Source organism: Rhizobium sp. CF122 (assembly GCF_000282035.1).
Taxonomy (GTDB): Bacteria; Pseudomonadota; Alphaproteobacteria; order Rhizobiales; family Rhizobiaceae; genus Rhizobium.
The window spans coordinates 1-53,834 of record NZ_AKKA01000086.1; the positions used below are offsets into that span (position 1 = coordinate 1).

A 53,834-nucleotide genomic window follows, 5' to 3' on the forward strand; every position below is an offset into this window, starting at 1 on the left:
AATTTCGGCTCTCAGTGGCTCCCATTCGATCGTCGACAAACCAGGCATTGAAAGAGCATCGACGAGATTCCGGCGCTTGCCGGTCAAGCGCTCGAATTCGCTGTACGTCATCAACACATGGGACGGCTTCCCGCGATCTGTAATAATTACAGGTCCTTTTTTGGCAGCCTTCTTTGCCCTACTGACGTCATGGTTCAATTCCCGGCTAGACAAACTTGTGGTGCTCATAGAATGTCTCCATGTAGGAACATACCTACATATATGATGTTATTGACTGTAGAGCAATATCCAAGATAGCCGCCTTGATGCGGATCGAACCGAAGGCCGAAAAATGGCGGCCCAAGAGATTGTTTTATATAACAAACATACACCACCATACGCACGCAAAGCCGTCAAAGTATAACGTTTGAGAAAACTGCTACGCGACGCCGTACAGATCGCGGTACGCGGCATCGGCAATCCGGGCCTTAGCGCCGACCTGGGGCTTGAACGGCATTTCAGGGATGTCCAATCCGTGCTCGTCCATGCGCCGCAGGAAGATACATCTATTTCGATGCTAGGCCGGACCGCGTTCGATCGATGGAATCGGGAAGCCACCCCTTGAGCTATCCGACCGGGCTCGCCGTGGTCAAAACAGCCTAACGAAACAGGAGCCTCACCCGATTACCGCCGTAGATCTCATGCCGTTCTGATCGTTTGTGCATGAGGCATCCGCCCCTGGTCTGCAACCTGCTTTGCATGACCGAGACGAACTCGCAGAAGGAATTTAGATGAGCAATGATCTGATCGTCGGCTTCTCGGGAAATATCTCCCGCCCGTCGCGCACCAGGCGTTTCGCGGAGAGCCTAGCAGCTTCACTGGCGAAGCAGGCCGGCCTGCAGCATACCGTCTTCGACGTCGAAGACCTCGACACATCGCTGGCGGCCGCAAGGTCGGTGGCGGACCTCGATCCGGCCGCAAGAAAGGTGATCCAAACAATCGTCGAGGCCGAAGCGCTCGTCATCGGTTCTCCAACCTACAAAGGGAGTTACACGGGCCTGTTCAAGCATGACTTCGATCTCCTGGATCCAGCAGACTTGCGCGGTAAAACCCGTCATCCTGACGGCAACCGGCAGGGGCGATCGACACTGCTCGTTGTCGAGCATCAACATCGCCCCCAATTCGCTTTCTTTGAGGCTTGTTCTGCCAACGGCAATCTACGCCTCGAGCCGCGATTTCACCGATGGCAAACCGTCAACGGCTATACTCGGTCGCGTAAACCAGGCGCTGGCGGAGGCCTCCATCCTCGTGCAGGCGCGCTCCGCAGCAGACGCAATTGCAGCGGAATAAGTACTCGGCCGGCAAGGGCCTGATCGCCACCGGCTTCGTGGGGAAATTGGAATGACCTCTCTGGTGCAAAGTCAAAACGTCACTTTGCGCTGTGATCTGACCGGCTGGTCCGGGTTGCAAGGGACGGATCGTGGCGGGTGGATCGCTCGCCCAATGGCGTTGCCAGTCAGGATACCGCATCACTCTGCGGCATTGAGGCGATATTCCCGGCGTCGAACTCCGGCTCTCCCCGGAATGCGTTACGGAGAAGACGTTGCCACGCGATTTGGAGAGGGAAATCCGCATCAACAGCCTGGCATTCGAGCGAGGACGCGAACCCCCGCTGTTCATCACAGCTCGTCAAAAGGACCAAATCGCGCTTTGGACGTCGCCGCTGCTTCTCAATCTGGACGGAGTGCCTACATTGCTGCCTGCGCACGCATAGCCTCCATTGGCGAGAAAGTGATGGAAGAATAAATTGCAATATATACAATATGATAGTTAGCTTTCCGATAGTTAGAATTTAAATCCCGACAACACACGACATCAAAAAAATCCGCTGATTCAACATTAGAAACGTGCGACTCTGCACCGAGCTTGAAGATGAGGTGCAGTCCTATTTTGAGGCTTCCGGCCCTCGAGCTGCCGTGACGAGTTCTCTACCCATGCAGCAATGTAAAGGGGCTACGACGTTCGTGCGAACAGCCAGGTTTGCGTGGAACAAACGCGGTGCCTACGTCCGACCTGGACATCAGCGGCCTGCCGGAAAAATACCATAGCGCAGCCTTCTCCGGCGCTTGACCTCGCCCATCAAAGGTTGCACCCTCCGATCTTTAAACCTTTCGGAGAATCAATGGCCGCGCGAATTTTCTACGTCCTGGCTGTTCTGACTGCAGCAGGTGCGCTTCTCTGGTGGGCGTTGAACTGGTGATACACCCGAGGAACGCGAGCGAATCCGGATAGGTTTCGACAGAATCCGTGGGGGTATCCATACGCAACCCGTCGACGACTGGCCCCGCCAGCATCGCGAGGCTTTCTTCGGTCTGAGCGTTGACCTTAAACAGCAGCGATTGAATATTCGTCCCGGAGCTTCATGCCGGCTGGTCGCAGATTTTCTGGCGACCGCTCAAAAACACATTCTCGTCGCCGGATCGTTGCACACTTGCTGCTTCTTCCTTTCATTGAGGGTCAGAAGTGACGAGGGCCTTGCCTTCCGACTTAAAGGCTTTCTCGCGCGATTGTCGGTTGCTAAGCTCAAGTGTTTTGACGCCCAGGAGTTGCAGAGTATAAAGCTTCGAAGACACTACGCAGTGTCTCGCCTGATTCCCTAGGACGGAAGGCCGTATAGCGGCCGCGACGAAAGTCGCAAAACTTGCTGGACCTTCCGCCGTTCCCATTGGACCGGCTTCTGGCGATCCTTTCTCCACGGCAAGATCGCGGATGCCGACCCATTTCCCAGCTAGGATCGCCAGTCCCGACGGCGGACTGCTCGATAGATCATTTTTGCGCATACCGTGGCGCCGCCTTCGTCGGCGCCAGCCGCTGCCTGGTTCCTTAAATCGGAGCCGATTTAAGGACGAAAACCAGGCAGTGGTTCAAACTGTTGCAGCGACGCTTGCGCGGCTGAAAAGACGTACGGCGCCGCAATGGCAGCTTCAGGCAAATCAGGCCGGACGTTGGTCTGGAAAGAACCAGCCCGGCCACGGCAGCCACCGCAAAGGGGGTGTGATGCGTGTGACCTGTTATCGAATGAACAGGGGCGAAATTCCCTTAGGACGATTTGGGCAAGCTGCCGCGGCGATCATGGTTAGCACGGGAACGCCCACGCTGGCCGAGGCTCATGTCAAATGGTTTGCGCCGTTTGACATAGCATCAGCCTCACGACCATTTGCGGAAACCTTGACGAGCATCTGGTTCTGGCTTGCCGTCGCGATCGCGATCCCGCTCTTCGCTATCACCGTCGCCGTCGAGCGCACAGTCGTCGGCGATAGGATACTTATGGCCATGGACCGTCTGGCAGCACCATTGTGGAACCGGGCTGACGACTTCGTCCGCGCCGCGACGGCAGCCTTCTTCATCGCAATCTTCGTTGTTGGCGGTGTCTATCTTACGCCGGATCTAAGAACGCGCTCGGAATGGGTCTCGTGGGCACAGTTGCTTATCGCAGCCGGCCTCTTCTCGCGCCGAACGATGTGGCTTTCCGCCATTGGGATACTCGCGCTCTGGGGTACGGCGCTTTATGAGTATCAGCTCTTTCATCTACTCGACTATCTTGTGCTTGCCCTTGGCGTTGCCGGCTATCTCGTGTCGTTCTCGCTTGAGGGGTCTTCGTGGCAAGAACAGCGTTTCACCATTCTGCGCTTTGCGATCGCCATTACACTGATGCGCTCCAGCCTTGAAAAGTTCGCCTATCCGGACTGGTTCTATCCGCTGGCGCAGGAGAAACCGTTCCTGACCTTCGGGATGCCGACGGATGTATTTCTGCCGATGGCAGGTGTCGTCGAGTTTGTCCTCGGCCTCGGATTGATCTGGACACCTATCGTGCGGCGGTTTTCTGCCATAACACTCCTGATCATCTTCAATGCGGCCGTCATACCATTTGGACGACTGGACTTCGTTGGCCACGGTCTGATCACAATGATGCTGGTGGTTGCGGCGATCGACCCGTCTCGCGAGATCCAAATTGCTCCGGGTTTCCGACGAGCGATCGTCGGTGCACCCATCGGGTTCATTGCTGCCTTGGCGATCCTGGCGCCAACCTACTGGAATTTACATGCGGTTCTTTATGGTCGCGACACGCCGACGCAAATATCAGCGCACGCTGGACACCACCTGGCGATGACAAAGTGACGGCCTTTGAACACACATGGACGGGGGTCTTTCTTCTGTTCGCGACCTTGTCCGTGATTGCGGTCCTGACCGTGGCGTGGCGAGGAATCCGATCCACACCTCATTGGCGTCGATGGCTTTTTTCCTACAGATCTCAGCAATCTTCATCTTGCTCGAAGCGAGCCAAGCCATGATTGCGCAGCAAATACGACGACGTTCCAATTCCCGATGTCGGACTTTGGTCTCGCCCGATGGCGGCCTATGTCGCACACTTCGTTCAACCTAGGTCTATGTCTGTGAGACCGTAACATCCCTACGATACAGGAGGGTCGAAGTGCGAATGCCGGCAACCTCGCGCGTCGAGGAGAGGAGCCGACCGAGGAGGGGCAATGGACTACAGCGCGTTCTTCAGCAACGCCCTGGATGGGCTCCGTCAGGAAGGGCGCTATCGCGTCTTCGCGGACATAGAAAGAGTGGCGGGCGCCTTTCCGCGTGCCCGCTATCACGACGGCGAGCGCGTGCGCGACGTCATCGTCTGGTGTTCCAACGACTATCTCGGCATGGGACAGAACGACAAGGTCCGGCAAGCCATGCATCGTTCGATCGATCTGTCAGGCACAGGCGCCGGCGGCACGCGCAACATCGCCGGCACCAATCATAGTCACGTCTTGCTGGAGCGCGAATTGGCCGACCTTCACGACAAGGAGGCCGCCCTGCTGTTCACGTCGGGCTATGTCTCCAACTGGGCGGCTCTGTCGACGCTGGCCGCGAAGCTGCCGAACTGCGTCGTATTGTCCGATGCCGGCAATCATGCCTCGATGATTGAGGGCATTCGCCATTCCCGCGCCGAGTACCGGATTTTCAAGCATAACTGCCCGGACGACCTGGCGCGCTGTCTGCGCGAGGTCGAACCCGACCGCGCAAAGCTCGTCGCCTTCGAGTCGGTCTATTCGATGGACGGAGACATCGCGCCGATTGCCGAACTGTGCGACGTTGCCGAGCAATATGACGCCATGACCTATCTGGATGAAGTCCACGCCGTCGGTCTCTACGGTCGGCGTGGCGCAGGGATCGCGGAACGCGACGGGGTCATGAATCGTCTGACAATCATCCAGGGCACGCTCGGCAAGGCATTTGGGGTCATTGGCGGATACATCGCCTCAAGCGCGCCCGTCATCGACTTCGTGCGCTCTTTCGCGTCCGGCTTCATCTTTACGACGGCGCTTCCGCCGATGCTGGCGGCCGGTGCGCTCGCCTCGGTGCGGCACCTGAAGGAAAGCCAATGGGAAAGAAAAGCGCAGCAGGATCGCGTTCGGTTGCTGCGCGAGCGTCTCGACGACCGGGGCATTCCCCACCGCGCCAATCCCAGCCACATCGTGCCGGTAATGGTTGGCGACCCCGTGAAATGCCGGACCGTCGCCAATCGGTTACTCGACGATTTCGACATCTATATCCAGCCAATCAACTATCCCACGGTTCCGCGCGGTACGGAAAGACTGCGCATCACCCCCTCCCCTCTTCATAGCCGTGGTGACATCGAACAACTCGTCGAGGCACTGGATGAGGTGTGGGAGCAGACCGGCCTTGTCCGGGCCCCAAGGACTCGCGTGAAAATGCCTCAGGCAGCGCCGGCACATGCTTGGCGCCCTAAGGAGCCGGCTATGTGCACGGCCTGCCGCCAGCTCCTGGCGATGAGCAGCGACCGCGCCATGCTGGAGGCTCACCCCCGGGCGTAGAGAGGTGTCGTCATGAACATCAGACGGCCATGGACGAACACATCGGCCCCGCCCGACAGTAGAGTACTTCGCCGCGCAACCTTGCTGCGAAAAGCTGCAACCGCGACCGCACTTGCGACAATTGTCGTGGCTATCCTCGTCAGCCCTCTTCTTGTCGGCAAGGGGGCGGGCTCACCCCCGCGTGCAGTGCCGGGTGCTGGCGGCGCACCGACCGTCACCGTCACCACGGTCGCCGCCGAACGCCGTCGTCTTGAAACGCGCGCATTCGTCTCGGGGTCGCTCGTTGCGCGCGAGGAAGTGTCCGTCGGCACCGAAAGCCAACATGCCAAAATTGAAGCCGTCCTCGTGGACGAAGGCGACAAGGTGCGGGAAGGACAAGTGCTCGCCATCCTGTCGTCGGACCTCGACGAAATCGCTGTCTCGATGAACGACGTTGAGATCGAACGGGCGAATGCGCTTCTACTGCAGAGCGAAAGCGCGATCGCTCTCGAAGAAGCCAATCTAGACCTGGCGCAGAAGGCGCTCGAAAGGACCCAGCCTCTGTCTCGTAGCGGCGTGACGTCGCTCGATGTCCTCGAGCAGCGTGAGGCCGACGTGAAAGTGGCCAACGCCAAGCTGCGAACGGCGCACCAAACGAAACGCGTTGCCGTTGCCGAACGCGCGATCGCCTATGTCAAACGCCGAGAACTAATGGCCCAACTCGAACGGACCCGCGTCAGGGCACCGGCCGCCGGCATCGTGACCGAGCGGATCGCAAGGCTCGGCGATATCGCCTCCAGTGACGCGCCGCTTTTCCGGCTTGTCAAGGAGGGCGTGATCGAGTTCGAGGCATTGGTGCCAATGCGTATCGTCGGGCGAATTCAGCCCCATTCGCCCGCCGTCGTCACCATCCAGGGGATGGGCACAACCGTCTCCGGCACGCTGCGACATGTCTCGCCGAGCGTCGATCCGTCCACCAGGATGGCGCGCCTTCGTCTTGCCCTTCCCCAATCCGAGGCCTTGAAAATCGGAGCGTTCGCCCGCGCCGAGCTTCCCTATATCGAAGGCACGTCGGTGGTCTTGCCGCTCACCGCAATCCACCAGGCGCCGGAGGGAGCACACGTGGATGTCGTGATTTCGGGCATCGTGGAGAGACGAAGCGTGGTGACAGGGGAGCGCACAGCAGAGCAGATCCAGGTTCTGTCAGGTCTGACTGAAGGGGAGCAGGTCGTGCTGCGCGCTGGCGGAATCGTCCAGGTAGGTACGCACGTGAGACCAGTGCCCGCCGCCGCCGTTCTTGCCTCGAACAGGTGAGGTCGCGCATGTCGTTCAACCTTTCCCGCTGGTCGATCGAACGCCCCGCCTATAGTATTGCGATCTTCGTTCTTCTGGTGGTGATGGGCCTTCTGTCGCTGCGCGCGTTGCCGATCAGCCGTTTCCCCGAAATGGAATCGCCTATCGTCAAGGTTGTGCTTCGGCAGCAGGCAGCATCCGCCAGCGATCTCGAATACGATGTTGCCCAGAAATGCGAAGATGTCTTGTTGAGACTAGACGGCATTCGCCGACTGGATACAGCCATCGAGGATGGCGCGGTCACGTTCAATTTAGAGTTCGACGCCGCCATTGATCCTCAGGTGGCGCTTGAACGGACCGATCGTGCAATGCTTTCGATGCGTGGCGACCTTCCCGCGGCGATCGAGGAACCGGCAATTGCGCTATCGAACCTGCGCGAGATCGCCGTTGCGACCTTCGCCGTGCGGTCGAACGCAATGTCTTTCCAAGCGCTCGACCGCGTTCTTGACGACGATGTGCTACGTCGATTCGAGCGAATTCGCGGCGTCGGCAAGGTCGTGCTGCGAGGCGGCGACGCCCGCGAGGTTCGGGTTTGGCTCGACCCTGACGAGATGCTCGCTCGTGGGCTATCCGCCGACGCTGTCGGCGCTACACTTCGCACCGCCATTACCAACGCCTCGGCCGGCATTGTATCGGCCAACGAATTCGATCGACCAATAAGGACCGTATCGGCACTGACGGGCATTGCCGCGCTGGCCAGCGTCGCACTGCCGGATACCAACGGTGCCGGCTTGAGGCTTTCGGATGTTGCGCGCGTTGAGGATGGCTGGGTCGACGCCGGAGGCTTCGCCCAACTGGACGGCGAACCGATCCTGGCCCTGTCCTTCTTCACGGAGAAAGGCGCAAACGAGGTCGAAACATTCAACCGCATACGCACAGCGGTCGATGACTTGGCCAGCAAGGACACGCGTTTGCAGTTCACGCTGCTGGACGAGAACGCCAGCTACACGCGCAACAATGCCGCAAGCACGATGCATGCCATGCTCGAAGGCGCCATCTGCACGATTGCGGTGCTGTTTTTCTTCTTGAAGGACTGGCGTTCCGTCATGATCGCCGCAATCAGCCTGCCACTCGCAGTGATCCCGACCTTCTTCATCATGGACGCACTCGGTTTCTCGCTGAACCTCGTCTCGCTGCTCGGACTGACGTTGGCGATCGGCCTCCTTGTCGATGACACCATCGTCGAGATCGAGAATACGGCGCGGCACCTTGAAATGGGAAAGGCGCCGCATCAGGCGGTCATCGACGCGACGGAAGAGATCGGCAGCTCGGTTATCGCAATCTCATTGACGATCGTTGCCGTCTTCGCGCCGCTCGCCATGATCGGGGGCACGCCCGGTCAATATTTTCGCGAGTTCGGCTTGACAGTGGCAGCGGCAACACTGGCATCTCTGCTGGTGGCCCGTCTTATAACGCCGCTGCTCGCCTCGAGATTGCTCCGGCCGAGTACGCCTGATCCAAGTACCCCTGCCTTGCCCACTGAAGGCCGCTATTCCAGGCTCCTCAGGTTCGCGACCGGCCGTCATCGGATTGCGCTTGGACGATCCCACGCGGACCTACCTCCCCGATACGCCATAGCCATCGACATGTCCTTTGTCACGATCGGCCTGGGGATCGCATCGCTTGCATGGGCCGCCCTCTTCGTCCTTCCGGGCTTGGCACGTGGCTTCATTCCGGAAGAGGATGGAACGCGGCTCAAATTTGCAATCGAGATGGCAGGCGGCACGAGCAATGCCGCAATGCGTGAGAAATCCAGCGAAATCGCCAGATTGCTCGCCTCTGACAGCGAGGTCGTACATGTCTACGCCTATAGGGCTTCCGCCGCCCGACTGGCGAACCTGCAGTCGATCGCCGTCCAGCTCGCGCTGACAGACCCGGCCCACCGAGCGCGAACGCGCCAAGCCATCGCTTCTGACATCACCCGAAAATTGAGGTCCATCGCCGACATTCGCATCAGCCAGGTTAGCCTGACGGGGGGGCGACAGTTCACTGTCTCGTTGCTGTCACAGGATGCGGTGGCGTTGGAGCGCGCGGGAGAGTGGCTCGCGTCCTCCATGGCGTCCATGCCTTCAATCCGTGACGCGACATCATCCGGCACTACGCACAGGGCAGAGCTTCAGGTCATTCCGGACCTCGACCTTACCGCCGCTATGGGACTTAAGCTCGACTCGCTATCGAACGCATTGCGTGTCGCAACGATGGGCGACAGGGATCGGGCGCTCGGTTCCATCCAGATCGACGGCCGGAACGTTCCTGTTCGTGTTGAGGTCCGCAGATCAGGCGCAGACTCATCCCTCATTGAGCTCATGCCATTGCGCACCGCAGATGGAAAGGTGGTTCCGCTGGGGGCGGTTGCCCGCATCGTGGAAGGGTACGGGCCGGCGCTGATCCTGCGCCAGGACGGGCTGCGCCGCATCGAACTTAACGCCGATTTGGCCGAGACCGCCTCGCCCGGAACGGCACTTGCGCAACTGCAATCATGGATCGAGCGACATCCGCTGCCGGCCGGTATACGCCTGCAAACAGCCGGGGAAACACGCTCGATGGAAGACTTCTTCGCAAGCTTCGTTGAAGCGACTATTCTCGGATCGACCTTTGTTTTCGTCATTCTCTTCGTGCTTTTCGGCAGCCCGTTCCAGCCACTGACCATCCTCCTGTCCCTGCCGCTATCACTGTCTGGAGGGCTCGTCGCGCTGGCCGCAACCGGCCATGGCGTGACAATGCCGGTCTTGATCGGAGCCCTGATGCTCATGGGAATCGTTGCCAAGAACGCTATTTTGATCGTGGACCTGGCCAGTCGGATGATTGACGCGGGCGCGCCGCCGCGCGATGCCGTCGTCCTGGCCGCCGAGCAGCGCCTTCGCCCGATTGTCATGACCACGGCTGCCATGGCCGCCGGCATGGTGCCTGTCGCCCTCGGGGTTGGCGATGGTGGTGCATTCCGTGCGCCCATGGCGATCTTCGTCATCGGCGGCCTTGTCGCCTCGACGCTCTTGTCGCTGGTGTTCGTGCCCGCACTCTTCCTACAGGTCCACAGGGTTGGCGCCCTGATCACCGGCCATTGCTTAGGCCAGCACCCACGGCGGCTGCGGCTTGACCAGCCGAACAACGATAAGCCGTAAGAAGGGTGACGTCAGGTCAGCTTGGCCAAGGAGGCTTTTGGCAGTTGCTTGGCTCAGGTCGTCCCGGTGACGGCCTTCCAATGTGCGATCGCTCTGAGGCGATGCAAATGGACGGCGGTGGCTGAGTGTTTTGAGCGTGGCGGCCCAAAGAGATTTGGTACCACCCTTGTTCTTTATTCAAATCATCAAATCGCCAAGGTCGCATCAGCAGTTCATTAGGCATTTTGCATCATCATGATGATCTTATTGGAGAAACTTCATGATGCGCACTTCAGTCATAGCCGTTGTCGCACTGCTGACCGCCATGTCGGCGGCCAACGCGGCCGAGCGGCTCCGGATTGCCACCGAGGGCGCGTATCCGCCCTTCAATCTCATCGACCAGAACGGAACGCTTAAAGGGTTCGACGTGGATATTGCTAAAGCGCTCTGCGAACAGCTCAAGAGCGAATGCACGTTCCAGACCGTCGAGTGGCCAAAGATCATCGACGGGCTTGAGGCAGACAAGTACGATTTGATCGTTGCCAGCATGGCCTACACAAAGGAACGCGCCGCACGCGTCGAATTTTCAGCCCCGTACTATCGATCCCACTCTGTGCTCGTTGGTGACGCCGACAAGTTCACAGATAGCTCGCCGACCGCGCTCACCGGTGTCCGTATCGCCGCCGCCGAGGGAACAATTCAGGCTGACTACGTGAAGCAGGCATACACACAAAGCGTTCTCGTCTTGGCCAAGGATCAACCGTCGGCACAGCAGCTGCTTGAAGAGAACAAGGCTGATCTTTTGATTGGCGACGCCATCGAACTTCTGAGTTTCATGGAGACGGGGAAGGGTTCTGCATACGGATACGTCGGCGATCCGATTTCGAGCGAATTTCTACAAAGTTCGGCTCATATTGCTGCGCAAAAAGGCAACGTGGAACTGATCGCTCGAGTGAACGACGCCTTGAAGCAGATCAAGCTCAACGGGGTCTACGATAGAATCAACGACCAGTACTTCCCCTTCAGCATTTACTAGGGACGTAGACTTGAAGGAACCTAAGGCTGCTTCATCGTGGAACATCTCGCTTCAGTCTGCTGGAAGGATCTTGCTCGCAGTCGTCGTCGCCTATTGCACGGTGGCCGCGATAGGCGCAGCTCTTTTGCTAACGCGAATTGAACATGAAGCGATCGAAACCCGAGAGAAGCAGATTCCTCTCATCCTCTCCCAGACACGCAACGCAGTTAAGATCGAAAGAATGTCTTCCCTCGTAAGGGCGGTCTTTCTCACCAACGATCGGCGTCTCGAGCGGCAACTTCAGCTTCAGATACAGGCCCTAGCTCAAGGTTTTGGTTTCGACGGCTCGCCAATCCTGATCGACGGTTCAAAGAAAGTTGCCGGTCTTGCCAAGTCGATCGTCTCCGCTCATCAGCAGCGTCGCGATCAAGCGGCGCAACGGGCCGGCGGTCAGCTGGAATCCAGCCAATCGCTCGCCGACCTCTCGGCCTACGAGGAGGCCATGCGGATCATCGAGAAGATGGCAAAGGAGACAAGTGACAACTCCGCTTTCGTCGCCGACGACATCGCGGCGGGAATACAAGAACGCGCAGTAGAAGTCCGTTACCTGGTAATCGTTTTCCTCACTATCCCGGCAATCCTTGTGGCGATGCTGCTCGCTCTTGCCCGCAGGCATTTGACCGCCCCGATTGTCGCGGCCATCGTGAATCTCGATCGGATCGAGAAGGACCAAGTCTTAAAGGCCACAACGGACCGGCCAAAACTCAAGGAGCTCGCGCTCATTGGCGATGCAGTCATTTCTTATGGAAGCACCGCGTCTGAACTGCGGCGAACGAACCTGGTGTTGCAAGTGCTGGCTGAAAAGGATCCGCTAACAGGCCTGGCGAACCGACGGATGTTCGAGAAATTTCTAGCGGCGTCGATCCTCAGGTCAACGTCGGAGACAGGAACCGCGATCTTGCTCATCGACATTGATCACTTCAAGGCCATCAACGATCGATTCGGGCATCCGACCGGAGACCGTTGTCTCAAATCGCTGTCAGACCTACTGGCCAACATTCCGGATCTATCTAACCCGCTCGCGGCAAGGTTTGGTGGCGAAGAATTCGTGGTTGTCTACGATGCTCCCTGCGCCGATCATGCGGCAGAATACGCCCGCTTCCTCTGCAAGAAAATCGCGCAACTTGAAACAACGGGCGTTGACGGAAACACAATTCGTTTCACAGGCAGCGTGGGTGTCTCATTCACAACCTCCAGTGCGGACGATCCTTCGGACCTTATGGAGAAAGCGGACCGCGCGCTCTATGCGGCAAAAAGGTCCGGACGAGATTGCGCTGTTGCTTATAGCGAGCTGTCAAATGACGCGACCGCGCGCCAATCGCATCTGAGGTCATAGAACAATCGCCTTTGCCGCGCCGGCGAAAGCGTCCGGCGGCAATATCCTCCAAACATCGATGGGATAATGTCTCTTTCACTACACATTTCGTTGCAGAAGCAAAAATGAGCTACTCCTCTCTGAACGCCCACGATCCGCGTGTCTTCGCGGTGATCGCGCTGCTCACCGATGCCTCGAGCAAAAGAGATGTAGCCGTCGCGTGATTTTACATTTCTGTCAGCCGGTTTTGCAGTGGCGCTTACTCGGACTTAAGTCCCACTAGCAACTCAACTTCAATCCTGTACTCTGCAGCCGTCCTGCCCCAAGGGGCGGGATAGGGGGGAGCCTTCGCCCCATAGGAACAGGTGCAAACCGTCCCCCAACGAAGGTTCTCCTCTCAGTATCCCACCCTTGGGGAAAGGAATGCTGGTTGTGGATCGTTCAGATACTCCTGCTAACAAAGCCCCGTCACACTACATTTCCCCTATTAAGCCCGACACGCCGCCCCTTCGTTATCAGGTAGGTAGGAGCGCGAAGGTCGCAGCAAGGTGGGCTGTCGTTGACACCTTCACGGGATGGCCCGTTTACGCCCGAGGTATTCCTCTCGACGGCCTGCCAGCACACGAAGTTGACGATCTGGTTCATGAACTGAACGAACGGGACTTGAAAGCTCGAGAGCGCCTCAATGTAGCCCGCCGCGAATTTTCGGAATTTTGACACGGACTTCACGGAATTGTCGAATTCGGCTAAAGGGCGGTTCAAAGCCCTTTTAAGGCGCGTTCTCCTAGATCTCATACACGGCTGCATTATCCTGCACTTCGGTATCTTGCTCAGTGCATCATCGCCAACGCCGCCGTGAAGAAATCCTCGCCTCCGAAGTTTCCCGATTTCAGCGCCAGCAGCATATCGCCCTGCGCATTGCCGATCGTGCGCAAGACCGGCACGCCAGGCGCGATCTCCGGGCCGATCAGAAATGCCGGAATGGCGAGCCTGTCGACGGCGGCACCCGAGGTTTCGCCGCCGGCAACGACCAGGCGCCGCACGCCTCTTGCCACCAGTTCGGCGGTGATGATCGAGGTTGCGGTTTCGATCGCATGGCCGGAGGCGTCGCGTCCGTATTGCGCTTGCAGCCGGGAAACGGTTTCCGGCGCAGCACTCGCGGCGACGACAACCGGACCGGTCGAGATGCGGTCTCCAGCCCACGAAATCGCCGCGGCAATCTCATCTGGACCGGCAAGCAGCCGCTCCGGGTCGAGCCGCAGAACCGGCATCGATCGTTCGGCGACCTCAAGCTGCCGGAGCGTCGCTCTGGAGCAACTGCCGGCGACGATCGCCGAAAGCCCGCCGACGGGGCGAATGGCGTCCGCCGTTATAGTGCCGCCGGCAGAGGCTCGACCTGAGCGGACAAGTGCGCGGGCAAGGCCAAGCCCGAGGCCCGACGCGCCGGTGGACACCGGCGTTTCCAGCGCGATCTCGCCGAGCGTCTCGAGATCGCGTTCGAAGACCGCATCGGCTATCGCCGACCTGACACCTGCCTCGCGCAGGACCTCGAGCCGGGCTCTGAGCGTATCCGGTCCCGCCGCAATTGACGGCAGGTCGATCAGCCCGATTGATCCACGCGATTGCCTGGCCATCACGCGCACGAGATTGGCGTCGTGCATCGGATTGAGGGGGTGGTCCTTGAGCGGGCTTTCGTTCAGTGGCTGTCCGCCGACGAAGAGATGGCCGAGATAGACGGTGCGGCCCGTTTCCGGAAAGGCGGGCGTCACCAGCACCACGCCACCGCCCGCGGCATCGCTTAGCGCCTCGGTGACCGGACCGATATTGCCGGCATCGGTGGAATCGAAAGTCGAGCAGATCTTGTAGAGTACATGGGCCGAGCCGCGCCCGCGCAGCCATCGTTCCGCCTTACTCGCGGCCGCTACCGCGTCCGAGGCAGGCACCGAGCGGATCTTCAGGGAAACAACGACCGCGTCGACGTCCGGCAGCGCCAGCGACGGATCGGGGATGCCGACCGTCTGCACCGTGCGCAGGCCGTTTTTCGTCAGCGTGTTGGCAAGGTCGGACGCGCCTGTATAGTCGTCCGCGATCGATCCGAGCAATATAGTCATTGTCTAGCTCCGTGCAAAAGGTCTGAACCAGCCAAGACCGTCCAGTGTGTGGCCGCGCGGGATGTACTCGCAGCCAATGAAACCGTCATAGCCAAGGCGGTCGATTTCGCCGAACAGATAGGGATAGTTGAGCTCCTCCCCGTCCGGCTCGTTGCGTGACGGCACGCTGGCAATCTGGATATGGCCGGTGATCGGCATGAGGCGGCGCAAGGCCATGACCACGTCACCATGGATGATCTGGCGGTGATAGATGTCAAACTGGAGCTTCAGGTTCGGCAGGCCGAGGTCCGCGATCAGCCGCTCGGCGGCGCCGAAGTCATTGAGGAAATATCCCGGCATGTTTCGCCCATTGATCGGTTCAAGCAGGAGGTCGATGCCCTCCTCCGCAAGCCGCCCGGCAGCGTAGGCGACCGAGCGCCGGTAAGACGAGGCGGCGTCCTCGTCATGGGGATCGGCAAGACCGGCCATCAGATGCAACCGCTTCACGCCCGTCGCTGCCGCATAGTCGAGCGCCCGCTCCACATCCGACTTCAATGCTTCGAAGCGTCCTGGAAGCGCCGCGATACCCCGCTCGCCGGCGGCCCAGTCGCCCGGCGGCAGATTGAACAAGGCCTGCTGCAAATTGTTGCGGGCAAGCCGTTCGGCGATCGCCTCCGGCGGGGCTTCATAGGGAAAGAGATATTCGACGGCGCAAAAGCCGGCATCGGCCGCGGCGTCGAAGCGGTCGAGGAAGGGCCATTCGTTGAACATCATCGTCAGGTTGGCGGCGAAAACCGGCATGGTGAAGTTCCCTTTACAGGCTCTGCGGCTCTTTGGCCGCACCGGGCAATTGAGCGCCCGAAAGCTGGGCGTAGAGGCGCGCGAGCGAGGAATCGTCGTCACGCCCCATGCCGGCACCCGCAGCGGCCAGATACATCTGCAGGGCCGCGGCCGCCAGCGGCACCGGATAACGCTCGGAGCGGGCCATGTCCTGGACGATGCCGAGGTCCTTGACGAAAATCTCGATGCTGCTTAGCGGCGTATAGTCTCCCGCCAGCACATGCGGCACGCGGTTTTCGAACATCCAGGAATTGCCGGCCGAAGCCGTGATCACCTCGTAGACCTTGTTAAGATCGAGACCCTGCCTGGCGGCGAAGGTTATCGCTTCGCAGGCGGCCGCGATATGCACGCCGGCGAGAAGCTGGTTGATCATCTTGAAGGCAGCACCCGTTCCGGCCGCGTCGCCGAGTTCGTAGACCTTGCCGGCCATGGCGTCGAGACCGGGGCGGGCTGCTTCGAACGCCTGCATGGAGCCGGATGCCATGATCGTCAGGGCGCCGCTGGCCGCCTTGGCGGCACCACCCGAAATCGGCGCATCGAGATAATTGTGCCCAAGCGCCTCCGTCCGTTGCGACAGGTCGCGTGCGACGGCCGGATCCATGGTCGCCGAGGAGACGAAGACGGCACCGGGCTTCATCGTCTTCGCGACGCCTTCGGGGCCGAACAGGACGGCCTCGGTCTGCGCGCCGTTGACGACGACTGAAACAACGATATCGGCACCTTCTGCCGCGCCGGCGGGCGTGGCCGCGCCGCGGCCACCCTCGGCGACGAAGCGATCCACCGCCGCAGGCGTGATGTCGTAGCCGACGACGTCGAGACCTGCGCGTTTCATCGATCGGGCCATTCCAAGCCCCATGGAACCCAGACCTATGACGGCCGCGACAACGGCGGGGCCTGGGTTTTCAGCAAGCGGTGACATGACGATGTTCTCCAGTCTTGTAAGGGAAAAGCTGCCCCTCCGGATGCGGCCACCCGGAGGGGTCGATATCTAGCGATTGACGGTTTGCGCAGGCACCGTCAGCACGGCCAGCGAACCGATGATCAGCGCTGCTGCCAGTAAATACATGCCAGCGCTGTTGGTGCCGGTGAGGTCCTTCAGATAGCCAACCAGAAACGGCCCGAGGAACCCGGCGAGATTGCCGACCGAGTTGATCCAGGCAATACCGGCCGCAGCCCCCGTTCCAGCAAGAAAGGCGGTCGGAAGCGACCAGAAGAGTGGCGCGCAGCTGATGGCGCCTGCAGCGGCCAGCGAGAGGCAGACGATTGCGACCGTCGTGCTTGTCGCCGAAGTCGCCGCGACAAAGCCGCCAGCGGCGATGAGCGCGGGAATGACGAGGTGCCACCGGCGTTCGCGCAGCCGGTCGGCGGAGCGACCGAGCGCCAGCATGGCGACGAAGGTGCAGATATAGGGGATCGCAGAGATCAGTCCGATGTTCAGGTTTCCGGTGACGCCCGAGGCCTTGACGATGGTCGGCATCCAGAAATTCAGGCCGTATTGCCCGAGCACGAAGCAGAAATAGATCAGGCACATCAGCCAGACGCGGCGGTCCGTCAGGGTTCCGGCAATGCTGTGCGGGCTTGCGACCTTGGCCTTGTTCTCCGCCTCGATATTCGTCGTCAGCACCTGCTTTTCCTCATCGCTCAGCCATCTCGCGTCACCGATCTTATCATCAAGGTAGAAGAACGTGGCGACGCCGAAAAGGAGGGCTGGAATGGCCTCGATGAGGAACATCCACTGCCAGCCGGAAAGGCCGTGCGTACCGTGGAAACTGTCCATCAAGAGGCCCGAAAGCGGATTGCCGAAAATGGCGGATATCGGGATCGCTGACATGAACGTCGTGATGATCCTGGCGCGGCGATGGGCCGGATACCAGGCGGTCAGATAGAGAATGATACCAGGGAAAAATCCGGCTTCCGCAACGCCCAGCAGGAAACGCAGGACATAGAAGACGGTTTCCGACGAGGTGAACATGAAGGCGGCGGAAATGATGCCCCAGGTCACCATGATGCGGGCGATCCACACCCGCGCGCCGACCTTGTTCATGATGATGTTGCTCGGCACTTCGAACAGAAAATAGCCGATGAAGAAAATGCCTGCGCCGACGCCGTATGCGGCTTCCGACAGGCCGAGCTCGCTCGACATCTGCAGCTTGGCGAAACCGACATTGACGCGGTCGAGATAAGCGACCACGTAGCACAGCATCAAAAAGGGCACGATGCGCCAGAATACCTTGCCATAGGCACGGTCTTCCACCGCCTGTGCGGCGTACACGCCATCGACTGGCGCCTGCGTCTGCAGCGTCATGATTTTCTCCTCCAATTGTTGCCGCGGTCTCAGTCGGTCCTCCCGCGGCACGCCAAGCCACTTTTGGCAGCGCTGCCATTTTCATTAATCCATTTTGGCAGCGCTGCCAATACAAAATTGGTAGCGCTGCCAAAAAAATCTTGCTTCTTGGCGGCAGCGGTGAAAAATGGGTGCCGATGGATCATCGCGCGGGCATGCCCGCTGACGAGGAAGTCGTCGCAGAGCTGGGTTCAAAAGTGACCATGGAATTCAAACATCAGGCGACGGTGACGCTGGCCGAGGTCGCCGAAGCAGCCGGTGTCGGCGAGAGCACGGTGTCGCGCGTACTGCGCAACCACGGCTCGTTTTCCGGCAAGACGCGGGACCGGGTGATGGCTGCGGTCGAGCGGCTCGGCTATGTGCCGAACCGGATTGCGGGAACGCTGGCTTCGACCGGTTCGCGTCTTGTCGCCTTCGTCATTCCCTCATTGTCCAACATCGTCTTTCCCGATGTGCTGCGAGGCGCCAGCGCCGTCCTGGAGGAAAACCGGTATCAGGCAGTTTTCTCCGTCACTGATTATGATCCCGAGAAGGAAGAAGCGCTCGCCGCCGCGATGCTCGCCTGGCGGCCGGCTGCGGTCATGCTGGCAGGATACGAGCACACCGAGGGCACGGTAAAGATGCTGCGCGCGAGCGGTTGCCGGATCGTGGAACTGCTCGATGTGGACGGCGATGCTCTCGACATTTCGGTCGGTTTCTCGAACCGCGCGGCCGGACGCGACAGTGCCGCCTTCCTGCTCAAGCGGGGCTATCGCCGGATCGGCTATGTCGGTCACGACCTGAACCGCGATACCCGCGCCGGCAAGCGGTTTTCCGGCTTTTGCGAAACGCTCGGCGCGCATGACGCGCCGCTCGCCGACCACGAAATTCTGGCTGGAGCATCATCGGTGGAGAACGGCAGGCTGGGGCTGGAGCAGTTGCTCGCCCGCACGCCCGGTCTCGAAGCAGTCTATTTCTCGAATGATGACATGGCGCTCGGCGGTTATTTTCACTGTCTGGCGCGGGGGATTTCGATCCCCTCGCAGCTTGCCATTTTCGGCTACAACGGCCTCGATATCGGCCGGGCGACGCCGCAGCCGCTGTCGACCATCCGCACGCCGCGCGTGGCGACGGGACAGATGGCAGCGCAGCTCGTCGTCGCCAACGCGCCACCCCAGGTCGTCGATCTCGGTTTCGAGCTGATCGAAGGGGCAACCGCCTGATTGAGGAGGAACTGTCATGTCCGACACGCGCCTGCGTGAGGAAATCTGCCGCTACGGCCGCTCGCTGTTCGAGCGCGGGCTGACGCCCGGTTCGTCCGGCAATATTTCGTTGCGGCTGGAGGATGGCGGCTGGCTCGTCACGCCGACAAACGCCTCGCTCGGCTTCCTCGATCCGGCCCGCATCTCAAGGCTGGATGCCGAAGGCCGGCATCTTGCCGGCGACAAGCCGACCAAGGAAATCCCGCTTCACACGGCACTTTACGCTACGCGCGGCAGCGCCCGCGCCATCGTCCATCTTCACTCCACCCACGCGGTGGCGCTGACCATGCTGCCGGAGATCGATCCGCGCGCCGCCCTGCCGCCGATGACCCCCTACTATCTCATGCGCGCTGGCGAGACGGCGCTCGTTCCCTACTATCGTCCCGGCGATCCGGCGGTGGCCGACGCAATCCGCGGGCTGGCGGGCAAATATTCGTCAGTGCTTCTGGCCAATCACGGACCGGTCGTCGCCGGCGACAGCCTGGAGGCGGCGGTATTCGCTACCGAGGAGCTGGAGGAGACGGCGAAGCTCTATCTGTTGCTGCGCAATCTCAACCCCCGCTACCTCAGCCCGGCGCAAGTGGCCGATCTTACCAAGACCTTCGGCCTCGACCTGCCGTCGCATCACGACCACGACCACGATTGAATACGTGATCGGACTTCAAGGTGTTCATTCCTTCACCGCCCCGGTCATGGACGAGACGTAATAGTCGACGAAGAAGGAATAGAGGATCACCACCGGCAGCGAGCCGAACAGCGCACCCGCCATCAACGCTCCCCACTCGAACACGTCGCCGCGGACAAGTTCCGTCAGCACACCGACGGGCACGGTCTTGTTTTCCGAAGACTGGATGAAAGTCAGCGCATAGATGAACTCGTTCCAGGACAGCGTGAACGCAAAGATACCCGCCGATATCAGTCCGGGGACGGCAAGCGGCAGGATGATCTTGATCAGAATCTGCCAGCGTGTCGCGCCATCCACCAGCGCGCTCTCCTCGAGCTCGAACGGGATCGACCTGAAATAGCCCATCAGCAGCCACGTGCAGAAGGGAATGAGGAAGGTCGGATAGGTAAAGATCAGCGCCAACTTGGTGTCGTAGATGCCGAACTTGAAGACGATGAAGGCGAGCGGAATGAAAAGGATCGAGGGCGGCACGAGGTAGGCGAGAAAGATCATCAGCCCCACCGGCCGCGAGCCCGAATACCGCACCCGCTCGATCGCGTAGGCCGCAAAGACCGAAGCTGCGAGCGACAGAAACGTCGCGCAGGTCGCAACCAGCATCGTGTTCCACAGCCAGCCCGGATAGGAGGTCTCAAACAGCAGGTACTTGATATGATCGAGCGTCGGGCCAACCACCCAGAAGGGGCTGTAGTTCGTATAGTCGGTCAGCTGCGAATTTGGCTTTATCGCCGTGATCGCCATCCAGTAGAACGGAAAGAGCAGCACGAAGACGAATACCGCCATCGGCAGATAAACCATCACGATCCGGCGCGGCAGGCGATTGAGATAGCTCATTCCTTGTACGTCATCGGTCAAAACGGCGTCTTCGGATTTAACGGTCGTGGCCATTGTCATTCTCCCCCAATCAATCCTGGCCGCCCTGCTGCCATTTGCGGCGTTGCAGGCCGAAGAAGCTGAACATGATAGCGGCAAGCAGGAAGGGGATCATCGCCACGGCGATCGCCGCCCCCTCGCCCAACTGTCCGCCGGGAATGCCGCGCTGGAAGGACAGCGTCGCCATCAGATGCGTCGCATTCACCGGCCCACCCTTGGTGAGAACGTAGATGAGCTGGAAATCGGTAAAGGTGAACAGCACCGAGAAGGTCATGACGACGGCAATGATCGGCGTCAGCATCGGCAGCGTGACGTAGCGGAAGCGCTGCCAGCTTGTCGCGCCGTCCAGCGATGCCGCCTCCTGCAGTGAAGCGGGAATGGTCTGCAAGCCGGCGAGCAGCGAAATGGCGACGAAGGGAATGCCGCGCCAGACATTGGCTGCGATCACCGAGGCCCGGGCATTCGTCGGATCGCCGAGGAAGTTGATCGGGCTGTCGATCACGCCGAGCTGCATCAGCGACCAGGAGATGATCGAGAATTGCGCATCGTAGATCCACCAGAAGGCCAGCGCCGAAAGCACCGTCGGAACGACCCAGGGCAAGAGCACGATCGCCCGGAAGAAGGATTTGAACGGCAGGTTCTCGTTCAACAGCAGCGCCAGCCAGAGCCCGAAGACGAATTTCAGGATCGACGCGACGATCGTGTAGAGAAGCGTGTTGAAGACCGCGAGCCAGAAGACCGAGTCCTCGGCAAGGAAGATGTAATTTTCCAGCCCGATGAACACTCCGTCACGGCCGATGCGCGTATCGGTGAAGCCGAGCCAGACGCCCAGACCAAGCGGATAGGTCAGGAAGCAGACAAGGAAGACGGCGGCCGGCAGCATGAAGAGGAAGCCGATCATATTCCTGTTCTGCATGAGCGAAGCCATCGCCGATGGCGGCTTCCTGGACGATACTTTGGGCATCGGACATCTCCCGTATGACGAATTTGGGAATGGGGACCGGCGGCAGCATTTCCGCCGATACCCTATCTTCGCGGCCTTGCGGGCCGCCGCCGGCTCAGACCCGGTAGTAGCGGTTTGCTCGGCGCTCAGCCTCGACAATCGCCTCTTCCGGTGTCTTCTGCCCCGTGACGGCGGTCGCGAACATGTCGACCAGCACATAGTCGGCCATCACACCGGCGGACGCATAGCCGAGCGGCCCGGCATAGCCGTTGGGACGCAGCGTTTCGGAAGCGCGCGCATAGGGCGCGTGGATCGGGTCGGACGTCCAGACAGGATTGCTGGCGAAGGCCTTGAGCGGCTGGCAGCAATAGGCGCTGGAGCCCGTGATCCAGGCATTCATCTGGTCGGCCTCCATCATGAACTTGATGTAAGCCTTGGCCGCTTCCGGATATTTCGTGTGGTTGAACAAAAGCAGCGAACTCGTCTGATGCAGTTCGACGCTCTGGCCGACCGGGCCGACCGGGAAGTTGGTGGTGCGGATATCGGCCGCAAGTTCCGCCGTCGCCGGGTCCTTCTTCGCCGCATAATAGAGCGAGACGCCGTTGGCCGTCAGCGACACCTGGCCGGCGAGGAAGGCGCGGTTGTTGTTGATGTCGAGCCAGCTCTCGGTGCCCGGAATGAAGGTCTCGTACAGCGCCTTGGCATAGTTGATCGCCTTCAGCGTCTCGGGGCTGTTGATGACAACCTTGCCGCTTTCATCGACCATCTTGCCGCCATGGCTCCAGAGCAGCCAATGGGCATAGTTGTTGCCGTCGCCGACGGCTTTGCCGTGCGGGAACCCGGCGGGCGTTCCCTTGGCCTTCATGGCCTTGCAGAGTTCGAGGAAACCATCAGTATCCTTCGGGAATTCGCTGAAGCCGGCCGCCTTCATGTGGCTGTCACGGTAGCAGACGGCGTTGCCGATGGCCGTCAGCGGCATGGCGATGAACTTGTCGTCGCGCGTCGCATAGCCTTTCACGCCATCGTACCATCCACCATATTTGCCGCCGAGATAGTTGGCGAGCTCGGTCAGATCGACAAGTTTGTCCGGGTATTGGTGGGCGTCGTCAAACCAGCACATCACCAGATCCGGCCCGGACCCGACATTCGCAGCGACCGCAGCCTTCGGGCGAATGTCCTCCCAGCTTTCCTTGTCGATGCGGACCGCAACCCCGGTCGCTTCCGTGAATTTTGCGGTATTGGCAAGCCATGCATCCTCATCGCCCTTGACGAAGGGTGTCCAGCGCAGCAGCCTGAGGCTTGCACCTTCCTCCGGCTTGTAGGCCGGTTCCGCCGCTTGAGCGAAAGACGGACGGATGCCGAAAGGCGAAAGACCGGCCATGCCCGCGATCGCGGCAGATGCGGTAAGAAAATCACGTCTCTTGAAAGTCATCATGCTCCTCCTTCGTGGCACGGGACATATCCGTACCGGCACCCGCCGTCCCGTTTGGCGAATGCGGCGGCAATGGCTTCCGGCACGGCCGGAAAAGCCGGCCCCGAAACCGGATGCGCCAGGGCTCCTCTTCCCTCGCGCAGCCGCAAACGGGGCGGTATCAGTCGGTCAGCCGCGCTCCGGTTTCGGCATCAAACAGGTGAACGTGATTGGCATCGATCGACAAGTGGATTGCCTCTCCCGGCCGCACGTTCACGCGTTCGCGGAAAATGCAGGTGACGTCCGTTCCGCCGAAGCGCACGATCATCTGCGTTTCGTAGCCGGTGGGCTCGATAACCGCGACACTGGCGGCAAACCCGTTCGGGTCGAGCGACATATATTCCGGCCGCAGGCCGTAAATGAGATCGCGCCCTCTTCCCGCTAACGGCGGCCGCGCGACGGGCAGCGCCATCCCATCGGTTGCGATAAAGCTGTTCGGATTTTGTGGATCGAGCCTGCCCTTGATCATGTTCATCGCCGGCGAGCCGATAAAACCGGCGACGAAAAGATTGGCGGGGCTGTCATAAAGCTCAAGCGGGGAACCGATCTGCTCGACAATGCCGTCATGCATGACGACGATCTTGTCGGCCATCGTCATCGCCTCGATCTGGTCATGCGTGACGTAGACGGTCGTCGTCTTCAGCCGCTGGTGCAGTTCCTTGATCTCGGCGCGCATGGCTACGCGCAGTTTCGCATCGAGGTTCGACAGCGGTTCGTCGAAGAGAAACACCTGCGGATCGCGCACGATCGCCCTGCCCATGGCCACGCGCTGGCGCTGGCCGCCGGAGAGCTGGCGCGGATAGCGGTCAAGCAGCTTTGAAAGCCCCAAAATTCCCGCCGCGGTGCCAACACGCTTGTCGATCTCGGATTTCGGCGAGCCGTTCAGCATCAGCGAGAAGGCCATATTGTCGGCGACCGTCATATGCGGGTAAAGCGCATAGTTCTGGAACACCATGGCGATATCCCGATCCTTGGGCGGCAGGGTGTTGACGACCTTGTCGCCAATGCGGATTTCGCCCGCCGAAATGTTTTCAAGCCCGGCCAGCATTCGCAGAAGCGTCGATTTCCCGCAGCCCGAGGGGCCGACAAGGATGACGAATTCGCCATCCTCGATTTCGATGTTCACGCCCTTGATGACGGGAAAGGCTCCGAATGATTTTCTGACATCGACGAAGTCAACGCCTGCCATATGCTTTCCTCCCTGTGAGTTTCAACTGAAATCGGCGGATTGTCCGGCGGCCTCCTCATGCCGTTCTTGGACCCCGTCCGGTTCCCTTTCGACTGCCCTTACCCTCGCCCCACCAGCGGCATCTTCGTCGCCATGACCGTCATCGTCAGCACATTCGCCTCCAGCGGCAGGCTTGCCATGTAGACAACGGCCTCCGCGATATGCGCGACCGGGATCGTCGGCTCACTGGCGGTCTCGCCATTCGCCTGCAACACCCCGGAATTCATCTTCGACGTCATGTCGGTCGCGGCATTGCCGATATCGATCTGGCCGCAGGCGATGTCATATCTGCGCCCGTCGAGCGCGGTCGACTTGGTCAACCCCGTGATCGCATGCTTGGTTGCCGTGTAAGGCGCTGAATTCGGCCGCGGCGTCTGGGCCGAAATCGAGCCGTTGTTGATGATCCGCCCGCCGCGCGGCGCCTGCGCCTTCATCAGCCGGAATGCCTGCTGTGTGCAGAGAAAGGCACCCGTGAGGTTTACGGCGACAATACCGCTCCATTGCTCGAAGGTCACATCCTCCAGCGACACTGGCGGCACGGTGGAACCGGCATTGTTGACCAAGAGGTCGAGCCGGCCGAACTCCGTGCGGATCGCTTCGAAAAGACGAGCGACCGCAGCCGGGTCGCCGATATCTGCAACGACCGCCCGCACGATGCCTCCCGTTTGCGCCGCTATGGTGCCAGCGGCTTTGTCGAGCACGTCGGCGCGCCGGCCGGTGATGACCACGGTATAACCCTCCGTGCTCAAGGCCTCGGCGACGCCGCGTCCGACGCCCGTGCCACCGCCCGTCACCAATGCGATCTTGCCTTCGCCGGATTTCAAAGCGCGAACCATCTCAAATATGTCCTGCGAGTTCGTCTTCGATATGGATCCTGATGATCTCGTCGAAGTTGGTTTCGGCTCTGAAGCCCAGTTCGCAAGCACGCCGTGCGTCGAAATCGGTCGCCCAGCCTGAAACAATCGAGCCGATAACCGGGTCGGGCTCACGGCGGATGAGCTTGACGGCCTTCTCACCAGCCACACGCCGAAGCGCCTCGATCTCTTCACCAACGAGGGCGGAAAGGCCAGGCATGGTCAGATTGCGTCTCGGGCCGATTGCGGACGTATCCATCCGCGCGGCATGAATGAAGAAGCCGACCGCCGAACGCGGGCTTGCAAACCAGTGGCGCACGTTCTCGTCCACCGGCAACACCGCCTCCTGACCTGCCAGCGGCTCGCGGAGAATATTGGAAAAGAAGCCGGATGCCGCTTTGTTGGGTTTGCCGGGGCGGATGCAGATCGTCGGCAGGCGGATGCCGACACCATCGAAAATGCCGCGCCTCGAATAGTCGGCGAGAAGCAGTTCGCAGATCGCCTTTTGCGTGCCGTAGCTCGTCAGTGGCGTGGTGAAGAACTCATCGCCGATCTTTTCCGGAAAAGGCTTTCCAAAAACGGCGATCGACGAGGCAAAGATGACGTGCGGGACATAGGGCTCCCGCAAACCCTCATGGCGGATCGCCTCGAACAGAGCCCGCGTTCCGTCAAGATTGACCTTGTAGCCCTTGTCGAAATCAGCCTCGGCCTCACCGGAAACGATCGCCGCGAGGTGGAAGATCACGCCGGGCCGCAAAGCGACGAGTTTCTCAGCCGCACCGTCTTTTGAAAGATCAAGCGCAAGTGTCGTTGCAGCGGCCGACAGCGCCTGCGGCACCGGCGGTTCGATGACATCAACCAGCGTCAGCTTGGAAATATCGTAGCCAAGCACGCCTGCCTTTGCGGCGAACTTTTCCACCAACTTTCGGCCAACCATCCCGGCCGCTCCAATCACCATGACATGCATACTCGGTGAACCTTTCTACCTGCTGCCGGCCAAGCCGGATCACGTTTTCGTCCTGCTCTTGCTCTTTTCCCGCTTCGGCTGCCCAGTTACGCCAAGCAGTTCCTTCGTCGTGTCGTAGATCCGGGTGAGATGCTGTCGAAAGGCGCCAACCACCGCGTCCCGGTCGCGCCGCTCCAGTGCCTCCACGATCTCGGTGTGGTCGTCGTAGCTCGCATCTATGGCGCCCGGCCGTGACATCGCGCTGCGCCGGTGGTCCATCATGTAGGTGTAAAGATCGGTGACGAAATCGCAAAGCAGCGGGTTTCCGCAAGCCCGATAGATTCCGATATGGAATTCGCGGTCGCAGATCAGGAAGCGCATGGCGTCATCGCCACACAACTTCTGCGCTTCGAGCAGGCTTTTGAGCTTGCCCAGCGTCTCTTCATCAATCCGATCGGCAGCATCGCCGACGACCTTCAGCTCGATATGCAACCGGGCCGCATGAACATCGTCGAGATCGTAGCTGTCGATGGCGTTGGGCGATGCGATGGTAACGGTGAGATGACTGAGGTCGACATTGCAGACCCGCGTGCGGCTGCCCTGAGACACCTCGACGATGCCGCGCGCGGAAAGCGTCTGGATGGCACCGCGCACGGTCTCGCGGCTGACATGAAGCACATTGGCGAGTTCCCGTTCACCCGGCAAGACGTCGCCGGGACGCAGCATGTTGGTGGCGATTAGCACCATCAGCTTGTCGGCGATAAGGTCACGAGCCGTGCGCCGGTCGAGACTTTGTCCGACCTTCGGCATCTGCGTGAGTATCGGGCTGCCATACATCGCCGTCATCACCTCTAACTGACCCACTGGTTGGTCCAGCAGATCAGTTGCCATGGAGCCGCGAAAATCATGTCCAGTCAATAGAGGTTCGTCGCTGCACTGCATCAAAAATCGGCTGTGCAACGGCGCCGTTGCTCACCTTGCGCTTCGGCATGTGGTCGACGAAGTCACGCTCAACGATCTGAGAGCGGCGCGAATGTTCTGCGACGCATTTTTGCAGTACCTGATTTCACCTCCGCAAGAACCTCACAATAGGCGCGCGCAGCCAACTGTTTCGCGGCCGGAACCTTCTTCGCGACGCCAGTTAATCCCCTGCAGCGCATCCAGGTCCGCATCAGGCCCGGCGGCGGCGGCGGGGAGCCGGCGCCGGGCTTTTGCTTGTCTCGTCGTGGTAAAAAGAAAACCCGCCGGCCTTCGCGCCGACGGCGCATGCTGCACTCCTTAAACGCGGCCAACCCATTCGGGCTATTGATCCCCACGAGATGGAACCCCATCTGCGGTTCGCACCGATATCAACCCTCGTGATCGCAAATGCCTATCTTTGAAGATACTGCACGAATAAACTGTGCAGACGCTTCTGGACGCCGCCTCGTTATTGTCGAACAACGAAAATTTCCGTCATCCCCGCCAGACGGGAGGCCCCGGGCACCTGTCGTCGATTAGTTATGACCGAAGACGGCCAAGTTGCGAATAAGATCGACGACGAGAACTTTCTCCTGCTCCTGACCGACGAAGTCTTCCATCGAACGTGAAGGTGCCGCAAGCGCTTCGCAAGGTGCGGTCAGCCGATAGGTTGTTGTCGCCTCATTCCCCTCCCATGAGGCGAGCAGCAGCGCCCGGTGTTCCTCCCCTTCACCGGGTCAGCGGACATCGAATCCGCGCTGACCGCCCCGGCTAAACCCCAGGCGGTCTTTTTTGATTCCGATGTCTGCGGTTGACAACGCAAGAAAAAGCCGCCGCCCGAACGAGAGCAACGGCCGCATTGAGGGGTGAACCGTTTTGGATCGTCGCTGGAGTCGCAATCGTTGCGACCCTTCTCCTAACCTGCGAGCGCTACCGGCTAGAAGTCAAAATACAGGGTCACTCCCGACCGCCGCTGATAGCCGTAATAGTCAGGATAGCCGCCGTAGTACCGAGGATAGCCATAGTACCTCGGATAATCGCGGTACCCGTAGTGGCGAGGGTAGCAGTTGCCGTAGTAACGGCAGGAGCGGTAGGCGTACCGCCGGTTCCAATAGCGATCCGAACCCCAATGACCATGGTGCCGGTTTTTGATCTGCACGACATCGCCGGTTTGCGCTTGCTCGGATATCGACACGAACATCGGCGCGGCGTTTAGCGGTAGGGCGAAAAATGCAGCTAGGCTCATTGCTGTGAGGGCGGATAAGAGCTTCTTCATCATGAACTCCTCCTCGCTAACTACATAGAGCCATCAAGCCTGAACCGCCGATGAACGTTGCGTGTGCCGAGACTTGCGCTTTTCGCGGATGGGTTGCGGCGTGGCGATCGGCCGCGTAGCAGAGTCAACCGGCCGGCGCGCTGCTTGTGTTGGCGCAGCTGGTGACCGCGCCGGCCATTGGTGACCTTGAAGAGAAAGACCGCATTTTCGGCGGGCAAGCGCGCATTTCGCGCCCTAAAAGTTTCCTGCGATCAAGTCGAATAGTTCGTCGCGCTTGATGGTCGTAAAGCGCAGCCAGTCCATCGAGCCGCGTCCCGAGTTGCAGGAGCCCAAGTGAGACCGAGTCGCAACCGGGTCAGTAGCTGCACGACCGCTCGTTGCTCGGTCTGAACCCACCCGCACAGGCCGGATTCACGGAAGTCCTCGGTTGGTATTGGTAATCAGGCGGGTTCGGATTTCGTGGTGTCGTCGTACAAGCTGAAATGATCGCGGTCAGACAAACGATCATTCCAGCTGCAGCAAATGCGTGAAATCTGCTCATATGGAATCTCCCCGCCGCGATGATTTGCGTCCTTGACGCGAAAATGCCGCACCATCAAGCAGATGCGAGGGCTATCACGAACACTTGACCGCCGCCCTCGCCCGCCTCACGTAGCCTTTCTGTCGCGGCCCACCAATCCGCATGCGTTCCGACACCACCGGACAGTTACAGCTCTCGGCGCTCCCCGCCGGCGGCATTGTTTTCAGCAGGAAGGGCGGCACGCGCAAATCGACGGCGGACCTCTCGATCGAACGAGCGCTGGCTGACGGCGGACGCTTCATGGCTCGCTATGACGAGCGACGCGCGGCGGCAAAGGCGAAGAAGAAGTGACCTCGTTCGACCGCCTCCCACTCTTCGCCACCGACAAGGACCTCGCCATCGTGGGCAAGGAGCGTACCGCCAAGTGGATCAGGGCCGATGGGATCGGTTGCCGGAAACTACGATTGGCCGGCTCCCGGTGTTCTGATCACTTCGCGCCGACCGCGCTTCCTCGGCCGAGATCGATGTGCACTACACTCAAAAACATGCCTCGGAGGAAATGACCCGGCGCTGCCGGCATCGAAGGGATCCTTCCCGCTCAACCGAAGGCCGCAGGGTTGAGACTTCGGAACGCGGGGGTAAGTTCTCCCACTCAGTTTGATTAACAAGCTCTTACCAATCAATGAACGCCCAAGAACTGCTTCAGCTCCGGCGTCTTCGGATCGGCAAACAACTCTTCCGGTGGACCGATCTCATGGACCTTGCCCTCATGCATGAAAAGGACGCGCGAGCAGACATCACGCGCGAATTTCATTTCATGCGTCACCATAAGCAGGGTCATGCCCTCGGCGGCAAGTTCGCGCACGACAGCCAGCACTTCGGCAACGAGTTCCGGGTCGAGCGCCGAGGTGATCTCGTCGCAAAGCAGTGCGATCGGCTGCATGGCAAGCGCCCGAGCGATGGCGACGCGCTGCTGCTGGCCGCCTGAAAGCTGGTCGGGATAGGCATCGAACTTATGGCCAAGGCCGACGCGGTCCAACATCTTGCGGGCGACCGCTTCGGCATCCGCCTTCGCCTTTTTCTTGACGACGGTTTGCGACAGCATGACGTTGCCGCCGGCTGAAAGGTGCGGGAAGAGATTGAACTGCTGGAAGATCATGCCGACCTTCAGGCGCAACGCCTTCAAGTGCACCTCGTCGTCCAGAAGCTGGGCGCCAGCCACCGAGATCGAGCCTTGAGTGATGGTCTCAAGGCCGTTGATGCAGCGAAGCAGGGTCGATTTTCCCGAACCGCTCTTGCCGATGATGGCGATGACTTCGCCGGGCTCCACGTCCAGGTTGATGCCCTTCAACACCTCGTTCGTGCCGTAGCTCTTGCGGACTTCAGTGATTTCGATGAGCGACATTGAGCTTCCTTTCGAGGATCTGGCTGCTCTTCGACAGAGGCCAGCAAAGCGCGAAATAGATGAGGGCGACGAACCCGTAGACGGTGAAGGGCTGGAAGGTGGCGTTGGTGACGACGGTGCCTGCCTTGGACAATTCGACGAAGCCGATGATCGAGGTCAGCGCCGTTCCTTTGACGACCTGGACGGAGAAGCCGACCGTCGGCGGCACGGCGACCTTCAAGGCCTGTGGCAGGATGACGTAACGCATCTGCTGGAGCCAGCCCATGCCGAGGCTGGCGGAGGCTTCCCATTGGCCTTTCGCGACGGATTCGACGCAGCCGCGCCAGATTTCGGCGAGGAAGGCGGCAGTCCAGAAGATCAGAGCCAGACCGGCGGCAAGCCATGCCGGCACGTCGATGCCGAAAAGGCCAAGCCCAAAGAAGGCGATGAAGAGCTGCATCAGGAGCGGCGTGCCCTGGAAAAGCTCGATGTAGTATTTCGCAAAGGCCCTGAGTGATTTCCGCTTGCTGATGCGCAGGAAGAGCAGCATCAGCCCGACCGCGCCGCCGCCGATAAAGGAGACCAGCGAGAGGAGAATGGTCCACCGCGTGGCAAGCAGCAGGTTGCGCAGGATGTCCCAGACGGTGAACTCGATCATCGCGTAAGTCTCCTCGGGAAGATGAACCCGCCAACTGCCGAAAGCACCTGCCTAAGCAGGATCGCCAGCGCCAGATAGATGGCGGTCGAGACGATATAGGCCTCGAAGGCGCGGAAGGTGCGCGACTGGATGAAGTTGGCGGCGAAGGTCAGGTCTTCGGCGGCGATCTGCGAGACGACCGAGGAACCGAGCATGACGATCACCACCTGCGAGGAGAGTGCCGGCCAGATACGCTGGAGCGAGGGCACGAGAACGACGTGGCGGAAGGTTTCGAACGGCGTCATGGCAAGGCTCGCGCCCGCCTCGAACTGTCCCTTCGGCGTCGCCTGGATGCCGGCGCGGATGATCTCGCAGCTATAGGCGCCGAGATTGACGATCATGGCGAGATTGGCAGCCGTCAGTTCGTTAAGCTGCAGGCCGAGCGACGGCAGGCCGAAGAAGATGAAGAAAAGCTGGATCAGGAACGGCGTATTGCGGATCAGCTCGACGTAGGCGGCGATCACGGGTTTCAGCCAGGCAGGTCCAAGCGCGCGCACCCAGGCGCAGAAGGTGCCAAGCGAAATGCCGAGCACACCGCCGATCGCGATAAGCTCGATGGTGATCAGTATGCCCTTGACGATCTGCGGGTAATACTGAAGCAGCCATCCGAATTCGAAATGGTAGCTCACGAAATTCTCCCTCTCTTCGATACCGGCGGTGACCTGGGTCATCCCGCGTCTGGCGCGGGATGACCCTGAAAGCGCGGTTTCCTTAGAGGTCCTTCGGGAGGTCGGTACCGAGCCACTTCTGGGCGATGGCGTTCAGCGTGCCATCGGCCTTGGCGGTGGCGATGATGCCGTTCACCTTTTCCAGAAGCGCCGGCTGCTCCTTGCTGAGGCCGATGTAGCAGGGGGAGTTCTTGATGAGGAACTTCAGTTCCGGGCGCTTCGGCGGGTTCTTGGCAAGGATGGCGGCGGCAACGACGTTGCCGGTCGCAACGGTCTCGACCTGACCGGAGAGGAAGGCGGAGATCGTGCCGTTGTTGTCCTCGTAGCGCTTGATCGTGGTATCGGCCGGCGCGATCTTCGTCAGCTCGAGGTCTTCGACTGCGCCGCGGGTGACACCGACGGTCTTGCCGGAAAGGTCTTCCACCTTGGCGACGGAAAGTTCGCCGGGCGCGAACACGCCGTTGAAGAACGGAGCATAGGCTGCCGAGAAATCGATGACCTTTTCACGGTCCGGATTCTTGCCAAGACTGGAAATGACGAGATCGACCTTGTTCGTCTGCAGGTAGGGAATGCGGTTGGCGCTGGTGACTGGCACGAGTTCGGTCTTAACACCGAGCTTTTCGGCGATCAGGTTGGCCACGTCGATGTCGTAGCCCATCGGCGCCATGTCGGTGCCGACGCTGCCGAAAGGCGGGAAATCCTGCGGCACGGCGACGCGCAGCGTGCCACGCGCGGTGATGTCGGCGAGCGCATCGGCATGGGACGCGGAACCGAAGCCGACGGCGGCTGCGAGCGTTGCGATTGCAAAGAATGTTCTTCTTGTCAGCATGTGTTCATTTCTCCTTTGAGGTTGCGTTTTTTCGTGTGCCCGACGATTGGGCGGGCACGGTCCTGGGAGGGAGCGACAGGGAGTTGCGCAGTTCGGCGAGAGGGTCGGGGCGCGTCGTGAGATCCAGGCCGGTCTCCACCTCGTCCAGATGTTCGACGGAGAGCTCGGCGGCCCTGACGAAATCGCCGGCCTCCATCGCTTCGAAAATACGGCAGTGTCCCTCATGGGACTGCCCGGCGTGAAACTCCGACTGGTAGAGCATCGAGATGAGGATCGTGCGGGCGGTGAGGTCGCGCAGGATTTCGACAAGGATCGCGTTGCCGGCCAGTTCGGCAATGCGGATATGGAAATCACCCATGAGGCAGGTGAGGCGCTGGCGGTCGCCGGCGGCCATCGCAGCCTTTTCCTCGTCCAAATGGGCAATAAGAACCTTGCGCCCCTCGTCCGTGAGCGCGCGCATGCCACGCAGCAGGCCCGACTCGATGGCGCGCCTTGCTTCATAGACAGTCATCGCCTCTTCGGCGGACGGCTCGACCACGAACCAGCCCCGTCGAGGGCTTACGGTGACGATGCCACGCGTTTCGAGCCGCATCATCGCCTCCCGCACCCGGGTTCGGGACACGCCGAAGACCGACGCCAGCTGGTTTTCGCTCAGCCGCGTGCCGGGCCTGATCCGGGCGGATAGAATGCCCGAGATGATGGCCTCTTCGATGTTGTTCTGCGTGGTCTCAGCTGTATGGCGATCTTGCATACAAGACGGGTAAGCAAGGTGCATGCCAGTCTAATGAAATTAAATAATATCAACTCATTACAGAAGTGTTGGGGCGCATTCGCCTAGATCATAGTCATATGTGTTGGGCCGCAGCCAAAATTTTGAACTTTTCGCTCCGTTATGCGCGACACAGCCGAAGGACACCAACAATGGAAGCTTTCTGACGCATTCATTTCGTGCCAGTCTCGCCTCCTCAGTTCAGATCGATGAGCGCTACACTCAAAAGCAGCTCGGCCGGCGATCGCGGAGATGGCGCGCAAACACCGTCGTCGGCGCGACCGCTTTCGGATCAATCTCACCACGGCGTCTGGCTTTGAAAAGCCCCTCTCCCCCCTGCGCGTAGGCCGGTGGGCCTAAATCAAGCCCGACGGCTCGGCGTCCGAGAAGCATGCCTTTGGCAAATCCAATGCGACCTGGATCACGCATCCGCGAACGAGTGTCGTTATGGGCAACCGATCACGCCGCCGTTGCCTGCTCATCATCGACTGCGATGCAGTCACGGCCCTTCGCCTTGGCATCATAGAAGCGCTTGGTCCGCAGTTTCCACCAACGAAGACGCCCCTGAGCACTCAAGTCAGAGACGACGGCGATCGAGCTCAGGCTGTGGAACGGTGCTTCTTCGCGCGAGATCTCGGCGTGCTTTGCTTCGATGCCGGTTCGGCGTCATCGTCAAACAAGGACGACAATATCACCGGTTCTCGGTCTGGAAACCGGGCGACGAGTTCCAACGTAGCGCCCATGGCTCAGACGTCGCAGCGCAAGGTCGACAAGAGCAGATCGCTTCGCTTTTCCAGCCGCGAGTTTTCTGCTTTACGCCAAGCGTTTCAGCCATGCGGACCTGAGTCAAATCCCGGGCTTTGCGCAGGTCCTGAAGCGTCCTGTATTCCTCCAGACGCTCGTTGCCAAGGCGTTCGAGACGCTCGCGACGCTCGGCCGGGAGATCCTGAAGAACGTCATCCGATGTTCTAGCCATGCTTTTTCTCCTTCATTGCGTCGAGATGCTCGACGTAAACCTTCGATCGGCTTTCGCAATCATCACTTTATAGAACCGCGCCTGGCTGACCCCGGACTTGTCGCCGGCGACGAGAAGGATGGCGCGGCGTTCCGGATCAAAAGCGCGGTATTAGGCAGCAAATGCCACCAGCGCCTCTGGAAGGCGAAGAGTGGCCGGAATGCGCCAGGAACGGACTACGCTCTAGGTTGATTTCCGGGGCACGTGGGTATTGGTTTGCGGGTAAGCGTCGGCCCATAGAGGATAACAACGACCAGCGCAGTCACACACCACGTCGCGACCAGCAGCATGATGTGGCGTTCGCTGTCGATCGCATTCAGGCCGAGATTGCCGGTGATGACCAGGCCGTCTGCGGCATGGGCGATCAAGGTGATGAGCACGCTGCCCTTGGTGTTGTTGAAGAGCCAGCCGAACACGATCGTGAAGGCGAAGGTCCCAAACAGCGCATAGGAAGGCAGCATGTCGAGGAGGACCAGCGGCACGTGCCAGATGACAACCAGCACGCCGAGGATGGCGCTCGCGACGAGCGGCAAGTGCCGTTCCTGCAGACGCGGGAGGGCGACGCCACGCCAGCCGAGTTCTTCCTGCATCGGTCCGTCGAGGGGATTGACGAGGCGGATGGCGAACATCATCAGCATGGGCGGCGCTGAAGCGATCAACGCTGCCGTGGGGTTCGGCCCGCCGAAGACCATGTTCAGATAAGCGGGCGTCACGCCGATCACCGGCGCCGTGAGCAGGGCGACGGCAATCCATCCCCAGCCCACCCGCCAGATGGTGAACTTCTTAAGGAGCGCGACGACGCCGGGCTTGCCTCCGGTGATCGCGGTCACAATCAGAGCCGCGTAAAGCGGACCGGGCACCATGAGGAGGAAAGGCAAGGCGAACGCGCCGGAGAGGAGCGTGCCGGCATAGATCCGCGCCGGCAGGGTCCAGCCGAGCCAGGTCAGGATGTAAGCGATGGCGAAAAACGCAATGAGCGGGTAGCGGCTGATAAGCCTGCGGATGGAGGTCATGTCGGTTCCTCGGCGGCAGCACTCGGAATTAACGGCCCAGCCGCAGAAAGCGATGTCGACCAGTTGCTGGAGCGCGGCGTAGCCCTCGGTGCAGAGCGAATGGAAGTTTACCAGCACCCGACCAATCCGCAGCATCAATCTCAGATCAGCCCCCGCATAGGGACTGCATGATCCATACCGACCCGCCAATCAGAGTGGATCGATCGATTCTCACACAGCCTTGGCCGTCGCGGGCTTTTGATCGTCGTGGATCTCTGTTAGCTGAGACCATCCACACGGGGCCAAAGCGTAATGTCCGCTTTCGGGCCCAACTCGGACGCTCAAATTAGCTTGGTGGAGGACCGCTCGCGAGCCGAAAGCTGTCCTTCAGCGTTTTCGCTTCCTTATTCGACAACTTCATCAGCTCGCTCGATCATGGCTTTTGGAACGACGAGTCCTAGTGCAGTCGCAGCCCCCTTATTGATCGCCAGGGCGTACTGTGCCGCGTACTGAACGGGCAGATCGCCGGGCCTTGCTCCCCGCACGATTTTGTCGATGTACACGGCGGACATGCGCCATTGGGTGCCGAGATCCTGCCCGTAGCTGACCAGCCCGCCGCTCCTGACCATTTCGGCGATGCCGTATATGGCTGGCACCCCGTGCTTCGCCATCGCTTCCACCACCGCTTTGCGGTTCGCAAAGGGAAACGTGTGGGGCACCACAATCATGCCGGCGCGGGTATCTCCTGCAACGTCGGCAGCGGCACGTTCGATATCGTTCACGGTATCGACGTGGACCTCGCCGATTTCCGCGCTCTGAGACGCGACGGCCTTCCACCCGGCAAGCGCGGCAGGCGAGACCGAGGCCGGATTGGAGAAGATCGCCAGACGAGTGATACCTGGGGCGATCTCCTTGAGGTGGGACACCCATTTGGCCGCGATATCGGCCTGAAATCCAGCAATTCCTGTCAGATTCCGGCCCGGGTGATCCAAGCTGGCGACGAGGCCCGCCGCGACCGGATCGAAGGTGCCGACAAAGACGATCGGTGTGGTCGTCATCACCTGCGCAAGGGCGGTTGCCGCGGCCGTCGAAGCGGTGACCACCACATCGATTGGAAGCGCGGCTAGCTCGCTGCCGAGACGCCGGAACGCCGCGACCGTCCCATCTGCCTGACGGACTTCGAGGGGAAAGGCACCCTCGTCGAACCAGCCAACGTCCCGCAGACCATCCCGCAACGATGCCAGGAATTGATCATTGCCGGGCACAGGTAGAAGCACTCCAATCCGTACAGGGAGGTGAGGCTGCATTGTGTCCTCCATGATGCGACGCCTGTGGGCAGCAATCTTCCGAGTTCAGGGTCTGCATTGCAAGCAGCCGACGGAGCGGTCTGATCCCGCCGACAGCAGCTTTCGGCCCGGAGCGGTCATCGCAAGGTTCTCGCCATAACCGGATTAGGTTGGTGTGCATCGACCATTTCCCCGCCAATTTTGAAATAGAAGTTCACCGCATCGGGCGCTACGTGAGCCTCTAACCTAACGGCACCACGAGCCATGGCTAGCTCGAGCCGCTCCGAACAGACCTGGTCTGAAACCTCCACAAGTGGGCGATTTGAAGCAAGCGTTACGCGATCAGTCTATAGGGCTCTTGGCAGGAACGTTTCCGATCGGTGCGCGTTGATTCTTTTATCTCGCGCTACTTGGCGCGGACAACGTGAGGGAGGTTACTACCATGAAAGTCAGCAATTGCATGACCACGGATGTTCAGATCACCGATCCGGAGCAGACATTGCAGGATGTCGCCTTAATGATGGGACGTCTCGATGCCGGCGTTCTCCCGGTGGGTGACAATGACCGGCTGGTCGGCATGATCACCGATCGCGACATCGCCATTCGTGGCGTGGCAGAGGGTAAAGGGCCGGACGCAAAGGTGCGTGACGTGATGAGCACCGATGTCAAATACTGCTTCGATGACGAAGATATCGAAGATGTCCTTCACAGCATGGGCGATCTTCGAGTGCGGCGCTTGCCGGTACTGAACCGAAGCAAGCGGCTCGTCGGCATCATCTCGCTAGGCGATCTGGCTATGAAGGGCGAGACCATGGAAACAGGCAGGGCACTGAGCGGCATCTCGCAACGCGGCGGTGCACATTCACAGACAGCCCACTGACGGTCCGCGTGGCACCATAGCAAAACTGCCGGCAGGCCCGCGGCCATCTGCTTACCCAATGCTTGCACCATTGCCTTTGGGCGCAAGGCCGCTGCAATGACGCACATAAGGACGCCTGGCACAGCTCTTTTTGTCATGCGTCCAAATGCCAACCGGAAACGACGCTACCGGCTTGACCTGGCGACCAAATGAGAACAAAATAAGAACATTCAATGGAGGTTCTCATGAGCCATACCGAACAGGTTATTGCAAACGCTTTGGCAGTTGTTGCTGCCAGCCGCGCGGAACGTGAACGCGATGCCGAACGCCGTAAGCGCGTTTTTGGCAAGATCGACATCGGCCGCCCGCTGCCTTCGATCAAAGGTCAGCAACTCAGCCTGGACCTGCACTGATGCTGCCCATGACAAAGGAAGACGTCGACTTCGAAGTGCAGGCGGCGCTCGCTTGGCACGACGGCGACGTAAATGCGACCATTGCGACGCTGCTCGAGGACATCAGACATCTGCGTCACCAGCTCGCCTTGACTGAGGGCGTCATCAGCCGTGGCATGACACGTGGCTGGAAACCGGAGTTCGAACGGAAATAGACATGCGTCACCGCCGCGGCATCAATCTGGCGTCGCCTGTAGACTATGCCGTCAATCTAGATCGCGAAACACTCGGGTCATTACCGGAAATGTTCGTGCTCGTGGCCGCCTGTCCTTTATGCCTGAAGAGCACGCCGCTCGATCGATGGGAGCTTGGCAGGCGGATAGGCAAACACATAACCCTTGCCACTTTGGCCAGGAGACTAAAATGCTCCGGCTGCGGGAACCGTGCCGGCAACGGATTGCTTCTAGGGCAGCTGCCGCGAGACTGACTGACAGGGATGAGCAGTCGAACTTCGCGGCCGAAAACGGGGTGGGTTCAAGGATGAAGCAGGTGGAGCCGGATGAAGCCGACAAGATATCGGGAACCGAGACGGTAGGCGCAGGGCTTAACCTGCAACCGTCGAGAACCAGGGCTCAAAACGAGCCACGAGCCCATAGGAGAAGGCCAATGGTCAGCGAAGCAGATCGGAATCCGCGTCAGTCCGAGGCCACCGCTAGCCAGTTTGATCCTCGCTGTGCTTTGTGATCGGCGGCCTGCCTGACGTCGCATGGGTCGCCGTGTTGCCGAAGAATTTGTGCTGTCCCGACGGGCACCTGCAGTTGGAGGCGCGAGGGACAGATCATCTTGCAAGGGGCCTCCTGTCCGCCTGACGTTTTGCACCACCTATGCGCGCCCGTCCTACTCGGGCACACACCAAGACTGCTACCAAATGACTGCGCTGGTTCGTCTTCGACCACGCGCTATTTCTGGTTCTCATCGCAATGATCGCAGCGGGTCACCAGCGTACTCTTGTGCCGGTCGGGCAGCGACGAGGCGCATCAATTTCTACTTGTGGCGATCCAGGACCGTCTTTGAGGAAGGGGAGCAACAAATATGTCAATGACACTCAGAAACATGACTCACGCAGAATGCCTGGAAATGCTCGAAGGCGCGCACTACGGGCATCTGGCCTGTTGCCACGAAGGGCAACCGTACCTCGTCCCCATCTACTTCGCGTTTTACGCAAGAGTAGCCTATAGCTTCTCGATGCCAGGACGCAAAGTCGAATGGATGCGCCGAAACCCGAACGTCTGTCTTCAGGTCGAGGAATGGCCGTCAAAGGGAAGTTGGAAAAGCGTGGTGCTCAATGGCAGGTTTCAGGAACTGCCGGACGACGAGGCCTGGCATGAGGAACGCCTTCATGCCTGGTCCTTGCTGGAAAAGCATCTGAACTGGTGGGAGATCGGATCGCTGAGGCCGAACGAGGCTCCTCCGGCGAGTGTTCCCGCCCATCTCTTCTACGGCATCTATTTGAACGACGTCTCCGGCCGGATTGCCACGCAATTGGAATAGAACCCACCTGGGCGAAGCAACCGGGCCGGGCGCCTGTTGAACTCCTCTGGCCGACGGCGAGATTGTCGAACCTCAACCACCACCGCCGAATTTCCAGTCACGGTCCCAGGCGAACACAGGCCGGTAGTGACGTTCGGCGATGCGCAAGGATCGGCAATACGCCAGAGCTGCTCAGGGCTCGCGCCCAGTTTCACTCATGCTACACGATTGTTGACGCCTTCACCGGCTTGCCACCTATGCCATTGGGCAAGACTTCGGTTCGTCAATAATCGACGGGGTCTCTGATAATGGGGCATGTCATGCAATGGCCGCCGCCACGTCCGCGTCCGAGCTCAGCGCCAGTAATGGTGATGACCTCGATGCCTTCCTTGCGAAGCAAGGTGTTCGTATAGGTGTTGCGGTCATAGGCATAGACGACGCCCGGTGCGGCGCAGACGAGATTGGCGCCGCTGTCCCACTGGGTGCGCTCGCGCACATAGTCGTTGCCACCCGTTTCGACGACCCGCAGCTTTTTGAGTCCCAGGGCGTCACGTACCGTCTCGACAAAGCTACCCTTGTCCTTGTGCAGTTCGACACCGCCCTTGCCGTCCGGCCGGTAAGAAAAGGCATCGATGCCATTGACAATATCGGGATAGAGCAGCACGCAGTCTCGGTCTGCGAAGGTAAACACAGTGTCGAGATGCATGGCGGCGCGCAGCTTCGGCATGGCGGCGACGATCACGCGCTCGGCAGCCCCCTTCTCGAACAGCGCGGCCGCGACCTGGCTGATCGCCTGGCGCGACGTGCGCTCGCTCATGCCGATCAGGACGTTGCCTTTGCCAATGGGCATAACGTCGCCACCTTCGAGCGTGGCAAGGCCCCAGTCCTTGGTCGGATCGCCCCACCAGACGTTGACTTTGCCGGCGAAATCCGGATGGAACTTGTAAATTGCGGTGGTGAGGATGGTTTCTTCGTGACGCGCGGGCCAGTAGAGCGCGTTCAGCGTGACGCCGCCGTAGATCCAGCAGGTCGTGTCACGCGTGTAGAGCGTGTTCGGTAGCGGCGGCAGCAGGTATTCATTGACGCCGGCTGCATCGCGAATAAGAGCCAGCTGCTCGCCACCGATTGCCTCGGGGAACTCGTAGGTCGAGAGACCGCCGATCAGCGTTTCGGCAAGATCACGGTCAGACAGCCCTTCGAGATAGGAGCGCACTTCGTCGAGCAGGCCGAGACCAATCTGGTTGGGGGCGACCTGTTGGTCGAGAATCCACTTCTTGGCTTCGGGCACGGCGACTGTCTGGGCCAGGAGATTGTGCATTTCCACGACCTCGATACCGCGGTCGCGCATCTTATTCATGAAGTCGAAATGGTCGCGCTTGGCATTGTCGACCCAGAGCACATCGTCAAACAGCAGCGCGTCGCAATTGGTCGGTGTCAGCCGCTGGTGGGCACGCCCGGGAGCGCACACCAGCACCTTGCGCAACTGCCCAACTTCGGAATGGACGCCAAGTGCCTGAGGGGTGGAACTTGCAGAAGACATGCCTTTCCTCCTTTTCAGATTGTCAGGTATCCAGTGGCCAAAGCAATGATCGCGACAATGCAACCTATGACGGCTGCGGCGAAGATTACCCAGTCTACGGCCGTGTTGAAGATCTGCTTGCCCTGCTCCCGCCGCGCCCAGAAGTAGAGAACTGTCCCGGGCGCATAGAGAAGAGCCGATAGCAGTACGAACTTCATGCCGCCTGCAACGATCATGAAGATCGTGTAGATGGCGGCAATGCTCGCGATGATAAGATCCCGGTTGCGTTCCGCCGGCCTGACGTCATAGGTCAGTCGCCGCTTCGCCAACAGAAAGCCGAATGCGGCTACAAAAAGATACGGGATTAGCGACATGGCGCTGGTCAGGTTCAGCATGAGCGCGAAGGCATCCCGGGACCAGTAGGTGCTGATGACGAAAAGCTGGACGATGCCATTGGTCAGCCAAAGGGCCGCCGCTGGAACCTTGTTTTGGTTTTCCGTGCCAAACAGACGGGGCATGTCGTTCGTGCGTGCGGCGATGTACAGCACTTCGGCGCACACCAGCGACCAGGCAAGATAGGCACCCAGCACCGAAACGATGACGCCGACGCTGATAAAAACCGCACCCCAGGGGCCGACCACGGCGGAAAGCACGCCCGCCATCGAGGGTTGGCCCATAGCGGCGATCTCGGGGCGCTGGAGCACAGCATAGGGCAGCAGCGTAACGAGGACCATCAGCGCAGACACGCCGATGAAACCCATGATCGTGGCCGTGCCGACGTCGGCGCGCGTCTGCGCGTAACGGGAGTAGTTGCTGGCGCCCTCGATACCGATGAAGACGAACACGGTTGCCAGCATCGTCGCCCGAACCTGCTCCAGGAGCGAGGCTTCGGGCATGCCTTCGCCACCCCAGAAGTTCAGCCGGAACAGGTCAAGCTTGAAAAAGACGAAGAGGATGATGATGAAGGCGATGATCGGCACAACTTTTGCGACCGTCACAACAGTGTTGATGAGGGCCGCCTGCTGAATGCCCTTCAGGATCATGAAGTGGAACAGCCAGATACCAATCGACGCGACGGCGATCGCGACCACCGTGTTGCCGTCGCCGAAGACCGGGAAGAAGCCGCCGAGTGTTGATTTGATCAGGACCCAGTAGGAGACGTTGCCGATGCAGCTGCCAATCCAGTAGCCGAAGGCTGAGAGAAAGCCCGGATAGTCGCCGAAGCCTTCCTTGGCATAGGCATAAACGCCAGCATCAAGGTCGGGCTTGCGTTCGGCAAGTGCCTGGAAAACACGCGCCAGCATGTACATGCCACCACCGGCAATGCACCAGGCGATGATCGCGCCGAAAGGACCCGTTGCCATACCAAAGGTACGTGGCAGAGAGAAAATTCCGGCTCCTACCATAGAGCCGACCACCATTGCGGTGAGAGAGAATAGTGAGAACTTCTGCTGCGAGTCTGCCATTTGAGAAAAACCTCTCAGTTCAAGCATTATCTCTGTTCAGCTGTCAGTTTGATGTAAGGCTTTTGCATCCTTTGCAGGGCCGCGGTTTTGCCCTTAAGGGTTGTCTCAGGCTATATGCTAATTCCCCCGTTTGCAATTTCGAATATAGCCGCGGCTGCACTTAGAAATAGCAGAGCGAAAGCGGCCTTTTCCCAACGGTTAAAGACTCCCTTGCGTTGCTCCCTTCTCGCCAAGGCAAAAAGAACCGTACCGGGACAATAGAGAAGAGTGGTGAGAAGCAGATGCTTCGCGCCAGCTGCATAGATCAGACCACTCGTGTAGATCAGTGCCAGCAACGATTGCATAAATTCTGTTCGACTGGGCCTTCGTGCTATTTCTTTGAAAGGTATCTGACTCCAACTGAGTTTGACGCCATAGGCTGCAACAAAAAAATACGGGATCAATATCATTGAACTCGTCATCGCTACCGCCAATGTGAAGGCGTATTGCGTGAAAAGCGTAACGATAAGAAATAGCTGAACCAGAATATTTGTTAGCCAAAGCGCATTGGCAGGCACCCCCCGACTGTTTTCTCTTGAAAGAAAACGAGGCATCGTCTCGTATTTTGACGCGGAGTATAAAATCTCTGCGGCGAGCAGAACCCAGGCGAGATATGCGCCAGCGACAGAGATGATCAACCCCAGGCTGACGAACACGGCGCCCCACGGGCCAACTGCCGCTGCAAGGACACCTGCCATGGAGGGATTGCGAAGTTGGCCAAGCTCAGCGGGCGATAATATGCCGTACGACAGCAATGTGACGGCTAGCATCAAGCCCAAGACAAGCAGAAATCCGCCTACCGTGGCGATCCCGACGTCTGACCTGCTCTTGGCATATCGCGAATAAACGCTTGCACCCTCGATGCCGACGAAGACGAATACTGTGACCAGCATGGTGCTGCGCACTTGTTCAGCGATTGCAGTAAAGGTGTGATCACCACTTCCCCAAAATCCGCTGCTGAAGGCCTCCCATTTGAAGGCGAGGAGCACCAGGACGATGAAAACCATGATTGGAATGAGCTTTGCGGCTGTTACGACAGCGTTTAAAGCTGCAGCTTGGCGAATGCCTTGAAGAATGAGCCAGTGCATTCCCCAGAGCAGGCATGAAGAGGTCGCTACTGCAATGACCGTATTTCCATCTCCGAAAATTGGAAAGAACAACCCGAGGGTCGATTTTATGAGAACAAAATACGATACGTTCCCTAAAAGAGCAGCACTCCAATAACCGAGCGCCGACAAGAAGCCGGCGTAGTTGCCAAATCCCTCCTTGGCGTAAGCATATATACCCGCGTCAAGATCCGGTCGCCGCTCTGAAAGGGTTTGGAACACGAAAGCGACCATCAGCATCCCGACACCGGCAATTGTCCAAGCAATCATCGCGCCCAGCGGTCCGGTCGCTCTGCCGAAGGCTTGAGGCAGGGAGAAAATTCCCGCGCCGACCATGGAACCAACCACGATTCCCATCAGTGTCCAGGCGGAAAACTTGGTCTCATGAGAAGAACTGGACATGCTTGCTCCAATGAGAACACAAGGGGCAAAACGCCTTCAACTGGCGACTAGCCGCGCCGGCGCCGGTTGCGGCAACCAGAGGGACCACTGCGCACCTGGTTGCCGTTCGCAAAGCCATTTTATCCATCAGTCGCCGAACCAGGCCCTGAGGCTCTATTTCTGCGTGTATGCATATTGCGCGGTACCTAAAAAAATCAAATGCGTTGTCAGACAGTTCTTTGACAATCCTTCAGATCAGGTGTCGCCGCACCATGTGTTCCAATCAGTCGCAGCCGGTTGGCCTTTGCTCTGCTACCGCCCCAACAGGCCTCGGCCGTATTTTTCTGGACGAGGATACCACTCGACGCGGAATGGACAGGGATGCCGAGTTAATGGTACTGAATGCCAACAGCCAATAGTGATTTCGTTTTCCGAAACTGACCTGCGAGTAAGCCGCTTTCCGGGGACGAGACGACATGATCGCCGTGCTATTGAGTTTGCGTTACGTGATGGCGCTGGCATCTGTCGGTGTCATCGCGGCGTCTTTCCTGATGTTCTGGGAAGGCCTTCTCACAATCTGGGACGCGTTCGCTTACATCCGAACTGATCCAGACCAAGCCGTCGTTACTGCAGTCCTGCAGGGTACGGACAAGCTGTTGTTCGGTATCGTGCTGGTAATTTTCGGCTGCGCGATCACGGTAGGATTCGTGATTGACCCGTCTTCGCCCTGGCGAAAGAAATTGCCGGAATGGATGGTGATTGAAGGCATCGCCGAGCTTAAGAATCTTTTCTTTCAGATGATTATTCTCTATCTCGTCGTCCACTTCGTGACGTTGGTTGCGGAGACCGCCGATACCATGCCGCAATGGAACGCGCTGGTCTTGCCTGTCGCTATTGTCTTATTGGCCGCAGCAATGAAAATAATCGCGACCGTTTCCTCGCACCCGCGTCCCGCCGCGGTTAAGACAGATGCGGCGAGCGGCGATGTCACATCACGTTCTTAAGGTCGCCTTTCAGTCATTCCTTATCGCGCCGGGATGACGGACTGTTGGCGAAAACGGACTGCGGGTTCGCCGTCACGCCTGCTCGGCTTAAACACATCCGTATCGAGCACGCGCCATCAGAGCCAATCGCTGTGAGCTTTCATCGGAGGAGCAAGTCCGGCGGGCGGCTCGATCACCCAATCAATCGATCAAGACCGGCCACTGTCCTCGACGGCGGTTGGCGCCTCGTCCGGCATCGTTGTGACCTGGAGTTCTTCTGTTGCTCTCAGATCCAGCGTTCCCCAGATCGATGGTTTCTGGTTGCCAGACTTTGGCTTTCGGGACGGCTTGATTTCGACGGTGAACGGCTTTGTCTGTTTGCGCATGGATCCTCCGGGCGACGAATCGCGACCCGACGATATCTTCTGCATTGGGCTCTTCCGCATATTTGGTGCAAGAGGATTCACGTATGGCGCGAATACGGTCATAGATTCGGAATCGTAGTCTATGCAGTGATTTGCTCGTGCTTGAATTTTTCAACTCGTTGCTTCCAGAGAATTTCGAGGTCGTGGAGGTCGATCGCCAAGGTGGGACAGTCGTCATTTCGGCACGGTCGATTTCGACCTCTTCCAATTGCCCCACTTGCGGCCAGTCCAGCGGTCGCGTTCACAGTCACGACATGCGCCAGATCGCCGATCTGCCATGTCAGGATCAAGCTACAGAGATCCGACTTCGCGCCCGGCGTTTTCGTTGTGTCGATAGACAATGCGTCACGCGTATATTCACCGAACGATTTCCGGGATCGGTTTCGGCAAAAGCCCGTCGAACCAATCGCCTCAGCACGGCGCAAATAGCGATCGGTTTTACCACAGGCGGCGAGCGCCGTGGGTGGTCTCTTCATCGTAATGAAACCCACCACCTATTCACACATACGGGCTATCCGCATGGCTATTTTGGCCGATATTCAAACTCAAATTTTCCACGGTAGCTCATGAATTTACAAGGATTCTCCATCGATTCTGGCCGATCATCTGGCCGATGTCTTCGCGAGCGCGGCTGATCATCGCAACATGGTCCGCTTAATCACCAAAATTATCAGAAAGAGTATGGACGACGATGTCCCGTCAGTCTGGCGGTCAATTCCGCGAACTTCTGTCGCGCCACCATGATGTCTGTCCTTTTCGTCGCCTTGAAGGGAATCGAACCACTGGGCATCCTGTTTAGATGGGCTAACGCCTTGAATATACTGCAAGGCTCGATAAGTTGAATGCCGAGCCGCAAGGCACTACTTCGCGAACTCGCGATACAGCTCGACCGTCGGTGCGTGTGCATCGATCGTGTCGGCGACCTTGGCTGCCATCGGCAGGTTCTTCTTTTCCGCGTCCCATACCGCCCTAAAACGTTCAACCGCCTCGCGCGCGGTGTCGATCACCAGCTTCTCGGAAAGCTCCGCTTTCGCAGCCAGATGCGCCAGCTCGTCCTTCGACAGCGCCGCCATCTTTTTTGTCCGGGAGAAATTGAACGCCGCCGTATCTTCCCCCTCGATGTATGGGATAGTCGACAACAGGTCATACGCTGGCGAGAGCGCAGGGGTGCGGCGATCAGGATAGATGAGCGACCAGTTCTTCAGGTGCATGTCGCCATTGCCGACCAGTGTGCTGAAGACTAGACGCCGGATGAATTCCGCCACGTCGGCCGTGCTGGTTTCGATCCCCAGCACGCGGCCGATCATCCGGTAATTGCCCTTATCGTATTTATGGTCGGGAAAAACGCCGAAGACTTGCGCAAAATCCTCGATATGCACCGGTCCCTCCGGCGTGCGGTCAAAACGCTTGATCGCCAGCGCCTGCCCGCGCAGCTCGCCCACCCCCTGCGGCAGGCCGCTCACGGCATCGAGATCAACCAGCTGGATCTCGGGCACGTCCATGCCCATCATGCGGGCGACAGTCATCATCGCGAACTCGTTCTCGGGCACGCCGCTATATTGCTGAGAGGGCAGCTTTACGATCCACGAGCCACCGGTGCCCTCGGCCGAAATGGTCAAGCCCCCGCCCTTTTTGTTGTTCTTAAAGGCCGAGAATTTCAGCTGCACACCCGCCAACGAAAAGCGTAGCGCGCTCGGCCGAGCTTCGACGATAGCCCGCTCGTCATCCGGAGGCGCGTCATCCCCTTCGGAGGAATGCACCGTCACAGCCCCAGGCAGATCGCGGCCGAGCATCCAGAGCAGGAAGAATTCCCGCGACGGCTTCACACCCGCACGACCAGCGAGGTATTTGCGCAGCGGTCCTTCCGGCAGTAGGTTCGAGAAGAAGGGCGGGACCACCATGTTGTACGGCCTGAACTTCGTGATGGGCGCCCCGAACGGGTCTTTCAGAGACAGGCTAAGCGTCGGCCGCTTTTCGTCTTCGATATAAGCATCGTTGAACGCGAAGATAGTGCGCCCATCCTGCAGGTTTGTAAGGGTCGCTATCGGTTGCCCATACAGTCTGACATCGAGGACCGTGACCTTAGGCATTATCGTCTTCCTCATCCAGCGCATAGGCCGAGCGAGGGAGCGCGTCGTCACGGTCGCGGTGCACCGCGGCGTTGCGGAGGTGTCTTACTGCATGTGCGGTCCTGCTCAGTTCCTGACGGGACGGAGGATCAGCCAGCCACCGGTCGAGGCGTGCAGTCGCCTCTTTGAATGTGTCCATCTCCTCGGCCGACAGAGGAAGATGCCTTAAGAGCGCGAGACTATCTTTGAATGTATCTGCCTCGGAAGCACTACCGAACGCGCCCCTGTGCTCCGCAAACCACCGCTCGAGGCGCCCCACCAGCTTGCGCTGGTTGGATGTCGGAACATCACTCGATGCCGGTGCGCTATCGAGGATGTTGCGTATCGCCGGCATCAGTTTTTTCGGGGCAAGGACGATCTCGAGGTCGAGCGCGCGCGCCACATCCACTAGGCTGCCAAGTCCGGGCTCCATGGTGCCCCGTTCTATCTGAGAAATATGGCTTTGCGTCAGGCCCGATCGTGCGCTCAGCTCGCGCTGGCTCATTTTCTGTGCTTCGCGCGCGGCGCGCAGCCGCTGCGTTATATGCTCCGTTTTATACGCCATATCATTATCCTGTATCGCGTTATGCGAACCATACAGGATAATATATAGCGAATTCCACATGATGATGCAATGTTGATATATAACACAGTATCAATGCGAGAATACTAATGCAATCATATATCATGTTCCAGTGTTAGGACCCACGATTCCCCGTCAGCTGCTATAGCCATCCTCGAGGCCACGCACGGCCATGTGGATCTTAGTGCTTAAGCCGCCGCGAGAGCGGCCAAGGGCCTGATCTTCAGCCCCTTTTTGCCCAAGCAGCATGCTGAGGGCGCGGATGACGGTGGAATCGACGATCAGGTATTCGAAGTCCGGGTCGCCTAACATCGTCGTGAATATGCGCCGCCAGATGCCCTTATGGCTCCAACGGCTGAAACGGCAAAAGACGCTGTTTTCGCCGAACACCTCCGGCAGATCGCGCCAGGGCGAGCCGGTACGCACAATCCACCGCACCGTTTCCACAAACATGCGGTTGTCGCGGCCGGACGATGCGCGTGTGCGCTCGTCACCAATGATGTGCGCCGATATCCGCTCCCACTGCTCGTCCCCAAGAATCGGACGGTCCAGAACGCCCAGGACTGCCTCCAAACGACAGTCATTCCGCCGCAACGACTTCCAACCGCCTGCCCGTACCGACCTCGTCCAGATTATGGACTCGCACTGTAGGGCAGACCTTCCGGGCAATCTCCGTCAAGTGCCGGTGATGTGTGAAGTAAATCACCTGTCCGTGCTGAGCCATCTCAGCGAATAATTTGAAGGCCTCCTCGGCGCGGAAGTCATCAAACGTCTCCATAATGTCGTCGGCAAGAAAAGGCACTGAGCCGCGACTGGTGACGAACTCGTGGTAACCTGCCACCCGCAGCGCGAGATAAAGCTGGAAACGGGCGCCCTTCGAAAGCTCGTTCGCCGCCTTCGATCCGCCACCGGCCGCGACGGCGATCAATACTTCAGCGTCCTTTCCCGGCTGAGCGGCGACGCCCTCGTAGGCGCCTCGGCTGATGGTCCTGAACGCCGACGACGCGCGCGCCATCATCCCGCTGCGATGCCTGTCCCTGTATATTCGAAGTGCGTGTTCGGCCGCCGCCACGCCGGCTCTAATCTCCATGTAGCGCCCGGCGCTTTCCGTGATCTCGAGCAGCAGGGTGCGCCGTTGCTCCTCGATTTCAGCGACCTTGGAGTCCCCTCCCACGGCGTCGAGCGCGTCCTCGGCTTTGGATTTCGAATGATAGAGGTCGTGGCATCTGGCTTCTTGATCTTCGACGAGCGGTTTCAGCGTAGCGAGCTCTCTTTCCAGCTCGGTCCTATCGCTCGCGGATAAAAGGCTTTCGACCGCCAGTATGTCCGAGGCGCCGGTCATCTCGACGAGCTGGTGCTCGAGGTCGAGTATCGCATCTTGCAACTCACGCCGCTGGGTCACGATCTCCAACGAGGACTCGACTTCGTCGAGGGTCGTCACCCGGAAATGATCCAGCATCGCACGTTGGCGGATGGCGGACACCTCACGCGACGAGGACAGCGCGCGTTCTTCCGCCCGCAGAGATTTGAGGTCTTCCTGAAGCTTCTCTCGGCGATCTTGGTCGAGGCCGGCCGTCTTCACCCGTTCCGCGATCGCATGGAAGAGTTCGCCCGGCGGTCCGTGGCAAGGTATCCCGAGGATGCCGCAGACGCGATGAACATCCTCCTCGAATAGCGCCTGGTCCTTTTCCATCTTCTGGATACGGTCAAGGTATCCTTCCCTGGCATCGATCGCGGTAGCCAATAGGTCGAGAATCTCCAGGATTTCCGTTACCGACTCCGGTCCCGGAACACTGTCCAGCTCGTCCAGCCAGCAATCCCCGCACAGCGACTTCCAGGTCGCAACCCAGCTCGACGCTGCCGCCTGCGCCTTGTCCGCCGCCTCGCGTCGCTCGGACTCCTCCTTTTCGAGGCGGGCAAGCTGCTGCACCGTGCTATCGTACGCGTTGTAGTCGTCCAGCACGTTTTCGCAGGCGGCGATCAACACTCCCATTTCGGCGTCCGGATCGAAGGACACTCCTGCTCGTCTCATCGCGTCGGTCAAGAGACGCCTTGACCGGTTCAGCCTGTCTCTTGTCTCTGCAAGTTCCATCTCGATGGCTTGCACTTCCCCATGTGATCTTAAAGCGTCCTCGCGGCGCTGGAGCCATTCCGAGAACTCCGACGGCTCCATGGCTGCGCCAGAGGCAAAAGAAGCCGTGTACTCGCCGATCTCCGCCTTAATCTTCTCCAGTTCGGTCGACGCTTGCTGCAGTCGGTTGCGACAGGTGTCGATTTCCGCGCCGACGGCGGCCCGTCGATGGCCGAGCTGATGGAGCTTGCCTACTTCGGCGAAATACAGCAGTCGCCGTGACGTCAGATGGTCGTCCGTCTTCATAGCGGCTTCGAAGGCGTCGGCCGAGGCGGCGTCCAGACTGTTTCGATGAGCCGTCCAAGCTTCGTTGCGTTCTGCCCTCGCTGCAGAGGCGGCTGACTCGTCGATGTCACCTGCCTGCCCTCGAACCGCACCTGTTTCGGCGTCGAGCTTCCTCGCCTCAGCTTCCAGACGGTCGAGATCGACGTTCGACGCGCGTACCACTTCTTCTGCCTGCTTGTGCCGGCTCTTCCAACTCTCGATCTTGGAGCCCGTCGGGCACGCAAACGCGGCAAGCTCTTCACCCGAGCCGCGCCAAGGCAAGAGCCTGGCCAGGGTTTGGGTAAAGGTGGCAGAGGTCTGTTCACGGCGTCTCATCAGAGAACGCAGCCCCAACTCTTCGTCTGAGCGCGGTATCGTTCTTATCATCGTCGCGAGCTGCTCGAACGCCTTTATCTTTTCCGGCGTGAGTTCTGCAAACCCGCCGAGGTTCGCGCGCTGTTCACACAACAGGCGGGCGACCTTGGCAAGCTCCTGCGAGGCAGTGACCGCATTGGCGTCGACCCCTGACTTCGATCCGATCAGCCCGCGTAGCTTTCCAACATGGGCGGCATCGAGGACCAATCTCGCAGGGGATGCTTCACCCGGCTTGCCAAGCCGGAGGAGCAGCGCGTCGATCGAGAGGTCGGCGGCCTTTGCGGATATCCTTGGAATGTCCAGTTGCGCGGTCATGTAACGCGCCCGCAAGTTTGAAAGCTCGTCCATGCGGGACGACATGCGTAATGCTGCGTCATCTACGACGAGACCAACTATCCGATCTTCGAGTTCGAAAATCGCGCGCTCAAGGCCGCGACTTTTTACGTCGTACTCGATCTCGGCCTTTCGGAGTTCCGGCAGTTCCCGCCCCCAGCTCTCCGGCGCCTCGGGCATCTCCACAAGAGCGGCCAAGCGTTCCTTGGCGGCAGCAAGACGGGTCATAGGTGGGAGCGCCCCAAGGATACGTCTGATCTCGTCTATGCGGCCCTGCGTTCCGGCTCGTTCGGCTACAGCTTCGTCGTAACGTCGGGCGAATGAGACCTTCTCGCCCACGAGGCGAGCATAATCGCTTGCCTGCACGTCGAGCGCCTCACGCTCGGTCTTGAGCGAGATCAGCTTTGCTTTGAGGTCAGACAACACGCCGCTTCGCGCGCGGTACTTGTAGAAGCCGTCCGCTTCGGTTCGGATCGACAGCAGCTCCCGGCTGAGCTCAGACAAACCAGCGCTGGCCGAGAATAAAAGCTGGCCAAGATCGCCCTTGCTCGCCAGGATCCCCTCGCCGCCTTTCTCCAGTGTCTCGTCGTCCAAGGAAAACATCGTGCTGAAGGCGTCGCGATCGATGCCGCCTAGGTCAGCCTTGATGAGCGTTTCCGCCAGAGGCCGATCCTCGCTGTCAAGCAAGCTGTTCTGGGGCCGCTTGATGCGTACAAACTCCCGATCGATCCCCGCTACGGTGACGTTCGCGCCTATCCGCATTGTCGGGTAGGGATGCAGGAAGCCGTACCGGCTCGTGGTTCCTATCCCGAATATCAGATCGAGAATGGCGTCCAGGGATGTCGATTTGCCGGCTTCGTTCGGGCCGTAGACGACATGCAGGTCAGGCGACCCGAGCGGCTTGTCGCCGAAATCGAGCACCCCGTCGGTGAACTTTCCATATCGGGTGAGATCGAGGCGGTTCAGGCGCATCTACTCGGCCTCGCGCGTTCTCAGGCGGGCCAGCACGCTCGCCGACCCCTCCCGGCCGAAGTTGGTCAGCATGTTCTCGAAGGCGTCCCGATCGGCCCCAAAGATGTCGCGAAGCTCCGAGGGTAATTGACCTCTAAGTTCCTCCGCGATCTCGCGCAACTCGGCGCGGTATCCCGTCGAACCGTCGACTTCCTGCTTGATAATTGTTGCGAGCTCTGCGAGTGCATCGGACGACACGCCATCGGCGTCCCCCGCTGGGGAAGTTGCGACCTGCACCTTATCTATCCACGTCTTGCCAATGATCGATCCACGCGTCTCCATTTCGGTCCGTAGCAGGTCCGTATCCCGCCGCATCCGCCAGGAAAGCACGCTGGTTCCAGTGAGATGGATGCGTGCGACCAGATGGTCAGCGGAAACTGTTCCACGCATCCGCTCCAGTTCTACATTAATTCTCTCGACCAAGTCCTTCCATTCGTTGACACCAGTGACATTAACGACGAGCCTCTCGAACTGGGCGACGCACGTCTGACGCTCCTCGATTTCGATGGAGCGGTCGTCCCTTATTGTCACCAGGGAGATGGATTTCGGACCATCTTCATTGATGTCCCTTCCCTGCGGCATGCCAGGCATGACAATCGCTGATGATGGATCCTCTACGATCGACCGCTTGTGAATGTGGCCAAGCGCCCAATAGCGGAAACCACTCTGCTGAAGATCGGCGACGCTGCATGGAGCATAAGGATCATGCTTCTCGGATCCGCCGAGGCTTGTATGCATGACACCGATGTTGACCGTATCGGGCAGCGGAATGGCGTAGTGCCGCAGCAGACTTTCAGGCGCGTGCGGCTTGGCGAAACTGAGACCGTGAATTGCGACCGGAAACTCGCCAGGAGCACGATCTATCGCTACGACTTCTGCAACCGCTCCGAAAACCTTCACGCTGTCGGGCATCACCAGTTCCGTCGTGATTTTCGACAGGGCGTCGTGATTGCCCCGGATGAGGAAGGTTCTGATCCCGGCCTCATGCAGTCGACGGAGCTGCTCCGCTAGGAAGCGTGCCGTCTTCATGGACGTCTGATCGCCGTCATATAAATCGCCCGCCAGCACAAGCGCGTCGACTCGTTCTTCAAGGCAGAGATCGATGATCCGTACGAACGCACGCCTCGTCGCTAATCCAATAAGCTCGGATAGTTCGGGATTACGCAGCGCGAGCGTTCTCAACGGCGAGTCGAGGTGAATGTCAGCCGTGTGCAGGAAGCGATAGGTCAAGTGGGAACCTCATCCATTGCGCCCGATTGATAAGGCAACGCTGGGATTCGCGCCAGAACATATTCGCGTTTTGTTCTCTTCTCCACAGCATAGTTGCTCGACACAAACCCGACCGTGGCGAGCGTCGGTGTCCGGTCGTCGTCCCAGTCCCCATGGCTTTGCCGGGGGTCAGGAACCATCCTTGTCTCATTCGAGTTTTCAATAATGTCAGAGCATTCGGTTTTGAGAGAACTGGATCCCGCGGGGTGTTCCTGCGGAAATTTCGACGAGAAAGGCGATGGATTTTCAAGAAACGGTCAATGCTACCGGATATTGGCTGCAAACCGTCGTTTTGAACGAGTGGACGGTCTATCAGGCCGTCGTGGTTGCAGCGGGTTACCTGTTTTGCGGTTTCCTGGCAAAACGGATAGAGCCAGCATTGGAGACCCGCGCGCGCACCATCAAAGGAAACCCCGATCTGCTCCGCGTCATCATCGCCTTCATGAGGCGGCTGCG

At 59.5% G+C, this 53,834-nt stretch carries 45 protein-coding genes and 5 pseudogenes; 20 read left to right on the forward strand and 30 right to left on the reverse strand.

The annotated features are described in order from the left end of the window. Positions 1 to 228 (reverse strand): type II toxin-antitoxin system Phd/YefM family antitoxin (locus tag PMI09_RS22085; protein ID WP_007799665.1); only part of this gene is annotated, 228 nt, incomplete at its 3' end. A gap of 190 nt (positions 229 to 418) precedes the next feature. Here PMI09_RS22085 and PMI09_RS32285 point away from each other — a divergent pair. The 9 genes and pseudogenes from PMI09_RS32285 to PMI09_RS22120 form a co-directional block, all read left to right on the forward strand. Next, positions 419 to 642, forward strand: a pseudogene (locus tag PMI09_RS32285) (acyl-CoA dehydrogenase family protein); the annotation flags it as partial. A 128-nt stretch (positions 643 to 770) separates the two neighbouring features. Next, positions 771 to 1,352 (forward strand): NADPH-dependent FMN reductase, encoded by a 582-nt coding sequence (locus PMI09_RS22090; protein ID WP_007799666.1) that lies wholly within the window; start codon positions 771 to 773, stop codon positions 1,350 to 1,352. Between the two features lie 1,855 nt (positions 1,353 to 3,207). Then, complete coding sequence (locus tag PMI09_RS22095) at positions 3,208 to 4,158, forward strand: DoxX family membrane protein (RefSeq protein WP_193385414.1); 951 nt, start codon at positions 3,208 to 3,210, stop codon at positions 4,156 to 4,158. Further along, a pseudogene (locus PMI09_RS32855) lies at positions 4,155 to 4,339 on the forward strand (hypothetical protein); the annotation flags it as partial. The gene PMI09_RS22095 and the pseudogene PMI09_RS32855, both read left to right, overlap by 4 nt. 187 nt (positions 4,340 to 4,526) lie before the next feature. Continuing rightward, entirely contained in the window at positions 4,527 to 5,873 is a 1,347-nt protein-coding gene (gene hemA, locus PMI09_RS22100; protein ID WP_007799672.1) for a 5-aminolevulinate synthase, read from the forward strand. A gap of 12 nt (positions 5,874 to 5,885) precedes the next feature. Next, the gene (locus PMI09_RS22105) at positions 5,886 to 7,166 is read left to right on the forward strand and encodes an efflux RND transporter periplasmic adaptor subunit (protein WP_007799674.1); all 1,281 of its coding nucleotides are present in this window, start codon (positions 5,886 to 5,888) and stop codon (positions 7,164 to 7,166) included. Positions 7,167 to 7,174: 8 nt separating this feature from the next. Continuing rightward, complete coding sequence (locus tag PMI09_RS22110) at positions 7,175 to 10,327, forward strand: efflux RND transporter permease subunit (protein WP_007799676.1); 3,153 nt, start codon at positions 7,175 to 7,177, stop codon at positions 10,325 to 10,327. Between the two features lie 304 nt (positions 10,328 to 10,631). Then, entirely contained in the window at positions 10,632 to 11,342 is a 711-nt protein-coding gene (locus PMI09_RS22115; RefSeq protein ID WP_244423803.1) for a transporter substrate-binding domain-containing protein, read from the forward strand. 70 nt (positions 11,343 to 11,412) lie between these two features. Continuing rightward, a complete protein-coding gene (locus tag PMI09_RS22120; RefSeq protein WP_007799681.1) occupies positions 11,413 to 12,717 on the forward strand; it encodes a GGDEF domain-containing protein in 1,305 nt (434 codons plus the stop codon). Between the two features lie 809 nt (positions 12,718 to 13,526). Here PMI09_RS22120 and otnK read toward each other — a convergent pair. The 4 genes from otnK to PMI09_RS22145 all read right to left on the reverse strand — a co-directional run bounded on the left by otnK (position 13,527) and on the right by PMI09_RS22145 (position 17,931). Continuing rightward, positions 13,527 to 14,807 (reverse strand): 3-oxo-tetronate kinase, encoded by a 1,281-nt coding sequence (gene otnK / locus PMI09_RS22130; protein WP_007799684.1) that lies wholly within the window; start codon positions 14,805 to 14,807, stop codon positions 13,527 to 13,529. Between the two features lie 3 nt (positions 14,808 to 14,810). Beyond that, entirely contained in the window at positions 14,811 to 15,587 is a 777-nt protein-coding gene (gene otnI / locus PMI09_RS22135) for a 2-oxo-tetronate isomerase (protein WP_007799688.1), read from the reverse strand. 13 nt (positions 15,588 to 15,600) lie between these two features. Next, complete coding sequence (gene ltnD, locus PMI09_RS22140; RefSeq protein WP_007799690.1) at positions 15,601 to 16,545, reverse strand: L-threonate dehydrogenase; 945 nt, start codon at positions 16,543 to 16,545, stop codon at positions 15,601 to 15,603. A 69-nt stretch (positions 16,546 to 16,614) separates the two neighbouring features. Further along, entirely contained in the window at positions 16,615 to 17,931 is a 1,317-nt protein-coding gene (locus PMI09_RS22145; protein WP_007799692.1) for an MFS transporter, read from the reverse strand. Positions 17,932 to 18,173: 242 nt separating this feature from the next. On the opposite strand from PMI09_RS22145, the gene PMI09_RS22150 reads away from it, so the two are divergent. Both PMI09_RS22150 and otnC read left to right on the forward strand, forming a co-directional pair. After that, the gene (locus PMI09_RS22150) at positions 18,174 to 19,172 is read left to right on the forward strand and encodes a LacI family DNA-binding transcriptional regulator (protein WP_037083808.1); all 999 of its coding nucleotides are present in this window, start codon (positions 18,174 to 18,176) and stop codon (positions 19,170 to 19,172) included. A 16-nt stretch (positions 19,173 to 19,188) separates the two neighbouring features. Further along, a complete protein-coding gene (gene otnC / locus PMI09_RS22155) occupies positions 19,189 to 19,857 on the forward strand; it encodes a 3-oxo-tetronate 4-phosphate decarboxylase (protein WP_007799696.1) in 669 nt (222 codons plus the stop codon). Between the two features lie 24 nt (positions 19,858 to 19,881). Here the strand turns inward: otnC and PMI09_RS22160 are convergent, their stop codons facing one another. From PMI09_RS22160 to PMI09_RS22195, 8 genes are all read right to left on the reverse strand, one after another. After that, a complete protein-coding gene (locus PMI09_RS22160) occupies positions 19,882 to 20,781 on the reverse strand; it encodes a carbohydrate ABC transporter permease (RefSeq protein ID WP_007799699.1) in 900 nt (299 codons plus the stop codon). A gap of 16 nt (positions 20,782 to 20,797) precedes the next feature. Then, a complete protein-coding gene (locus tag PMI09_RS22165) occupies positions 20,798 to 21,730 on the reverse strand; it encodes a carbohydrate ABC transporter permease (protein WP_007799701.1) in 933 nt (310 codons plus the stop codon). Positions 21,731 to 21,824: 94 nt separating this feature from the next. Then, positions 21,825 to 23,141, reverse strand: coding sequence for an ABC transporter substrate-binding protein (locus PMI09_RS22170; protein WP_007799703.1), 1,317 nt, complete (start codon positions 23,139 to 23,141; stop codon positions 21,825 to 21,827). Between the two features lie 160 nt (positions 23,142 to 23,301). Further along, the gene (locus tag PMI09_RS22175) at positions 23,302 to 24,369 is read right to left on the reverse strand and encodes an ABC transporter ATP-binding protein (protein ID WP_007799705.1); all 1,068 of its coding nucleotides are present in this window, start codon (positions 24,367 to 24,369) and stop codon (positions 23,302 to 23,304) included. Between the two features lie 98 nt (positions 24,370 to 24,467). Then, entirely contained in the window at positions 24,468 to 25,244 is a 777-nt protein-coding gene (locus tag PMI09_RS22180; protein ID WP_007799707.1) for an SDR family oxidoreductase, read from the reverse strand. 1 nt (position 25,245) lies between these two features. After that, positions 25,246 to 26,229 (reverse strand): D-erythronate dehydrogenase, encoded by a 984-nt coding sequence (denD, locus tag PMI09_RS22185; RefSeq protein ID WP_037083782.1) that lies wholly within the window; start codon positions 26,227 to 26,229, stop codon positions 25,246 to 25,248. A gap of 39 nt (positions 26,230 to 26,268) precedes the next feature. After that, positions 26,269 to 27,045, reverse strand: a complete 777-nt coding sequence (locus PMI09_RS22190; RefSeq protein ID WP_037083784.1) for a FadR/GntR family transcriptional regulator — start codon at positions 27,043 to 27,045, stop codon at positions 26,269 to 26,271. Between the two features lie 1,060 nt (positions 27,046 to 28,105). Beyond that, entirely contained in the window at positions 28,106 to 28,447 is a 342-nt protein-coding gene (locus PMI09_RS22195; RefSeq protein WP_007799713.1) for a hypothetical protein, read from the reverse strand. A gap of 679 nt (positions 28,448 to 29,126) precedes the next feature. Here PMI09_RS22195 and PMI09_RS22205 point away from each other — a divergent pair. Continuing rightward, positions 29,127 to 29,315, forward strand: a complete 189-nt coding sequence (locus PMI09_RS22205; protein WP_037083788.1) for a hypothetical protein — start codon at positions 29,127 to 29,129, stop codon at positions 29,313 to 29,315. Positions 29,316 to 29,643: 328 nt separating this feature from the next. Here PMI09_RS22205 and PMI09_RS22215 read toward each other — a convergent pair whose 3' ends face one another. From PMI09_RS22215 to PMI09_RS22235, 5 genes are all read right to left on the reverse strand, one after another. After that, positions 29,644 to 30,369, reverse strand: a complete 726-nt coding sequence (locus PMI09_RS22215; protein WP_007799716.1) for an amino acid ABC transporter ATP-binding protein — start codon at positions 30,367 to 30,369, stop codon at positions 29,644 to 29,646. After that, on the reverse strand, positions 30,347 to 31,006 hold the full coding sequence (locus tag PMI09_RS22220; protein ID WP_007799718.1) for an amino acid ABC transporter permease: 660 nt from the start codon (positions 31,004 to 31,006) through the stop codon (positions 30,347 to 30,349). Before PMI09_RS22220 ends, PMI09_RS22215 begins: the two co-directional genes overlap by 23 nt. Further along, positions 31,003 to 31,674 (reverse strand): amino acid ABC transporter permease, encoded by a 672-nt coding sequence (locus PMI09_RS22225; protein WP_037083812.1) that lies wholly within the window; start codon positions 31,672 to 31,674, stop codon positions 31,003 to 31,005. Before PMI09_RS22225 ends, PMI09_RS22220 begins: the two co-directional genes overlap by 4 nt. Positions 31,675 to 31,756: 82 nt before the next feature. Further along, on the reverse strand, positions 31,757 to 32,542 hold the full coding sequence (locus PMI09_RS22230; protein ID WP_007799722.1) for a transporter substrate-binding domain-containing protein: 786 nt from the start codon (positions 32,540 to 32,542) through the stop codon (positions 31,757 to 31,759). A gap of 4 nt (positions 32,543 to 32,546) precedes the next feature. Next, on the reverse strand, positions 32,547 to 33,293 hold the full coding sequence (locus PMI09_RS22235; protein ID WP_037083793.1) for a GntR family transcriptional regulator: 747 nt from the start codon (positions 33,291 to 33,293) through the stop codon (positions 32,547 to 32,549). Between the two features lie 178 nt (positions 33,294 to 33,471). Between PMI09_RS22235 and PMI09_RS32300 the strand changes: the two are divergent. After that, positions 33,472 to 33,671, forward strand: a pseudogene (locus PMI09_RS32300) (hypothetical protein); the annotation flags it as partial. A 331-nt stretch (positions 33,672 to 34,002) separates the two neighbouring features. Here PMI09_RS32300 and PMI09_RS22240 read toward each other — a convergent pair. From PMI09_RS22240 to PMI09_RS22250, 3 genes are all read right to left on the reverse strand, one after another. Then, complete coding sequence (locus PMI09_RS22240; protein WP_007799727.1) at positions 34,003 to 34,287, reverse strand: hypothetical protein; 285 nt, start codon at positions 34,285 to 34,287, stop codon at positions 34,003 to 34,005. Between the two features lie 215 nt (positions 34,288 to 34,502). Continuing rightward, complete coding sequence (locus PMI09_RS22245) at positions 34,503 to 35,474, reverse strand: CPBP family intramembrane glutamic endopeptidase (RefSeq protein WP_007799729.1); 972 nt, start codon at positions 35,472 to 35,474, stop codon at positions 34,503 to 34,505. Positions 35,475 to 35,722: 248 nt separating this feature from the next. After that, positions 35,723 to 36,637: an ABC transporter substrate binding protein gene (locus PMI09_RS22250; RefSeq protein WP_081499101.1), complete on the reverse strand. Its 915-nt coding sequence runs from the start codon at positions 36,635 to 36,637 to the stop codon at positions 35,723 to 35,725. A gap of 409 nt (positions 36,638 to 37,046) precedes the next feature. On the opposite strand from PMI09_RS22250, the gene PMI09_RS22255 reads away from it, so the two are divergent. From PMI09_RS22255 to PMI09_RS22275, 4 genes are all read left to right on the forward strand, one after another. Then, entirely contained in the window at positions 37,047 to 37,484 is a 438-nt protein-coding gene (locus PMI09_RS22255; protein ID WP_007799733.1) for a CBS domain-containing protein, read from the forward strand. 224 nt (positions 37,485 to 37,708) lie between these two features. Next, the gene (locus PMI09_RS31785; protein ID WP_007799735.1) at positions 37,709 to 37,876 is read left to right on the forward strand and encodes a hypothetical protein; all 168 of its coding nucleotides are present in this window, start codon (positions 37,709 to 37,711) and stop codon (positions 37,874 to 37,876) included. Continuing rightward, positions 37,876 to 38,070, forward strand: coding sequence for a CUE domain-containing protein (locus tag PMI09_RS22265; protein ID WP_007799737.1), 195 nt, complete (start codon positions 37,876 to 37,878; stop codon positions 38,068 to 38,070). The genes PMI09_RS31785 and PMI09_RS22265 overlap by 1 nt, the downstream gene beginning before the upstream one ends. Before the next feature lie 877 nt (positions 38,071 to 38,947). Beyond that, positions 38,948 to 39,406 carry a pyridoxamine 5'-phosphate oxidase family protein gene (locus tag PMI09_RS22275; protein WP_007799742.1) on the forward strand — a complete coding sequence of 153 codons (459 nt, stop codon included), beginning with the start codon at positions 38,948 to 38,950 and terminating at the stop codon, positions 39,404 to 39,406. A 262-nt stretch (positions 39,407 to 39,668) separates the two neighbouring features. On the opposite strand, the gene arcA is transcribed toward PMI09_RS22275, so the two are convergent. The 3 genes from arcA to PMI09_RS22290 form a co-directional block, all read right to left on the reverse strand. Beyond that, entirely contained in the window at positions 39,669 to 40,925 is a 1,257-nt protein-coding gene (gene arcA / locus PMI09_RS22280) for an arginine deiminase (protein WP_007799745.1), read from the reverse strand. 14 nt (positions 40,926 to 40,939) lie between these two features. Beyond that, entirely contained in the window at positions 40,940 to 42,370 is a 1,431-nt protein-coding gene (locus PMI09_RS22285) for a basic amino acid/polyamine antiporter (protein ID WP_007799747.1), read from the reverse strand. Positions 42,371 to 42,480: 110 nt separating this feature from the next. After that, positions 42,481 to 43,917: a basic amino acid/polyamine antiporter gene (locus PMI09_RS22290; protein ID WP_007799749.1), complete on the reverse strand. Its 1,437-nt coding sequence runs from the start codon at positions 43,915 to 43,917 to the stop codon at positions 42,481 to 42,483. 455 nt (positions 43,918 to 44,372) lie between these two features. Here PMI09_RS22290 and PMI09_RS22295 point away from each other — a divergent pair, with 455 nt between their 5' ends. Next, positions 44,373 to 44,900: a YqhA family protein gene (locus PMI09_RS22295; RefSeq protein WP_007799751.1), complete on the forward strand. Its 528-nt coding sequence runs from the start codon at positions 44,373 to 44,375 to the stop codon at positions 44,898 to 44,900. A gap of 188 nt (positions 44,901 to 45,088) precedes the next feature. Here the strand turns inward: PMI09_RS22295 and PMI09_RS31790 are convergent, their stop codons facing one another. Next, positions 45,089 to 45,265 carry a hypothetical protein gene (locus tag PMI09_RS31790; RefSeq protein ID WP_007799754.1) on the reverse strand — a complete coding sequence of 59 codons (177 nt, stop codon included), beginning with the start codon at positions 45,263 to 45,265 and terminating at the stop codon, positions 45,089 to 45,091. 293 nt (positions 45,266 to 45,558) lie between these two features. Between PMI09_RS31790 and PMI09_RS32860 the strand changes: the two genes are divergently transcribed. Beyond that, the gene (locus PMI09_RS32860) at positions 45,559 to 45,867 is read left to right on the forward strand and encodes a hypothetical protein (protein WP_443216198.1); all 309 of its coding nucleotides are present in this window, start codon (positions 45,559 to 45,561) and stop codon (positions 45,865 to 45,867) included. A 297-nt stretch (positions 45,868 to 46,164) separates the two neighbouring features. Here the strand turns inward: PMI09_RS32860 and PMI09_RS22310 are convergent, their stop codons facing one another. The 5 genes and pseudogenes from PMI09_RS22310 to PMI09_RS22330 form a co-directional block, all read right to left on the reverse strand. Continuing rightward, positions 46,165 to 47,394, reverse strand: coding sequence for a type II toxin-antitoxin system HipA family toxin (locus PMI09_RS22310; protein WP_007799756.1), 1,230 nt, complete (start codon positions 47,392 to 47,394; stop codon positions 46,165 to 46,167). Continuing rightward, on the reverse strand, positions 47,387 to 47,977 hold the full coding sequence (locus PMI09_RS22315; protein ID WP_007799759.1) for a helix-turn-helix domain-containing protein: 591 nt from the start codon (positions 47,975 to 47,977) through the stop codon (positions 47,387 to 47,389). Before PMI09_RS22315 ends, PMI09_RS22310 begins: the two co-directional genes overlap by 8 nt. 174 nt (positions 47,978 to 48,151) lie before the next feature. Further along, positions 48,152 to 48,556: pseudogene (locus PMI09_RS22320) on the reverse strand (IS5 family transposase); the annotation flags it as partial. A 19-nt stretch (positions 48,557 to 48,575) separates the two neighbouring features. After that, a complete protein-coding gene (locus PMI09_RS22325; protein ID WP_007799763.1) occupies positions 48,576 to 52,070 on the reverse strand; it encodes an AAA family ATPase in 3,495 nt (1,164 codons plus the stop codon). Beyond that, complete coding sequence (locus PMI09_RS22330) at positions 52,071 to 53,339, reverse strand: metallophosphoesterase family protein (RefSeq protein ID WP_007799765.1); 1,269 nt, start codon at positions 53,337 to 53,339, stop codon at positions 52,071 to 52,073. Between the two features lie 277 nt (positions 53,340 to 53,616). Here PMI09_RS22330 and PMI09_RS22335 point away from each other — a divergent pair. Beyond that, positions 53,617 to 53,834 (forward strand): annotated as a pseudogene (locus PMI09_RS22335) (mechanosensitive ion channel family protein); the annotation flags it as partial.

Excerpts from the sequence above, each read along its gene's own strand:
- PMI09_RS22090 (WP_007799666.1), top strand. The coding sequence starts at position 771 with ATGAGCAATGATCTGATCGTCGGCTTCTCGGGAAATATCTCCCGCCCG.
- hemA (WP_007799672.1), top strand. The coding sequence starts at position 4,527 with ATGGACTACAGCGCGTTCTTCAGCAACGCCCTGGATGGGCTCCGTCAG.
- PMI09_RS22105 (WP_007799674.1), top strand. The coding sequence starts at position 5,886 with ATGAACATCAGACGGCCATGGACGAACACATCGGCCCCGCCCGACAGT.
- PMI09_RS22110 (WP_007799676.1), top strand. The coding sequence starts at position 7,175 with ATGTCGTTCAACCTTTCCCGCTGGTCGATCGAACGCCCCGCCTATAGT.
- PMI09_RS22115 (WP_244423803.1), top strand. The coding sequence starts at position 10,632 with ATGTCGGCGGCCAACGCGGCCGAGCGGCTCCGGATTGCCACCGAGGGC.
- otnK (WP_007799684.1), bottom strand. The coding sequence starts at position 14,807 with ATGACTATATTGCTCGGATCGATCGCGGACGACTATACAGGCGCGTCC.
- otnI (WP_007799688.1), bottom strand. The coding sequence starts at position 15,587 with ATGCCGGTTTTCGCCGCCAACCTGACGATGATGTTCAACGAATGGCCC.
- ltnD (WP_007799690.1), bottom strand. The coding sequence starts at position 16,545 with ATGTCACCGCTTGCTGAAAACCCAGGCCCCGCCGTTGTCGCGGCCGTC.
- PMI09_RS22145 (WP_007799692.1), bottom strand. The coding sequence starts at position 17,931 with ATGACGCTGCAGACGCAGGCGCCAGTCGATGGCGTGTACGCCGCACAG.
- PMI09_RS22150 (WP_037083808.1), top strand. The coding sequence starts at position 18,174 with ATGGAATTCAAACATCAGGCGACGGTGACGCTGGCCGAGGTCGCCGAA.
- otnC (WP_007799696.1), top strand. The coding sequence starts at position 19,189 with ATGTCCGACACGCGCCTGCGTGAGGAAATCTGCCGCTACGGCCGCTCG.
- PMI09_RS22160 (WP_007799699.1), bottom strand. The coding sequence starts at position 20,781 with ATGGCCACGACCGTTAAATCCGAAGACGCCGTTTTGACCGATGACGTA.
- PMI09_RS22165 (WP_007799701.1), bottom strand. The coding sequence starts at position 21,730 with ATGCCCAAAGTATCGTCCAGGAAGCCGCCATCGGCGATGGCTTCGCTC.
- PMI09_RS22170 (WP_007799703.1), bottom strand. The coding sequence starts at position 23,141 with ATGACTTTCAAGAGACGTGATTTTCTTACCGCATCTGCCGCGATCGCG.
- PMI09_RS22175 (WP_007799705.1), bottom strand. The coding sequence starts at position 24,369 with ATGGCAGGCGTTGACTTCGTCGATGTCAGAAAATCATTCGGAGCCTTT.
- PMI09_RS22180 (WP_007799707.1), bottom strand. The coding sequence starts at position 25,244 with ATGGTTCGCGCTTTGAAATCCGGCGAAGGCAAGATCGCATTGGTGACG.
- denD (WP_037083782.1), bottom strand. The coding sequence starts at position 26,229 with ATGCATGTCATGGTGATTGGAGCGGCCGGGATGGTTGGCCGAAAGTTG.
- PMI09_RS22190 (WP_037083784.1), bottom strand. The coding sequence starts at position 27,045 with ATGTATGGCAGCCCGATACTCACGCAGATGCCGAAGGTCGGACAAAGT.
- PMI09_RS22195 (WP_007799713.1), bottom strand. The coding sequence starts at position 28,447 with ATGATGAAGAAGCTCTTATCCGCCCTCACAGCAATGAGCCTAGCTGCA.
- PMI09_RS22205 (WP_037083788.1), top strand. The coding sequence starts at position 29,127 with ATGCGTTCCGACACCACCGGACAGTTACAGCTCTCGGCGCTCCCCGCC.
- PMI09_RS22215 (WP_007799716.1), bottom strand. The coding sequence starts at position 30,369 with ATGTCGCTCATCGAAATCACTGAAGTCCGCAAGAGCTACGGCACGAAC.
- PMI09_RS22220 (WP_007799718.1), bottom strand. The coding sequence starts at position 31,006 with ATGATCGAGTTCACCGTCTGGGACATCCTGCGCAACCTGCTGCTTGCC.
- PMI09_RS22230 (WP_007799722.1), bottom strand. The coding sequence starts at position 32,542 with ATGCTGACAAGAAGAACATTCTTTGCAATCGCAACGCTCGCAGCCGCC.
- PMI09_RS22235 (WP_037083793.1), bottom strand. The coding sequence starts at position 33,293 with ATGCAAGATCGCCATACAGCTGAGACCACGCAGAACAACATCGAAGAG.
- PMI09_RS22240 (WP_007799727.1), bottom strand. The coding sequence starts at position 34,287 with ATGGCTAGAACATCGGATGACGTTCTTCAGGATCTCCCGGCCGAGCGT.
- PMI09_RS22245 (WP_007799729.1), bottom strand. The coding sequence starts at position 35,474 with ATGCTGCGGATTGGTCGGGTGCTGGTAAACTTCCATTCGCTCTGCACC.
- PMI09_RS22250 (WP_081499101.1), bottom strand. The coding sequence starts at position 36,637 with ATGGAGGACACAATGCAGCCTCACCTCCCTGTACGGATTGGAGTGCTT.
- PMI09_RS22255 (WP_007799733.1), top strand. The coding sequence starts at position 37,047 with ATGAAAGTCAGCAATTGCATGACCACGGATGTTCAGATCACCGATCCG.
- PMI09_RS31785 (WP_007799735.1), top strand. The coding sequence starts at position 37,709 with ATGAGCCATACCGAACAGGTTATTGCAAACGCTTTGGCAGTTGTTGCT.
- PMI09_RS22265 (WP_007799737.1), top strand. The coding sequence starts at position 37,876 with ATGCTGCCCATGACAAAGGAAGACGTCGACTTCGAAGTGCAGGCGGCG.
- PMI09_RS22275 (WP_007799742.1), top strand. The coding sequence starts at position 38,948 with ATGTCAATGACACTCAGAAACATGACTCACGCAGAATGCCTGGAAATG.
- arcA (WP_007799745.1), bottom strand. The coding sequence starts at position 40,925 with ATGTCTTCTGCAAGTTCCACCCCTCAGGCACTTGGCGTCCATTCCGAA.
- PMI09_RS22285 (WP_007799747.1), bottom strand. The coding sequence starts at position 42,370 with ATGGCAGACTCGCAGCAGAAGTTCTCACTATTCTCTCTCACCGCAATG.
- PMI09_RS22290 (WP_007799749.1), bottom strand. The coding sequence starts at position 43,917 with ATGTCCAGTTCTTCTCATGAGACCAAGTTTTCCGCCTGGACACTGATG.
- PMI09_RS22295 (WP_007799751.1), top strand. The coding sequence starts at position 44,373 with ATGATCGCCGTGCTATTGAGTTTGCGTTACGTGATGGCGCTGGCATCT.
- PMI09_RS31790 (WP_007799754.1), bottom strand. The coding sequence starts at position 45,265 with ATGCGCAAACAGACAAAGCCGTTCACCGTCGAAATCAAGCCGTCCCGA.
- PMI09_RS32860 (WP_443216198.1), top strand. The coding sequence starts at position 45,559 with ATGCGCCAGATCGCCGATCTGCCATGTCAGGATCAAGCTACAGAGATC.
- PMI09_RS22310 (WP_007799756.1), bottom strand. The coding sequence starts at position 47,394 with ATGCCTAAGGTCACGGTCCTCGATGTCAGACTGTATGGGCAACCGATA.
- PMI09_RS22315 (WP_007799759.1), bottom strand. The coding sequence starts at position 47,977 with ATGGCGTATAAAACGGAGCATATAACGCAGCGGCTGCGCGCCGCGCGC.
- PMI09_RS22325 (WP_007799763.1), bottom strand. The coding sequence starts at position 52,070 with ATGCGCCTGAACCGCCTCGATCTCACCCGATATGGAAAGTTCACCGAC.